The sequence below is a fragment of the Hydrogenophaga sp. L310 genome (assembly GCF_055703065.1).
In genome coordinates this window covers 164,356-219,051 of record NZ_JBVPZA010000004.1, presented here as the reverse complement: position 1 = coordinate 219,051, position 54,696 = coordinate 164,356, and the positions used below count along the sequence as shown (strand labels likewise).

Sequence of the window (54,696 nt, the reverse complement as noted above, 5' to 3'; positions counted from 1 at the left end):
ACTCCACGGGCGCGTCGGCGTTCTTCATCGTGGTCTATCTGCACATGTACCGCGGTCTGATCTATGGCTCGTACCGCAAGCCGCGTGAACTGGTCTGGGTATTCGGTTGCGCGATCTTCCTGGTGCTCATGGCTGAAGCTTTCATGGGTTACCTGCTGCCTTGGGGTCAGATGTCCTATTGGGGCGCTCAGGTGATCGTGAACCTGTTCTCGGCCATTCCCTTCGTCGGTCCTGACTTGGCCTTGCTGATCCGCGGTGACTTTGTGGTCGGTGATGCCACACTCAACCGCTTCTTCAGCTTCCACGTGATCGCCGTGCCGCTGGTGCTGCTGGGCCTGGTGGTGGCGCACATCATTGCGCTGCACGAAGTGGGCTCCAACAACCCGGACGGCGTAGAGATCAAGGGCCCCGGCGCACCGAGAGACGCCCAAGGCCATCCGGTCGACGGCATTCCCTTTCATCCCTATTACAGCGTGCACGACATCTTTGGCGTGTCGTTGTTCCTGATGGTGTTCTCGGCGATCGTGTTCTTCGCGCCCGAGTTCGGCGGCTACTTCCTGGAGTTCAACAACTTCATCCCGGCCGATCCGCTGGTGACGCCGCTGCACATTGCGCCGGTCTGGTACTTCACGCCGTTCTATTCGATGCTGCGTGCGATCACCAGTGAAATGATGTATGCCCTGATTGCCTGCGTGTTGCTGGGTGCGTTGCTGGGCGTGGCGAAAGCCAAACTCAGCCTGATCATGAAGGGCGCTGTGGTGGGAGGTGCCGTGGTGCTCGTGGCGCTGATGATGGCCATTGACGCCAAGTTCTGGGGTGTGGTCGCCATGGGTGGCGCCGTGATCATCCTGTTCTTCCTGCCTTGGCTGGACAACAGCCCCGTCAAGTCGATCCGCTACCGCCCGAACTGGAACAAGTGGTTGTATGCCGTGTTCGTCATCAACTTCCTGATCCTGGGCTACCTGGGTGTGCTGCCGCCGTCGCCGGTGGGTGAGCGCGTTTCGCAGGTCGGTACCCTGTTCTACTTTGGCTTCTTCCTGCTGATGCCCTGGTGGAGTCGGCTCGGCGAGTTCAAGCCGGTGCCGAGCCGCATCAACTTCAAGCCTCACTGAGACACACCAGCACAAGCGGAGAATCAAGCAAATGAAAAAAATCCTTCTGGGCTTTGCACTGGCTCTGGGGCTTTCGGCCAGCGCACTGGCTGCAGGCGGTTTTGGCGTGCCGATTGAAAAGGTGCCCAACCGAACCAACGACGTGGCCGCGCTTCAAAACGGCGCCAAGATCTTTGTCAACTACTGCCTGAGCTGCCATTCGGCGGCCTTCATGCGCTACAACCGACTGCGCGACATTGGCCTGACCGACAAACAGATCGCGGAGAACCTGACCTTCGCCACCGACAAGATCGGTGACACGATGAAGGCGTCGATCGATCCCCGCCAGGCGAAAGAGTGGTTTGGTGCCAATCCGCCCGACCTGACCGTGATCGCGCGCTCGCGTTCCGGTGCGGGTTATTCCGGTGCGGACTACCTCTACACCCTGCTGCGCAGCTATTACCGCGACGAAACCAAGCCCACTGGCTGGAACAACCTGGTGTTTCCGAACATCGGCATGCCCCATCCGCTGTGGGAGCTCCAGGGCGAGCGCAAGCCCGTCATGGAAAAGGTGACCAGCCATGGTCACGAAGTGGACGTCCTCAAGGGCTGGGAGCAGGGCAAAGAGGGCATCTTGAGCGCAGCTGAATACGATCAGAACGTGGGTGACCTGGTGGCCTACCTGCAATGGATGGGCGAACCAGCCCAAAATACCCGGGTGCGCTTGGGCGTCTGGGTGATGCTCTTTCTGGCGCTGTTCACCGTGGTGGCATGGCGTCTGAATGCCTCTTTCTGGAAAGACGTCAAGTAACTCACGCACCGCTTCAGGCTTCCGGTTTGATCCGAATGGCCTGAAAATCCACAGTGGTTGGCCTGCTGCCGCACACGAGCGGTCAGGTCGACCACTGTTTTTGCATTAAGGAGACTCCTCTATGATGGTTTTGTATTCGGGCACGACTTGTCCCTATTCCCACCGCTGCCGCTTTGTCCTGTTCGAGAAGGGCATGGATTTCGAGATCCGGGATGTAGACCTGTACAACAAGCCCGAAGACATCAGCGTCATGAACCCCTATGGCCAGGTGCCCATCCTGGTTGAGCGGGACCTGATTCTGTACGAATCGAACATCATCAATGAGTACATTGATGAACGCTTTCCTCACCCCCAGCTGATGCCCGGTGATCCCGTGGATCGGGCGCGCGTGCGGCTGTTCCTGCTGAACTTCGAAAAAGAGCTGTTTACCCATGTGTCTGTGCTCGAGAACCGCAGCACCAAAGGCAACGACAAGGCGCTGGAAAAGGCACGGGCTCACATCCGCGACCGCCTGACCCAGCTCGCACCGGTGTTCCTGAAGAACAAGTTCATGTTGGGTGACAACTTCTCGATGCTGGATGTAGCCATCGCCCCGTTGCTGTGGCGTCTGGACTTCTATGGCATTGAACTGAGCAAGAACGCAGCGCCGCTGCTCAAGTACTCGGAGCGCATTTTCTCGCGTCCGGCCTACATCGAGGCACTGACGCCTTCTGAAAAGGTCATGCGCAAGTGATGGGTTGTGGCGGCATTCGCCATGACCTGTTGTCGAGACAGACCTTCATACATTCATGAGTCTTCCTGATCAGGACATCCCTTCGACCCGTCCGTACCTTATCCGTGCTTTGCACGAGTGGTGTGTCGATAACGGGTTTTCACCGTACATCGCCGTGCAGGTGGACGCGTCTGTACAGGTGCCTATGGACTTTGTGAACAATGGCGAGATCGTCCTCAATGTGAGCTTCGATGCGACCAGTTCGCTGCAGCTGGGCAATGAGTTCATCGAGTTCAAAGCCCGGTTCGGGGGTGTGGCCCGGGAGATTGTGGTGCCCATTGATCACGTTGTTGCGATCTATGCACGGGAGAATGGGCAAGGCATGGCGTTTCCGGCGCCTGTTGCGGCTGGTCGTGTCGGCCTTGCCCCGTCGGATGTGGTGTTGGCACCTGTTCGATCCGAAGACCCCGAGCGGGCCAGTCTGCGTGCGGTGCCCAGTGAACCAACGGCAGAGGGCATGTCTGCATCGACAGATGAAACGCCTCCCCGTGGTCCGAACAAGGGCGGTGGGCGTCCAACGCTCAAACGGGTCAAGTAAAATTAAGAATTGAACATCCGCCGCTTTAGCTCAGTTGGTAGAGCACTCGCCTTGTAAGCGATAGGTCGTCTGTTCGAGTCAGACAAGCGGCACCATTCAATGGATGTCCGGATTTCGGAGTTGCAGGGCAGGGCGCCCTTCGTGGGCATGATTCAGCGTTGAGGTGCCTGTACCTTGATACGAATGTTGCTGATGCGTGCGCCTTGATGTGTGAGCGTCTGCTGCAGGGCCGGTAGCAACTGGCGCAGCTTGGTAGAGGCAGCCGCACTGCTGACCAGCATGCACCATTCGGTTTCATGAATGGGGCCGGCCTGAACCTGGCGCCGCAGCGCAGCCGGGATCAGGTGCTGGATCTGTTCCAGGCACCACTGGGATTCGCGAATCTGTTCGCGCAACGCAGCCAGCGTGGGTGCGGCACTGGCCGCTTGTTCCAGGCTGAACTGGGTCTGAAATCGGTGGTCGGGCATGGGGTATCTCGGGACTGACCCGTTACCGTCAGAAAGGTTTGAAACGTGCACATCATTATCACGGATGCTTGGCTTGCCAAGAGCCGGGCTCTGCACCTGAGCGGTGTCAGGCTGGTTGCCATGGGAGCGTTCGCGTCACTTTTGATGATGCTGGGCGCAGTGGCTGCGTACCATTGGGTCTTTCTCGAGGGTGTTCGCCAGGGTTGGCCCGGTTTTGGTCCTGTGGCGCGTCTGGTGTCGCAAGGCGAACTCGACTCCAAGGAGATCTACATGCGCGAGAACCTGGATGCAATGGCGCGCAAGCTTGGGGAGATGCAAGGCCGCATGGTTCAAATTGAATCTCTCGGGGAGCGTGTGGCTGGCCTTGCGGGCATCAATCCCCAGGAGTTCAAGCTTCCCGCGGGCTCTGGGGGAGCACTGGTGGGCAGTCGTGAATTGACTGTGGAAGAGCTGATGGGGGCCATGGAACAACTCGATCGCAACACCGGTTCGAGGGTCGATTGGCTGACGGTGGTGGAATCCCGCCTGTTTGATCAGAAGATCCTGCGCACCATGGTGCCCACCGAGGAGCCGGTGAAGCGGGGCCAGGTGGGTTCCCCCTTCGGTTTTCGCATCGATCCCATCACCGGGCGTTCGGCCATGCACACGGGGCTGGATTTTCCGGCCGACACGGGAACCCCCATCCTGGCTGCGGCAGGTGGGGTGGTGGTGGTACAGGAGGTTCACCCGGCCTACGGGAACATGGTGGAAATCGATCATGGCAACGACCTGATCACCCGTTATGCGCATTCCTCCAGGGTGCTCGTCAAGAAAGGCGATATCGTCAAACGGGGGCAGAAGATCGCTGAAGTTGGCTCTACGGGTCGATCGACCGGACCTCATCTGCACTTTGAGGTCTGGGTATCGGGGGTTGTGCAAGATCCCAGGCGCTTCCTGGATGCGGGTGAAAACCTCGCAGCGGTACAGCTGGCGCCGAGAGGTCCGCGCAAGCCCTGAAGGCGTCTTGGTGCGCCAGTTAAAATCCCCACTTTGCTCTTGAAAGAGCAGCATTCGCAGGCACATCTGGGCTTACCGCTTTTGTGCCGCATTCGCTGGCAAGAGCCCTCCGATTTCCTTTTGCCTGTCCGGCACGTGTTGACACGTTGACGGTGCAGGCCCGCATGTATGGCCACAAACATTCTCACCAAAATATTTGGTAGTCGCAACGACCGCTTGCTCAAGACCTACCGCAAAACGGTGGAGCGGATCAATGGCCTTGAACCGCAGTTCGAAAAACTCAGTGACGAAGACATCAAGGCCCAGACCGAAGTCTTCAAGCGCCGCATAGCGGATGGTGAGGCGTTGGAGTCGGTGTTGCCGGAGGCGTTTGCGTTGGTGCGTGAGGCCAGCAAGCGCGTGATGAAGATGCGTCACTTCGACGTGCAGCTGGTCGGTGGCCTGGCATTGCACCATGGCAAGGTGGCCGAAATGCGCACCGGTGAAGGCAAGACGCTGACCGCCACGCTGCCGGTGTACCTGAACGCGCTCACCGGCAAGGGGGTGCACGTGGTGACGGTCAACGACTACCTGGCCAGCCGAGATGCTCAGTGGATGGGAAAGCTTTACACCTTTCTCGGACTCACGGTGGGCATCAACCTGCCACAGGCGCCGCGCGAAGAGAAGCAGGCCGCTTACGGCGCCGACATCACCTACGGCACCAACAACGAATACGGGTTCGACTACCTGCGCGACAACATGGTCTACGAGGCCGGTGACCGCGTGCAAAGGGGCCTCAACTACGCCATCGTGGACGAGGTGGACTCGATCCTGATCGACGAAGCGCGTACGCCGCTGATCATCAGTGGCCAGGCGGAAGACCAGACCCAGGTGTACCAGGCCATCAAGCAACTGGTTCCGCACCTGACCCGCCAGGAAGGTGAGGCCGATCCACGCACCGGCGAGGGTGTGACCAAACCGGGTGACTTTACGGTGGATGAAAAGGCGCACTCGATCCACATGACCGAGCAAGGCCACGAGAATGCCGAGCGACTGCTGGGCCAGGCCGGTTTGTTGCCCGAAGGTGCTTCGCTTTACGATCCGTCCAACATCGCCCTGATGCACCACCTGGTGACCTCGCTCAAGGCGCACCACCTCTATCACCGCGACCAGCACTATGTGAATCAGGGTGGCGAGATCGTCATCGTGGACGAGTTCACCGGTCGCCTGATGTCGGGCCGCCGCTGGAGCGATGGCCTGCACCAGGCGGTGGAGGCGAAGGAGGGCGTGGCGATCCAGCCGGAAAACCAGACGCTGGCATCGATCACTTTCCAGAACTACTTCCGCCTGTACGGCAAGCTCTCGGGCATGACCGGCACGGCCGATACCGAAGCCTACGAATTCCAGGAAATCTACGGCCTGGAAACGGTGGTGATTCCGCCGAACCGGATCAGCAAACGCGTCGATCAGCTCGACCGCGTGTACAAGACGACGCATGAAAAATACGTCGCCGCCATCGAAGACATTCGCGAGTGCCACGAGCGTGGTCAGCCGGTGCTGGTGGGTACCTCGTCGATCGAAAACTCGGAAATCATCGCCGCGCTGCTGGTCAAAGAGAACCTGCCACACGAGGTGCTCAACGCCAAGCAGCACGCCCGCGAGGCCGACATCATCGTCCAGGCAGGCCGTCCTGGTGCCATCACCATCGCCACCAACATGGCGGGCCGAGGCACCGATATCGTGCTCGGTGGCAACCTGGAAAAGATGACAGCAGCCATCGAGGGCGACGAGTCGCTGGACGAAGCGACCAAGGCTTCGCGCGTCGAAGCCCTGCGCCAGCAGTGGCAGTTGGACCACGAGAAGGTCAAGGCGCTGGGTGGCCTTCGCATCATTGCCACCGAGCGCCACGAAAGCCGTCGCATCGACAACCAGCTGCGTGGCCGATCGGGCCGCCAGGGCGATCCGGGCTCATCGCGCTTTTACCTGAGCCTGGACGATTCGCTGATGCGGATCTTCGCCGGTGACAAGGTGCGCGCCATCATGGACCGCCTGAAGATGCCCGAGGGCGAGGCGATCGAAGCCGGTATCGTCACACGAAGCATTGAGAGCGCGCAGCGCAAGGTCGAGGCCCGCAACTTCGACATCCGCAAGCAGCTGCTCGAATACGACGACGTGTCGAACGACCAGCGTAAGGTGATCTACCAGCAGCGCAATGACATTCTGGACGCACAGAGTCTGCGCGCCCAGATTGACTCGTTGCGCGATGGCTGTTTCACCGACCTGGTGCGCGAATACGTGCCCGAAGGCAGTGTGGAAGAGCAGTGGGACCTGCCGGGCCTGGAGCGCATTTTGCGCGAACAGTGGGCGGTCGAAGCGCCTGTGGCTTCATGGGTGTCAGATGCAGAGTCCATCGATGCTGAAGAAATTGTCGAGCGTGTGCTGGTAGCAGCCAAAGGCGTGTTTGACCAGAAGGTCGGCATGGTGGGTGAGGAGAACTTCACCCAGTTTGAGCGCATGGTGCTGCTGCAGACCATCGACAGCCAATGGCGTGAACACCTGTCGGCGCTCGACTACCTGCGTCAGGGCATTCATTTGCGCGGCTACGCGCAGAAACAGCCCAAGCAGGAATACAAGCGCGAGGCCTTTGTGCTCTTTGGTCAGTTGCTCGACAGTGTGAAGAACGATGTCAGCCGCATTCTCATGAACGTGCGCGTGCAATCGGCGGAGCAGATTTCCGAAGAGACCGAGCTGATGGAGGCACGGGCCGAGCAGATTGCCAATGTGACCTACACCGCCCCCACCGAAACCGGCGAGGTTGAGAGCATTCGTGGCGTGAATGTTGCCAGCCCGATCGACAAAGCACAAGACCTGCCCCGTGTGGGGCGCAACGAACCCTGCCCCTGTGGCAGCGGGAAAAAATACAAACACTGTCACGGTCAATTGACCTGAGTTGGGCGGGCACACCGTTCCAGCTTCCGCTTTCACCCGACCGGCACCCAACGGAGTTCACATGCCTGTTCATCTCGACCCTCCCGTGGCTGGCGACATGCTGGCGATTCCTGGTGTGCGCATGGGTGTCGCACAGGCGGGCATCCGCAAGGCGAACCGCACGGACCTGACGGTTTTTCTGCTGGACGAGGGTTCAGCGGTTGGCGCGGTTTTCACGCAGAACCGCTACGCCGCGGCACCGGTGCAGGTTTGCCGGGAGCATCTTTCGGCCGGTCATGCGGTGCGGGCGATGGTGATCAACACCGGCAATGCCAACGCAGGTACCGGCGAGTCGGGGCTGGCCCACGCCCGTCAGACCTGTGTGGCAACGGCGCTTGCGCTGGGGCTGCGTCACGAGCAGGTGTTGCCTTTTTCCACGGGCGTGATCATGGAACCCCTGCCGCTGGATCGCTTGCTGGCTGGCCTTCCGAGGGCGCTGGAGAGTGCGGCGCTGGCGTCGGGCGCATCAGGTGCACAGTGGCTGCTTGCCGCTGAGGGCATCATGACCACGGACACGGTTCCGAAGGCTGCGAGCCGCCAATTCTCACTCGGAGGGCGCACCGTCAGCGCCTCGGGCATTGCCAAGGGTGCCGGCATGATCCGGCCCAACATGGCCACCATGCTGGGCTTCTTGGCGACAGACGCCTGTGTGGCTCCGCAGCTGATGAACGCACTGGCCCGGCGTCTGGCCGATGTGTCGTTCAACCGGGTGACGGTTGATGGCGACACCTCGACCAACGATTCCTTTGTGGTCGTGGCGACTGGGCAGGCCGGCAACACCGCGGTCTCCGATCTGGACGGCCCGGACGGGCAAACCCTGCTGGCCGCATTGACACCTCTGGCCCAGCAGTTGGCGCACGCTATCGTGCGCGATGGCGAGGGCGCGACCAAGTTCATCACCGTGCGGGTTGAAGGCGGAGGCTCGTCGGCCGAGTGTCTGCAGGTCGCCTATGCGGTGGCCCATTCGCCGCTGGTCAAGACGGCTTTTTTTGCCAGCGATCCAAACCTCGGTCGCATTCTGGCGGCGGTCGGGTATGCCGGCATTGCCGACCTGGATGCCACCCGGATCGAGCTGCATCTCGGCGACGTGCACGTGGTCTCGGCGGGCGGTCGCCACCCGGACTACCGTGAGGAAGACGGCCAGCGTGTGATGAAGGAGGCTGAGATCCTGGTCCGCATCGGTCTCGGCCGCGGGACGGCGGTGGAGACGGTCTGGACTTGCGACTTCAGCCACGACTACGTGACGATCAACGCCGACTACAGATCTTGAACCTCTCCCGCCACGCTGTGCGCGAGCCGCTCATGGGGGCGACATATGCAACCCGGCAAAGCCGGTTTTGCGATGTCACTGGAAGGGTTCCTTGTGCGCTGAAGGCAATGCGATGAACGAAAAATTTGAACGCCTGATCGAACGGGCCGAACAGCTGATCACCCGCATCGAAGCGGTGCTGCCACAACCGCTGGGTGCGCCGGACTGGACGGCCTCGGTGGCCTACCGTTACCGCAAACGCAGCAGTGGTCACGGCGTGCTGGAGCCGGTGCGGCATGTGGCCCACATGCGTCTGGACGACCTGCAGGAAATCGACGGCCAGAAGGAAAAGGTTCAGCGGAACACCTTGCAGTTCGTGAAAGGTCTGCCAGCCAACAACGTGTTGCTGACCGGGGCACGTGGTACCGGCAAGTCGTCGCTGGTCAAGGCCTGCCTCAATGAATACGGGGGGCAGGGTCTGCGCCTGATCGAGGTGGACAAGGCCGATCTGATGGATCTGCCCGATATCGTGGACGTGGTGGCCGACTGCCCCGAACGCTTCATCGTGTTTTGTGATGACCTCAGCTTCGAAGATGGCGAGCCCGGCTACAAGGCGCTCAAGTCGATTCTGGATGGCTCGGTATCTGCCGCCGGGCAGAACGTCTTGATCTATGCCACCAGCAACCGTCGCCACCTGTTGCCTGAGTACATGAAGGAAAACCTCAGCTACACGCACACCGCGGACGGCGAGGTACATCCGGGCGAGGTGGTGGAAGAAAAGATTTCCCTGTCCGAGCGCTTTGGTCTCTGGGTGAGCTTCTACCCGTTCAGTCAGGACGAATACCTGAGCATCGTGTCCCTGTGGCTCGCGTCGTTCGGCATTTCTGCCGCTGACATCGAGGTGGCCAGGCCGCGCGCACTGGTCTGGGCGCTGGAGCGCGGATCACGCAGTGGTCGCGTGGCCTACCAGTTCGCGCGGGACTTCGCGGGCACCCGCGCTGCGGGCGACGCCTGATTGCCAAGCGGGATGCATCCATGAACGATCCGGTGTTGGTGGTGGATGCGGAACGCACGCGTGACACGTCGTCCGCGCGACCTATCGTTGACGTGGCCGTCGGGGTATTGATTGCCCCGGGCGGTGAATTCCTGCTCACGAGCCGGCCCGAAGGCAAGGTGTACGCCGGGTATTGGGAGTTCCCGGGCGGCAAGCTGGAGGTCGGGGAAACGGTCGAGCAGGCCTTGCGCCGCGAGTTGATTGAAGAGATCGGGTTGATGATCGGCGCCGCAATGCCTTGGCGTGAAAAACTGGTGGACTATCCACATGCCCTTGTTCGGCTGCACTTTTGCAAGGTGCACGACTGGTCGGGCGAGTTGAACATGCGCGAACGCCAGGCGTTTAGCTGGGAAAAGTTGCCCGTTCGCTGCTCGCCGGTGTTGCCCGGCACGGTGCCGGTGCTGGAATGGCTGATGGAGGAACAAGCCGCCTGAGTCAGTGCGGTGCTGCGGTGTCAACCCTGCTCAAAATCCGGATCGTTGTTGACGATCTGTTCCGGCAATGTGAAGCGCTCACTGGCCCAGGCTCCGAGGTCCAGGTTCTTGCAGCGTTCACAGCAGAACGGTCGGTAGACGTTGCTGGGGGCGTAGACGCTGGGCCCGTTGCAGCTGGGGCAGACAACAGTCTTCACCGGGAACTCGGAATCCGGCATCGACGCTTCAGGCACAGAGGGTCAGTTCGAATGACGCATCTTCCTGAGCCGGATGCAGGCGTTCATCGTCTCCCTGGCACATCAATCGAACCGACAGCAGCAGCCGGTTGCCGCTGATTTCTGGAATCAGACCCAGTGTGGGATCGATGCCAAGACGCAGCAACTGAAAGGTTCGACCTTGAGGCAGGTTCTGCTGAAACTGACCATCCGGGGCCACCACCTTTTGCGGTGAACCCGAATCGCGCAACATCTTCAACAGCAGCACGATCGCTTCTGCCAGGGGAGCGAGCGCCTGGACCCAGCGCTGCAGATCGGCTTGACGCTGCTCGACGCTGCGGTGTTGCCAGTGGAAGTAGGCCGGGAGGTCAAATTCGCAAGTGCCGCCCGGAATGCCGATGCGGCTTCTGATGCTCATCAACCAGTCGTTCTCTGTCAATGAGAGACCGGTTTTTCCTGGCAGGTTGTTGAGCTGCGCAAAGCAGGTGTCGAGCTGTGCGATGACTTCGTCCAGCGCCCGTTCAGAGATGGCCGGGTTGCCGCGGTAGCTGTTGAGCTGCTGTTTGTGTCGCTCGATGTCCTTGAGCACATCGGACTTCATGTCTGCCCTGGAAGCAACATCCATGATCTCGAAAATGGTCTGGATGGCGTAGTGGTGGTCCAGCGGATGGCTGCGTGGCAGCAGTTCCGCCAGTCGCCGGAACAGGTGTTCCAGCCGCAGGTATGTGCGAATGCGTTCGTTGAAAGGGTATTCGTACAGGATCACGGCGGCGGAGGTTTGCAGAAGGCGGTGGTTTGCAGGACTTTCATCATAGCCCGAACTGGTCGGCGATCCGCCCGACTGTCCGTCGCAACGGTTCGATCTCGTTACCGTCATTGAAGATCACCAGGTCTGCTGCCGCGAGCCGCTTCGTCCTCGGGCTCTGACTTTTCATGATGGCATCGATGGCGGAGCAGTCCAGCCCACTGCGGGCGGTGACCCGGCGAACCTGCGTTCCTGTGTGACAGTCCACCACGAGCACGAGGTCCAGTTGTGGCCGCCAGCGAGCAGATTCCACGAGCAACGGTACGTCAAACACGAGGCAGTGTGAGGCGGCGGCCTTCGCCTGCCGCTGGATCTCCTGCGCGACCAGCGGGTGCACGATGGACTCCAGCAGCCGACGGGCATCCGGATTCGTGAAGACATGTTCGCGCATGCGCTGCCGGTCCAGTGAACCGTCCTGCGCGATGAAAGCCGGGCCAAACGATTGCGCCACGGCGGGCATTGCACTGCCGCCGCGCTGCGTGCAGGCCCTGGAGATGGCATCGGCATCGATCACGCTGGCGCCGCGTTCCTGCAACAGCTGGGCCACCGTGCTTTTTCCGCTGCCGATACCGCCCGTCAGCCCCAGTCGCAGCGCTGGTCGCATGGCCGCCATGGTCAAAGTCCGATGGCGGCGAGAATGGACGAGGGGCCGGAAATCATGGCCGTCAGCCCGGCAAGCGCCAGGAAGGGGCCGAACGGAACGTAGCCCCCTTCGCGCAACTGGCTGAATATTTTGAGGGCGATCCCGATCACTGCGCCGATGAGCGAAGCCATCAGGATGATGGGGATCAACGCCTGCCAGCCGAACCACGCGCCAAGCGCGGCAAACAACTTGAAGTCGCCATAACCCATGCCTTCTTTTCCCGTGGCCAGTTTGAAGGCCCAATACACCATCCACAGGGACAGGTAGCCAGCCACCGACCCCCAGAGTGCATCGGTCAAGACGGTGCCGCTCAGACCCAGTGCCGCCGCGCAAAGCCCGGCCCACAGCAGGGGCAGGGTGATGTCGTCTGGCAACAACGTGGTGTCCCAGTCAATGCATGCCAGCGCCAGTACGGCCGCAGCAAAACCACTCCAGGCCAGCGAGGTCGCGCCCAGTCCCCAGCGCCAGCCACACCAGGCAAAGAGTGCTGCGTTGAGCAATTCGATCAGGGGGTACCGTGGGCTGATACGGGCTTCGCAGCTGGCGCATCGACCGCGCAAGGCGATGTAGCTCAACACCGGGATGTTCTCGAACCACCGAATCTGGTGGCCACAATGCGGGCAGCGCGAACGGGGCACCATGAGATTGAAGCGTGGCGGCGCTTCTGCTGTCGGAGGGGCCTCGGATGAATGGCCTTGAAGCTCTGCACATTCGGCCGCCCATCGCAGCTCCATCATTTTGGGCAGACGGTGGATCACCACGTTCAAGAAACTGCCCACGAGAAGCCCGAGCATGCCCAGCGCCAAGGCGTCGAGCGCCTCCACCATCAGCATCAAACCACTTGGCCCAGTTTGAAGATCGGCAGATACATCGACACCACGATGCCGCCGATGATGGTGCCCAGAATCACGATGATGATGGGTTCCATCAGACTGGACAGTCCTGCGACCATGTCGTCCACTTCGGCCTCATAAAAATCGGCTGCCTTGCCCAGCATGTGGTCGATGGAGCCGGACTCTTCACCAATGGCGCACATCTGCAGGACCATGGATGGAAAGATGTTGGCGTTGGTCATGGCGTTCGTCAGGCTGGTGCCGGTGGAGACCTCCTGCTGGATCTTGTCGGTAGCAATGGCATAGACCGAGTTCCCCGATGCACCACCGACAGAATCGAGCGCTTCGACCAGCGGGACGCCCGCTGCAAACATGGTCGAAAGGGTTCGTGTCCATCGGGCGATCACGGATTTTTCAACCAGGGTCCCGAAGATGGGCATCTTGAGCATCAACCGATCCATGAAACGCTGGACCTTTTCGTTGCGCCGCCAGGCTTGCATGAAAAAGTAAAGGCCTCCGCCCAGGCCACCAAAAATCAGCCACCAGTATTCGGTGAAGAACTCGCTCATGGCGATGACGAACAGCGTGGGGCCCGGTAGATCGGCACCGAAGGAGGTGAAGACTTGCTTGAACGACGGAATCACGAAGATCATGATCACGGCCACGACCACAAAGGCGACGATGATCACCGCGACGGGGTACATCAATGCCGACTTGATCTTGGACTTGATGGCCTCGGTCTTTTCCATGTAGACCGCCAGGCGGTCGAGCAACTCTTCCAGAATACCGGCGGCTTCACCCGCTTCAACCAGGTTGCAGTACAGGCTGTCGAAATAGAGCGGGTTTTTCCGGAATGCCGCGCTCAGCGATGTACCGGTTTCGACGTCGGACCGGATGTCATTGAGCAACTTCGAGACGCTGGGGTTGGGGTTGCCCCGGCCCACGATGTCAAAGGACTGGAGCAAGGGCACACCGGCTTTCATCATGGTGGCCAGTTGCCGGGTGAAGATGGCTATGTCTTTGGGCTTGATGCGCTTGCCGGAGCTCATTCGCCGCTTTTTGATCTTGCCGGGGACAATGCCTTGCCGCCGCAGCGCGGCCAGCACCTGGTTTTCGCCAACGGCTCTGGTTTCTCCCCGCACCTGTTTGCCGTTGCGGTCCTTGCCTTCCCATTCAAAAACAAAGTCCTTGACGCTTTTGGATGCTGCGGTTGCCATGTGGTCCTCGGGGTTTGGGGTCTGTACGGACTTATTCGTTGGTAACGCTCAAAACTTCTTCCAGAGAAGTCATGCCTTGCCTTACCTTGAGCAATCCCGATTCACGCAGGGTCCGCACACCTTCTTTGCCTGCCTGCTGCGCGATATCGAGTGCACCGCCACCCTTGAGGATGATGCGCTGGATTTCTTCAGATATGGGCATGACCTGGTAGATGCCTACCCGGCCCTTGTAGCCGTTGTTGCAGGCCGAGCAGCCCACCGGTTTGTAGGGCGTCCAGCTGCCATCCAGGTCTTCGGGCTTGAACCCGGCGTCGATCAGCGCTTTGCGTGGCACGTCGAGCGGCGCTTTGCACGTTGGACAGAGCCGGCGTGCCAAGCGCTGCGCCGTGATCAGGATCACACTGGAGGCGATGTTGAACGTGGGAATGCCCATGTTCATCATGCGTGTGAGCGTGGTCGGGGCGTCGTTGGTGTGCAGGGTAGACAGCACCATGTGACCCGTTTGTGCGGCCTTGATGGAGATGTCGGCCGTTTCAAGGTCCCGGATCTCGCCGACCATGATCACGTCAGGATCCTGCCGCAGGAAAGCCTTGAGCGCCGCAGCAAAAGTCAGGCCGGCTTTTTCGTTGACGTTGACCTGATTGACGCCGGGCAGGTTGATTTCCGAGGGATCTTCCGCGGTGGAAATGTTGATGCCTGGCTTGTTCAGAATGTTCAGGCAGGTGTAGAGCGAAACGGTCTTGCCGGAACCCGTCGGTCCGGTCACCAGGACCATGCCGTAGGGGCGCCCGATGGCATCCATCAGGCGCGCTTTTTCTTCTGGCTCGTAACCCAGGGCGTCGATGCCCACTTTGGCGCTGCTGGGATCCAGGATACGGATCACAATCTTTTCACCAAACAAAGTGGGCAAGGAGCTGACCCGGAAGTCGATCACACGATCCGGGCCGACCTTGAGCTTCATCCGACCGTCCTGAGGCACACGCTTTTCGGAGATGTCCATGCGGGAGATCACCTTGATGCGCGAGGCCAGCTTGTCCTTGATGGCAATCGGTGGTGAAGCAATTTCCCGGAGCTCACCGTCGATACGGAACCGAACCCGATAGGTGTGCTCATAGGGCTCAAAATGCAGATCGGAGGCGCGCATGTTGAACGCATCCAGCAGCATCTTGTGAAGGAATTTGACGACAGGGGCATCGTCAACCTCGGACGTCAGGGTTTTGTCACTGGTTTCGGCAACGGCTGCATCGGCCGCCATCTCGTCGAACTCGAAGTCACCGCCAATGATGTGGTCCATGGACTCATTGGCCGTGGTCGACTGGACGTCCACCAGCTTGCTGAGCTTGTCGAATTCGGCGATCACCCAGTCGACACCCATCTGGGTGGCGAACTTGATCTTCTCGGCTGCCTGTTGGTCCGCTGGATCGGCAGTGGCCACCATGAGTCGGTTGTTGCGCTTGCTCAGCACAACGATACGAAAGTCTGCGCAGATCTTTGCGTCCAGCAAATCCTTGGGCAGGCGCTGCACGTCAATGGCATCCAGATCCAGCAGCGGTGCCGCAAACGCGGTCGACATGGTGTGCGCCAGATCGTAGGCAGATACCGCCCCGGAGCCGATCAGTTCCGCAATGAACGTGGTTCGACCGCTTTGTGTCTTCCTGTAAAGGTCTTCAGCAGCCTTTTGTCCCAGTTTTCCCGCAGACACGAGAGCACGCCCCAAGCCGGGCAAAGCCATGGTGGAGGAATCCTGGATTACCGTATCAACAGACGCCATAGATCTGTAATCTATCGTAAATCAATGACTTGCCGGCCACTATTGACGCAACTTGTGCTGAATTTTCCGATTCAGGCACTGTGGTCGTTGTATCAAGGTTGCGAATCGGCCAGTGGCGGCCTCCGAGGAGCTCTTGCCACGGCGGTTGGGTGTCGATACCGAATCTGGTCGGGGTGAGAGGATTCGAACCTCCGGCCTCTACGTCCCGAACGTAGCGCTCTACCTGGCTAAGCTACACCCCGATGGACCTGTCAGGTCAATCTTCTGGCGGCTGAAGTGCCGCCTCTGGCCTGGATCAGGAGCGTCGCTCCATCAAGCCAGCGGGCAATTGTAGCAAAGCTTCGCTGTAGTCATTGACGGGCAGCATGCGCGCCGCGTCCATAGCCCTTTGGGCTTCGATCATGGCACTTTGGCGAGCGGATTCCAGGGCGCCGTTTCGCTCAATGATGCTCAGAATATCGCCGAGATGGGTGAGGTCGCCCTCCTCGATGGCCTTGCGGAGTACCGCTTTCTCGGCGGTCGTCGCAGTGCGCAATGCACAGATGATGGGCAGCGTGACTTTGCCCTCGCGCAGATCGTCGCCAAGGTTTTTGCCCAGTTGGTCTGCGCTGCCTTCGTAGTCGAGGACGTCGTCAATGACCTGAAAAGCAGTGCCCAGCGCTTGTCCGTAGGTGGCGCACAGCGCCTCGATCCGGACGTCCGAGCCCGCCAGGATGGGCGCGAGCCGGGCACTGGCTTCGAAGAGTTTGGCTGTTTTTGAGCGGATGACACGCAGGTAGGCGGCTTCGTCCAGGGAGGCATCACGCATGTTGACCAATTGCAGCACCTCGCCTTCTGCAATCACATTGGTGGCATCCGAGAGCACTTGCATCACACGCATCTCGTTGACGTCCACCATCATTTGAAAGGCCCGCGAGTACAGAAAGTCGCCCACCAATACGCTGGGGGCATTGCCGAAGCGTTCGTTGGCGGTCGGACGGCCGCGTCGCAGCGTGGATTCGTCCACCACATCGTCGTGCAGCAAGGTGGCGGTGTGGATGAACTCCACGACAGCCGCCAGCGTGTGGCGATGGGGGTTCTGACTGCCGAGGGCGCCGCTGATCAACAGCAAGAGCGCTGGACGCAGGCGCTTTCCACCGGCTGAAATGATGTACTGGGCGACCTCTCTGACCAGAGGAACTTCGGTTGTCAGACGTTCGCCAATCACCTGGTCGACCCGTTGCATGTCACCCTGGATAAGGTCCAGAGGGTTTTTCATGGAGATTTCAGAGTGGGTCAAGATGTGAACGTGCAGTGAGCCGGGCGCGGGTTGATGTGGCAAGGATTATAGAAACCGTACCGGAGCCGTTCTGGGTCATAGAGGGTGCCATGGAGGCCGCGCGCCCTCACGGACGGGTTTTGCTTGAATGAGGTGAACATTCATGCTAAAATATTGGGCTTGGCTGAATTTCGTCTGCCAAGATTCCATTCGTGGAAATTTTTCAAGAGGTTCATATGTACGCGGTCATAAAAACCGGTGGCAAACAGTATCGTGTTGCTGCTGGCGAAAAAATTAAAGTAGAACAGATTGCTGCGGATGTGGGTCAAGAGATCGTGTTTGACCAGGTTCTGGCTGTCGGCAACGGCAGCGAGATCAAGGTGGGCACTCCCTTGGTTTCCGGCGCAACGGTCACAGTCACGGTTCTGGCTCACGGCAGGCACGACAAGGTTCACATCTTCAAGATGCGCCGTCGCAAGCACTACCAGAAGCGCCAGGGTCACCGTCAGAATTTCACCGAACTGCAGATTTCGTCGATCGCAGCCTGAGGAGTAAGTCAACATGGCACAGAAAAAAGGCGGCGGCTCAACGCGAAACGGGCGCGATTCCAAGCCCAAGATGCTCGGCGTGAAAGCGTTTGGCGGCGAGCTGGTCAGTTCCGGCTCCATCATCGTGCGTCAGCGCGGTACCAAGTTCCACCCCGGTGTGAACGTGGGCGTGGGCAAAGACCACACCCTGTTTGCCACAGCCGACGGTCATGTCAACTTCGCCATCAAGGGCGCGTTGAACCGTCACGTGGTGAGCATCACGCCCGTCTGAGGCGGGGCGTCCTGGCGCTGCCGGATTGTGAATCCAGGCGGTGCTTCAGGCGCGGGTGATGTCCTGATTGCAAAAGGCCCGCCGACGCGGGCCTTTTGTGTTGGTTTTTCGCAGGAATACAGATCATGAAATTTGTGGACGAAGCCACGATCGAAGTCGCCGCCGGTGATGGCGGCAACGGCTGCGCGTCGTTCCGGCATGAGAAGTACAAAGAATTTGGCGGCCCCGACGGCGGCGACGGTGGCCGCGGCGGTCACCTGCTGGCGGTGGCCGATGCCAGCCTCAACACCTTGGTCGATTTTCGCTACACGCGCCGTTTTGAAGCAGGGCGTGGCGAACACGGCAAGGGTTCGGACATGTTCGGCGTCAAGGGCGACGACATTGTGCTCAAGATGCCGGTGGGTACCATCATTGCTGACGCCGAAACCGGCGAGGTACTGCATGAGTTGCTGGTGCCCGGTGAGGTGATCACGATCGCCAAGGGGGGCGACGGTGGTTTTGGCAACATGCACTACAAGAGCTCGACCAACCGCGCGCCGCGCCAGAAGACGCCGGGTTGGGCGGGGGAAAAGCGCACCCTCAAGCTGGAGCTCAAGGTGCTGGCCGATGTGGGTCTGCTCGGCATGCCCAATGCCGGCAAGTCGACCCTGATCTCCGCGATCTCGAATGCGCGGCCCAAGATCGCCGACTACCCCTTCACCACGCTCTATCCCAACCTGGGGGTGGTGCGGGTGGCGCCTGAGAAGAGTTTTGTGGTCGCCGACGTGCCTGGTTTGATCGAAGGTGCGTCAGAGGGTGCGGGCCTTGGTCACCAGTTCCTGCGTCACCTGCAGCGCACACGCCTGTTGCTGCACATGCTCGATGTCGCACCGTTTGACTCCGGCGTGGACCCCGTGGTGCAGGCCAAGGCCATCGTCGCCGAACTCAAGAAGTTCGATCCCAAGCTGCATGCAAAACCGCGCTGGCTGGTGCTCAACAAGCTCGACATGGTGCCCATGGACCAGCGCGAAGCCTTGGTCAAGGACATCGTCAAACGGCTCAAGTACAAGGGTCCGGTGTTCGAAATTTCCGCACTGACGCGCGAAGGATGTGAGCGCCTGATTCAGGGGGTTTACGAGTACCTGGCCAAGGAGTTCCAGTCGCACCAGGCGCCGGTGGACGTGGATCCCCGATTTGTTGAAGATCCCCGCGGTCTTTGAGACCGCGCCTCCGCCAACGCAATGGATGAAGCGAGCCCATGGCAGCAGTTGAAACCCGTTTGAACCCCAGCCTGGATCAGGCAGGCGTCTTCAAGTCCGCCAGGCGCATCGTCGTCAAGGTGGGCTCCAGTCTCGTTACCAACGAAGGCCGGGGCCTGGACGAAGAGGCCATTGGCCAATGGAGCGAACAACTGGCTGCCCTGGTGCAGCAAGGCCTTGAGCTGATCATGGTCAGCAGCGGCGCTGTGGCCGAAGGCATGAAACGCCTGGGCTGGAGCGTGCGCCCGAAAGAGATCAACGAATTGCAGGCGGCAGCCGCCGTGGGCCAGATGGGCCTCGTGCAGATGTACGAGAGCAAGCTCAGCGCCTGCGGCGTGGGCAGTGCCCAGGTGTTGTTGACGCACGCCGATCTGGCCGACCGTGAACGTTACCTCAACGCCCGCTCGACCTTGCTGACCCTGCTGCAGCTCGGTGTGGTGCCGGTGATCAATGAAAACGACACCGTCGTCAACGACGAAATCAAGTTCGGCGACAACGACACCCTGGGAGCGCTGGTCGCCAACCTGGTCGAGGCCGATGTGCTGGTGATCCTCACCGATCAAAGAGGCCTCTACACGGCCGACCCCCGGCGCGACCCGACTGCGCGGTTCGTCGATCTGGCGAGGGCTGGTGATCCCGAACTCGAAACCATGGCCGGCGGCGCGGGTTCCGGCATCGGCAAGGGCGGCATGATCACCAAGATCCTGGCCGCCAAGCGCGCGGCCGGCTCGGGCGCTTCCACCGTCATTGCCTGGGGGCGTGAACCTCAGGTGCTGCTGCGCCTGTGTGCTGGAGAAGCCATCGGCACCTGCCTGGTGGCAGGAACTCCCAAGAACCAGGCGCGCAAGCGCTGGATGGCCGACCATCTGCAGCTGCGTGGCTCGGTACGGGTCGACGACGGCGCAGTTCAGAAGATCCTGGGTGAAGGCAAGAGCTTGTTGCCGATCGGCATGACAGCCGTTGAAGGCGACTTCTCTCGCGGTGATGTGATCGCGGTACGCGACGGCGCTGGCCAGGAGATTGCGCGCGGCCTGGCCAACTATGCAAGCTCTGAAGCACGCCTGTTGTGCCGCAAGTCATCGAGCGACTTTGAGCGTTTGCTCGGGTACGTGGCGGAATCAGAGATGATCCATCGCGACAACCTGGTCCTGTCGCGCAACTGACCTTGCGCGACGTCGCTGCGATTCACAGCGGTGGTCGGGGTAAGTCGGCGTTGTTCGAATCGCCCGCGCGCAGATCGCCTTGCGGATCGGGGTCGAAACTCGCCCCAGGGGGCAACTCCATGCACGGTGGCGCACCGCTTGAGTACGCCGCATGGGGTCCGTCGTCCAAGCCCCTCTGGCGCCCTGCGCCGCGCAGATAGCGGTTGCGGTGTTCGTTCCTGGGCAGGTAACGCGCGAGTTCGGTCAGCGCCATTTCGTAGACGCCGCGCTTGAACTCCACCACCACGTCCAGCGGCACCCAGTAGTCGTGCCAGCGCCAGGCGTCAAACTCCGGGTGGCTGGTGGCGCGCAGATTGAGATGCCAGTCCTGTGCAACCAGGCGCAGCAGGTACCAGATCTGTTTCTGACCTTTGTAGTGACCGCGCGCATCGCGGCGGATGAATCTGTCCGGCACTTCGTAGCGCAACCAGTCCCGCGTACGGGCAACGATGCACACGTGTTCGGGCATGAGACCCACTTCTTCGTGCAGCTCGCGGTACATCGCCTGTTCGGGCGTTTCGCCCCGGTCGATGCCTCCTTGCGGGAACTGCCAGGAGTGGGAACGAATCCTTTTGCCCCAGAACACCTGGTTTCTCTGGTTGAGCAGAATGATGCCGACATTGGGCCTGAAGCCTTCCCTGTCAAGCATAATCAACCTCAAATTTTTTGAACTGTCTGGATTATGCATCGCCCCTTGCGGCTTGCGAAGTGATTGCCCACCTGTTGCGCTGCAATGAGGGGTAAGTCCCGATGCCCGACGGGCATCGTCGACGCTGATCCGGCGCCCACCGACTCCGTTTGAACGACCCACACTGCCGCACGGCAGCCGCACCCATGAAAGCCTCCCAGTTCTTTATTTCCACCCTCAAGGAAGCCCCGGCCGATGCGGAGGTGGTCAGCCACCAGCTCATGACCCGCGCCGGCATGATCAAGAAGCTCGGCGCCGGCATCTACAGCTACATGCCCATGGGTCTGCGGGTGATCCAGAAGGTGGAGGCCATCGTGCGCGAGGAGATGAACCGCGCCGGCGCGGTGGAGCTCACCATGCCGGTGGTGCAGCCCGCCGAGCTCTGGCAGGAGACCGGGCGCTTCGAGGCGATGGGGCCTGAGCTGCTGCGCATCAAGGACCGCCACGGCCGCGACTTTGTGGTGCAGCCCACCAGTGAAGAGGTGGTGACCGATATCGCTCGACAGGAGCTGCGCAGCTACAAGCAGTTGCCGAAAAATTTCTACCAGATCCAGACCAAGTTCCGCGATGAACGACGGCCGCGTTTTGGCTTGATGCGCGGTCGCGAGTTCATCATGAAGGACGCCTACAGCTTTGATCGCGACGAAGCCGCCGCCAAGGCGAGCTACCAGGTCATGGCCGCGGCCTACCGCCGCATCTTCGACCGTTTTGGCTTGCGCTACCGCGCGGTGGCGGCCGACAGCGGCGCCATCGGTGGCGACCTTTCCGAAGAGTTCCAGGTGATCGCTGCCACGGGGGAGGACGCCATCGTCTACTGCCCCACCAGCGACTACGCGGCCAACATGGAAAAAGCCGAGGCGCTGGCGCCTGCGGGCCCGCGCGCGACCGCTGCCAACGCGATGGCCAAGACTCCCACGCCGGGCAAGAGCACCTGCGCCGATGTGGCCGAACTGCTGGGGGTGCCGCTGGCCACGACCGTGAAGTCGCTGGTGCTGGCAACCGACACGCTCAATGAATCGGGCGAGATCGTGAAGAGCCAGGTGTGGTTGCTGCTGCTGCGTGGCGACCACGACATGAACGAAGTCAAGGTGAGCAAGGTGCCCGGGTTGAGCGCCGGCTTCCGCTTTGCCACGGTGTCCGAGATCGAAGCCCACTTCGGCTGCAAGCCGGGCTACCTTGGGCCCATCGGTCTGAAACTGCCGGTGAAACTGGTGGTGGACCGCGAGGTGGCGGTGATGGCCGACTGGATCTGCGGTGCCAATCAACCCGACTTTCACATGACCGGTGTGAACTGGGGGCGCGACCTGCCCGAACCCGATCTGGTGGCCGACCTGCGCAATGTGGTGGAGGGCGATGCTTCGCCGGACGGCCAAGGCGCCCTGGCCATCGAGCGCGGCATCGAGGTGGGCCATGTGTTCTATCTGGGCACCAAATACAGCAAGGCAATGGCCGCCACCTTCCTCGGGGAGGACGGCAAACCCGCGCACTTCGAGATGGGCTGTTACGGCATCGGCATCACGCGCCTGCCGGCGGCGGCCATCGAGCAGAACCACGACGAGCGCGGCATCATCTGGCCCGATGCGATCGCCCCGTTCACCGTGGTGATCTGTCCCATCGGCATGGACCGCAGCCCCGAGGTGAAAGCTGCTGCCGAGCTGTTGCACGAACAACTGGTGGCCGCGGGCGTGGACGTGTTGCTGGACGATCGCGGCGAACGCCCTGGCGCCATGTTTGCCGACTGGGAGCTCATTGGTGTGCCACACCGCGTGACGATCGGCGACCGTGGCATCAAGGAGGGCCAGATCGAGTACCAGCACCGCCGTGATGCGGCTGCGACCAAGGTGGCCGCGGCCGATGTGCTGGCCTTTCTGAAGGAGCGGATCGCGGCATGAAGGCTGGGGGTGGTTCTGTGGCGCAGTTCGACGCTTGTCCGCTGCGGCGTCGCGACTGGCTGGCCGGCGCCGGGGCACTGGGCTTGGGCGGCCTCGGTCTGCTGGCCGCACCAGGCAGCGCCTGGGCCGGGCGCCAGCTGGAGGAGCCGCTCGCCGACTCGGTGCGTTCGGTGCTCAGCGCCGCCATCGCCAACAGCGCTCCGCCGGTGCCGGATTTCAGCGATACCGAAAAGCGGCTGTCACACCTGCGCTGGCTCGGCGTCATGAGTGAGCGTTTGAAGAAACGCAAACCGGATTTCCAGACGCGCATCGAGTTCCTGCAGACCGTCTGGTACGAGACACGCCGCGCCGGGCTGGACACCACGATGGTGCTGGGGCTGATCCAGGTCGAGAGCGCGTTCCGAAAATTCGCCATTTCGCGCGTGGGCGCGCGGGGCTACATGCAGATCATGCCGTTCTGGTCGCGCCTGATCGGCGACGGTGACCCGTCCCGGTTGTTCAACATGCAGACCAATCTGCGTTTCGGCTGCGTGATCCTGCGCCATTACCTGGACCGCGAGCGCGGCGACACCTTCCTAGCGCTGGGCCGTTACAACGGCAGCCGTGGCCGGTCGGAGTACCCGAACGCGGTGTATGCCGCGTCGCGCAACTGGATTCATCCGGACGCCTGAGCCAGGACCTCAGCGCCTGCAGGTCTGCGTTCGCTGGTGGCGCCTACTGCAGGAACCCGATCCGCGACTTGCCGCTGCCCGCTTTGGGCAGGTCGTCCGCCGCCACGCTGTAGCGGTTGTCGAGCCGGGCATTGCCAAAGGCGGTGACCAGAGCCCGGCGCATTTCGCGAGGCGCCAGGCAGGCCAGCTGGTCCAGCACATCGTCTGACGGTTCGGGGGCGAAGCGTTGTCCCCAGTCGTGTTCGCCCAGGATGCTGCGGTACAGGTGGGCGGCGATCTTGCGCGCGGCTTCGGGCGAGGGTGCTGCGATTTCGAACACGTTCATGCGGTTGAGGATCGGCTCGGGAATCGTGCGCTCGTCGTTGGCGGTGGTGATCCAGATCACCTGGCTGGCGTCGATCGGCACTTCGGCGAACTCGTCCACGAAGTTTTGCGCCGTGTCGTGCTCCAGCAGGCTGTAGAGCGCGCCCAGCGGGTCGTACTGCGCGTCGGCGCTGGCCTTGTCGATCTCGTCGACCACGATCACCGGGTTGGCGTACTGGCCGTCCACCAGCGCCTCAAACACCTTGCCGGGCTTGGCGCCCTTCCACTGCGACGAGGACCCCGACAGCAGCCAGCCGGCCGTCATGGAGCTCATCGGGACCAGGCTCATGCTGGTGCCCAGCAGGTCGGCGATCTGTTTGGCGAAATGGGTCTTGCCCACGCCGGGCGGCCCGAGCAGCAGGATCGGGGTCACCTCCAGGCTGTCGCGGCTGTCCTGGCTGAGGGCCACGTGGCGCTTCACGTCGTCCAGCACCTCACCAAAATTGGGCAGCAGGTCGTAAAGCGGTGCCATGTCGGGCACGCCCGAAGGTTTGACAGCGAAGCGCTGGGGGCCGCGTTCGAGCATGCGTTGCCAGGTGTTGCGCAGGCCCTCGTATTCGCGCTCGTTGCCGCTGGCCTGCAGGTGAGCCAGCTTGCGCTCGACTTCGTCGGCGCTGAACACGCTGCGCATCCGGGCGATGGGCAGTCCGAGGGAGGGTGAAGCGACCAGGCTGCGAGAGCTCATGCGGTTCTCCTGTGGGGTTCGGCAATGCTTTCATTCAAGCACAAGACATGCCAGAGCTCAATGCAGGAAAAGCCGGAACAAGGCACCGCTTCACGAGGTTTCTGGCGTCAGCGTGCCAAAAGGCGCAGGCCAGAAAGCAGAAAGCCACCCGGAGGTGGCTGGGCAGGGCGGCGAAGGGGCTTCAGGCCTGGCCGTTGATGACCTGCTGCAGTTCGCCCGACTCGTACATCTCCATCATGATGTCCGAACCGCCGATGAACTCGCCTTTGACGTAGAGCTGCGGGATGGTGGGCCAGCTGCTGTAAGTCTTGATGCCCTGGCGGATGCCTTCGTCTTCCAGCACGTTGACGGTCTTCACCGTCTTGGTGTCGACGCCACAGGCTTTCAGGATCTGGATGGCTCGGCCGGAGAAGCCGCACATGGGGAAACTGGCATTGCCCTTCATGAAGAGCACGATGTCGTTGGATTTGACCAACTGGTCGATTTGGGTCTGGGCGTCGCTCATGGCAAATAACTCCTGATCTGGGCGGGCCGGACGCGGCCCGAAAACAGCCCGAATTATCGCTGTTGCGGCCAGATCCCGCCGCTGCACCGTTCAATGCCCGCGAGGTCGCAGCGGCTGCTGACTTGCCCGAAGCCTTGCTGCACCAGCAGGGCGCGCACGGCGACCGCCTGATCGTGCCCATGCTCCAGCAGCAGCCAGCCGCCCGGGGCCAGTGCGGCGGGCGCGCTCTTGACCAGCTCCCGGATATCGTCCAACCCGTCGGGGCCCGAGGTGAGCGCGCCGAGGGGTTCTTGGCCGAGGGCGGCGAGGTGCGGGTCGCCGTCAGCGATATAGGGCGGGTTGCTGGCGATCACGTCAAAGCGCTGGCCGGGCACGGCCTGTAGCCAGGAACCCGCATGGAAGTCCACCGCCAGACCCAGGCGTTCCGCGTTGGAGCGCGCCACGGTCAGGGCGTCGGCGCTGGCATCGGTGGCGGAAACCGCCACGTCGGGGCGCTGCGATTTCACCGCCAGGGCGATGGCGCCGCTGCCGGTGCCGAGGTCCAGGAAGCGGGGATGGGCGGGTGGTGGCGCCAACATGTCCAGCGCCCACTGAACCAGGGTTTCGGTGTCCGGTCGGGGCACGAGCACGCGCGGGTCCACCTGCAGATTGAGGCCGAAGAAGGCTTTGGCACCCGCCAGGTAGGCCACTGGCTCGCCGGCCAGGCGGCGGCGCACCAGTTCGGCGTAGCGCGTTGCGGCGCCGTCGGGCATGGGGTCGGTGTCGTGCGCCAGCAGCCAGGCGCGGTGATTCAGGTCGCGGCCCAGCGCCAGCAGCAGCAGCATCTGGGCGTCCAGCCGGTCCAGGCCCTGTTGCTGGGCTTGTACCAAAGCATCTCGGAGGTGCTGCCCGGTGTTCACAGGCTGTTCCGCTGTTCCAGCTCGGCCAGCAGCTCGGTGCCGCGCGCCACCTGCAGGGCGTGGATCACGTCGCCCAGGTCGCCCTCCATCACCTGCAGCAACTTGTAGAGCGTGAGGTTGATGCGGTGGTCGGTGAGACGTCCCTGCGGGAAGTTGTAGGTGCGGATGCGGTCGCTGCGGTCGCCGCTGCCGATCAGGCCCTTGCGGGTGGCGGCTTCCTTGGCGGCGCGCTCGCTGCGGTCTTTTTCCTGCAGGCGCGCGGTCAGCACCTGCAAGGCCTTGGCCTTGTTGCTGTGCTGGCTGCGGCCGTCCTGGCATTCGGCGGTGATGCCGGTGGGCAGGTGGGTCACGCGCACGGCCGAATCGGTCTTGTTGATGTGTTGTCCGCCGGCGCCGCTGGCGCGGTAGGTGTCGATGCGCAGCTCGCTCGGATTGAGTTTCACTGCCTCGGTCTCGTCGGGTTCGGGCATCACGGCCACGGTGGCGGCGCTGGTGTGGATGCGGCCCTGCGTTTCGGTGACCGGCACGCGCTGCACACGGTGGCCACCCGATTCGAAGCGCAGCTTGCCGTAGGCGCCGCGGCCCACGATGCGCAGGACCACCTCTTTGTAGCCGCCGAGTTCGCTGGGCGACTCGCTCACCGCCTCGACCGTCCAGCGTTGGGCTTCGGCGTAGCGCGTGTAGAGCCGGGCCAGGTCGCCGGCGAACAGGGCTGACTCGTCGCCGCCGGTGCCGGCGCGGATTTCCATGAAGGCGTTGCGTTCGTCGTCCGGGTCTTTGGGCAGCAGCAGTTGCTGCAGTTCGGCGTCGAGCGTTTCCAGATCGGCGCGGGCGCTTTTGATTTCTTCTTCGGCCATCTCGGCCATGTCCGGGTCCTGCAGCAGCTCGGTGGCGGACGTTTGATCGGCTTCACGCTGCAGGTAGCGGTTGAACACTTCAACCACGGCGCCCACTTCGGCGTGTTCACGGCTGAGTGCGCGAAAGCGGTCCATGCTGTCCACCACGTCGGGCGCGGCCAGCAGGGCGTCCAGCTCGTGGAGCCGGGCGCGTTGGCGCATCAGGGTGTCGCGGACGAAGGGTTTCATGGAGCGGGCAAAGGGGGTCGGTGGCGCCGAGGGAGCGGCGGGGTGGCTGACGCGCTGGTGCGGACCGGCGCGCGGTGGCAGGCCGGGGCGCTAGGAATTCCGCGGCGGCTTGACGGGGTCGTCGCGCAGGAACAGGCGCGAGACGGTCTGCGCAGTGGCTGCGCGCGTGTCGGCATCGCCCGCGCGCAGCTCGGCCAGGGTACCGTGCAGCATCTTTTGCGTGAGGCCGCGCGACATGGCTTCCAGCACCGCGTCGACCGGTTCACCGCGGGCCAGCAGCTTTTTGGCGCGCGCCATTTCAGCACTGCGCCAGGCGTCAGCCTGGGCGTGGATCTGCTGGATCAGCGGCACCATGCCGTTGGCCGGGTCGCGCTGCTCCAGCCAGTGCATGAAGCTGAGCACGCCGGCGTCGATGATGGCCTCGGCCTGGGCCACGGCGGCCTGGCGGTTGTCCTTGCCCGTCTGCACCACGGTAGCGAGGTCGTCCACCGTGTAGAGGTAGACGTCGCTCAGGCCTTTGACTTCGATCTCGATGTCGCGCGGCACGGCCAGGTCGACCATGAACATGGGGCGGTGTTTGCGCTTCTTGAGCGCGCGCTCGACGGCGCCGAGCCCGATGATGGGCAGGGTGCTGGCGGTGCAGCTGACCACGGCGTCGAATTCGTGCAGCCGGTCCGGGATGTCGGCCAGGCGCATGACCTCCGCGCCAAAGCGGCCGGCGAGCTTTTCACCGCGTTCCAGGGTGCGGTTGGCGATCACCATGGCCTTGGGTGTCTTGGCCGCGAAGTGGGTGGCGGCAAGTTCGATCATCTCGCCGGCGCCGACAAACAGCACCTTGATGTCTTTCAGGTCTTCGAACAGCTGGGACGCCAGCCGCACGGCGGCGGCGGTCATGCTGATGGAGTGGGCGCCGATCTCGGTCGAGGTGCGCACCTGCTTGGCCACCGCGAACGAGCGCTGGAACAGCTGGTGCAGCGTGGTGCCCAGGGCGCCAGCCTCGTCGGCGGCGCGCACCGCGTCCTTCATCTGCCCCAGGATCTGGGCCTCGCCCAGCACCATGCTGTCGAGCCCGCTGGCGACGCGGAAGGCGTGGCGCGCGGCCTGGTCTTCGCGCAGTACATAGGCGTGGTCACGCAGCACGTGGGTGCTCACGCCGCCGGTGTGGGCGAGCCACTCCAGCGTGGGCTCCACGGCGGCCTGATCGCCCGCGCCATAGAGCTCGGTGCGGTTGCAGGTGGAGAGCAGCGTGGCCTCGGGCTGGCGTGCCAGACTCTGGCGGTAGCCGTTCAGCGTGGGCTGGATCTGGTCGAGCGCGAAGGCAAACCGGCCCCGCAAATCGAGCGGAGCGGTGTGGTGGTTGATGCCGAGGGCCCAGACAGACATGGCCCGATTATAAAATTGCCGGCTCTTTGACGTTTCGGCATGCCCAACATGACATTTTTCGCCCTGCTTGGGCACCTGGCCAACTTCGTCGCGCCGGCCCTGGTGATGTCCGCCCTGCTGTGGCTCGGGCCGCGCATCGGTCGCGGCAAACGCGCGGTGCGCTGGCGGCCGGCGGTCGAGGTGGGTGTGCTGGCGGGGGCGGGTGTGCTCGTGCTGCTGGGGGGGCTGATCCTGTTTGGCCGCGACGGCAAGATGTTCACCTACGCCGCGCTGGTGCTGGCCCAGGGCACGCTGGCCTGGTGGATGCGCAGTCGTTGATCAGTCGGGCGGGAAACCATCCACCCGGTCGGTGATCAGGCCGTCGATACCCAGCGCCAGCAGCCGCTGCACCGAGGTTGCTTCGTTGACTGTGTAGGCCAGGGTGCGCAAACCTGCCTGGTGCACTTGGGCCACGTTGCCGGCCTCCCACAGGTCCTGATCGCAGATCACCGCCTGGCAACCGAGCTCGATGGCGGTTTCCAGCCAGCCACTCCACAAAGTTTCCAGCAGCAGGCCGCGCGGCAGCCCGTGCTGGGTTTCGCGCGCACCCTGCAATGCTTCGGGTTCAAACGAGGTCAGCAAGGGTGGCTTTGCCTCAGGGCGCTGCGCCCACAGGCGGGCGGCCTCTTGCGCCACCTCCCGGCCGGTCTCTCGCGCCAGACCTGTCGTGGGCTTGATCTCGATGTTGAGCAGCCAACCGTTGGCGAGGCAGAAACGCGCCACGGCTTCCAGCGTGGGCAGCGGTTCTCCCGCATAGGCTGGCGAGTGCCAACCGCCGGCGTCAAGACGGCTCAGCGCCGCCCAGGACTGGGCGCAGCCCAGGCCCTGACCATTGGTGGTGCGCTCCAGCGTGTCGTCGTGCAGCAGAAACACCACGCCGTCGGCGCTGAACTTGGCGTCGCACTCAAACATGCGGTAACCGTGTGATGCACCGAGCCGGAACGCCACCAGGGTGTTTTCCGGTGCCAGCGTGCCGGCGCCGCGGTGGGCAATCCAGCGTGGGTAGGGCCAAGGCTTGGGTCCGGCTTCGGGGGTGTCTGGCATGGTGTTCAACGCGTTGAAAAGCAGGGTTGGCGCGAGTGTGCCAGTACCCGCCGCCGAGGTGTGTGTATGTTGCGCTGCGGTACCATCGCACGTTCGGCGGTTCCCGCTGATCGCCTCCATACCCATGAACGCTCCCATCCCGCTTTCGCTGCTCGAAACCGCCACCGAGGACGCGCCGCGTCTGCGCGAAATCCCCTACAACTACACATCTTTTTCAGATCGTGAAATTGTGTTGCGCCTGCTCGGTGCCCGGGCCTGGAGCCTGCTGGACGGGCTGCGCGGCGAGCGCCGCACCGGTCGTTCGGCCCGCATGTTGTACGAGGTGCTGGGCGATATCTGGGTCGTGCAGCGCAACCCGTATCTGCAGGACGACCTGCTCGACAACCCCAAGCGCCGCGCTGCGCTGGTTGAGGCCTTGCACCACCGTCTGGGCGAGGTGCAGAAGCGCCGCACACCGCAGGACGATGCCGCGCGCGATGCCCTGGTGGCCGAATTGCTGGCGGCGGCCCGGGGTGCGGTCGATGCATTTGCCCGTTCGTTTGAAGAGATGGCCGCGCTGCGCCAGCGCGCCACCAAGGCGCTGCGCCGCCTGACGGCCAAGGACAACATCAAGTTCGACGGCCTCTCGCGTGTGTCCCACGTGACCGACGCGACTGACTGGCGCGTGGAATACCCGTTTGTGGTGCTGACGCCCGACACCGAGGCCGAGATGGCCGAGCTGGTGCGTGGCTGTTTCGAACTCGGCCTGACCATCGTGCCGCGCGGCGGCGGCACCGGCTACACCGGCGGCGCGATTCCGCTGACCTGGAAGAGCGCGGTGATCAACACCGAAAAGCTCGAAGCCATGACCGAGGTGGAGTTCGTGGCGGTGCCCGGCCACGCAGAGCCGCTGCCCACGATCTGGACCGAGGCCGGCGTGGTGACGCAGCGCGTGGCCGATGCGGCCGAGCGCGCCGGCCATGTGTTCGCGGTGGACCCGACCTCGGCTGAGGCCTCGTGCGTGGGTGGCAACATCGCCATGAACGCGGGCGGCAAGAAGGCCGTGCTCTGGGGCACGGCGCTGGACAACCTGGTGAGCTGGCGCATGGTGACGCCGCAGGCGCAGTGGCTGGAAGTCACGCGCCTGGACCACAACCGCGGCAAGATCCACGACGCCGAAGTCGCCACCTTTGAGCTCCAGTACTTCGAAGCCAACGGCAAGACGCTGCTGCGCACCGAGCAGCTGGTGATTCCCGGCTCGACCTTCCGCAAGGAAGGCCTGGGCAAGGACGTGACCGACAAGTTCCTCGCCGGCCTGCCGGGCATCCAGAAAGAAGGTTGCGACGGCCTGATCACCAGCGCGCGCTGGCTGGTGCATCGCATGCCCGAGCACGTGCGCACCGTGTGCCTGGAGTTCTTCGGCAATCCCAAGGACTGCGTGCCGTCCATCGTGGACATCAAGGACTTCATGTTCGCCGAGATGAAGCGCCCGGGCGGTGCCATCCTCGCGGGCCTGGAACACCTGGACGACCGTTACCTCAAGGCCGTGGGCTACGCGACCAAGAGCAAGCGCGGCACCTTGCCCAAGATGGTGCTGGTGGGCGACATCGTGGGCGACGACGCCGACGCCGTGGCCCGCGCCACCAGCGAGGTGATCCGCCTGGCCAACGGCCGCAGCGGCGAAGGCTTCGTGGCCATCAGCGCCGAAGCGCGCAAGAAATTCTGGCTCGACCGCAAGCGCACCGCGGCCATCAGCAAACACACCAACGCCTTCAAAGTGAACGAAGACGTGGTGATTCCGCTGCCGCGCATGGGCGAGTACACCGAGGGCATCGAGCGCATCAACATCGAGCTCTCGCTGCGCAACAAGCTCAAGCTCTGTGAAGCGCTTGAAACCTTTTTCACCCGTGGCCAACTTCCGCTGGGCAAGACCGACGACGCCAACGACATTCCCAGCGCCGAGCTGCTGGAAGACCGCGTGCAGCAGGCGCTGGCGCTGGTACGCGAAGTGCGCTCGCTCTGGGCCACTTGGTTGCGCGATGTGGATGCGCTGTTTCCCGAATTGCAGGACCACCGCCTGCGCGCGAGCTGGAAGGCGCAAATCCGTGCACCCTTGCAAGGCATTTTCAATGGCGCGGCATTCGCTGCGATCCTCGCCGAATGCACGGCCATCCACCAGCGCGTGCTGAAAGGCCGTGTCTGGGTGGCGCTGCACATGCACGCCGGAGACGGCAACGTGCACACCAACATCCCCGTCAACAGCGACGATTACGAGATGCTTCAGACCGCCCACGAGGCGGTGGGCCGCATCATGGTGCTGGCGCGCAGCCTCGACGGCGTGATCTCGGGCGAACACGGCATCGGCATCACCAAGCTGGAGTTCCTGACCGATGACGAGTTGCGCCCCTTCGCCGAGTACAAGGCCAAGGTGGACCCGGAGGGCCGCTTCAACAAGGGCAAGCTGCTGCGCGACCTGTCGGGCGTGAAAGGTCTCGCCGCCGACACCAGCCTGCGCAGCGCGGATCTCTCCAACGCCTACACGCCCAGCTTCGGCCTGATGGGCCACGAGTCGCTGATCATGCAGCAGAGCGACATCGGCGCCATCGCCGATTCGGTCAAGGACTGCCTGCGCTGCGGCAAGTGCAAACCCGTTTGCGCCACGCACGTGCCGCGCGCCAACCTGCTGTACTCGCCGCGCAACAAGATCCTCGCGACCTCGCTGCTGGTGGAGGCGTTTCTGTACGAAGAGCAGACGCGCCGCGGCATCAGCATCAAGCACTGGGAAGAGTTCGAAGACGTGGCCGACCACTGCACGGTCTGCCACAAGTGTTTGTCGCCGTGCCCGGTCAAGATCGACTTTGGCGATGTGACCATGAACATGCGCAACCTGTTGCGCAAGATGGGCCAGAAGAGCTTCCGCCCGGGCAATGCTGCGGCCATGTTCTTCCTGAACGCGACCAACCCCGAGACCATCAAGTTCATGCGCTCGGCCATGGTGGACGTGGGCTTCAAGGCCCAACGCCTGGCCAACAAGGTGTTGAAGCTCGCCGCGCGCAAGCAGACCAGTGCACCGCCCGCCACGCTGGGGCCCGCGCCGATCAAAGAGCAGGTGATCCACTTCATCAACAAGAAGATGCCCGGTGGCCTGCCCAAGAAGACCGCGCGCGCGCTGCTCGACATCGAGGACAAGGACTATGTGCCGATCATCCGAAACCCGGTGGGCACGACGGCCGAGACGGAAGCGGTGTTCTATTTCCCGGGCTGCGGTTCCGAGCGCCTGTTCAGCCAGGTCGGTCTGGCCACGCAGGCCATGCTCTGGCACGCGGGCGTACAGACCGTGCTGCCACCGGGCTATTTGTGCTGTGGTTACCCGCAGCGCGGCTCGGGCCAGTTCGACAAGGCCGAAAAAATCATCACCGACAACCGGGTGCTGTTCCACCGCGTGGCCAACACGCTGAACTACCTGGACATCAAGACCGTGGTGGTGAGCTGTGGCACCTGCTACGACCAGCTGCAGGGCTACGAGTTCGAAAAGATCTTCCCCGGCTGCCGCATCATCGACATCCACGAATACCTGCTGGAAAAGGGCATCACGCTGCCCGCCGGTCAGGGTGGCTACCTGTACCACGACCCCTGCCACACGCCGATGAAGCTGCAGGACCCGATGAAGACGGTGAAAGCGCTGGTGGGCGACAACGTGGTCGAGAGCAAGCGCTGCTGCGGCGAGAGCGGCACGCTCGGTGTGACCCGGCCCGACATCTCCACGCAGATCCGCTTCCGCAAGGAAGAAGAAATCAAAAAGGGCGAGGCGCAGCTGCGCGCCGCCGGCACCGTGGGCGCCCAGGCCAACATCAAGATGCTGACCTCGTGCCCGAGCTGCCTGCAGGGCCTGACGCGCTACGGCGACGACCTGAACAACGGTCTGCTCGAAGCCGACTACATCGTGGTCGAGATGGCCAACCAGATTCTGGGCAAGGACTGGCTGCCCGAGTACGTGGCGCAAGCCAACCAGGGCGGCATCGAACGCGTGCTGGTCTGATCACAGTCAACCAACCGGAGACAGCCATGGCAGGACTCGACAAAAACACCCCGACACCGCAGGACATCACGGTGCACAGCCAGTCGCGCGTGCTGCAGGTGAGCTTTTCAGATGGCAGCGACTTCCGCATCCCGTTCGAACTGATGCGGGTGTTTTCGCCATCGGCCGAAGTCCAGGGCCACGGCCCGGGCCAGGAAGTGCTGCAGACCGGCAAGCGCGAGGTCGGCATTCTGGCGCTGGAGGCTGTGGGCAACTACGCGGTGCAGCCCACGTTCAGCGACGGTCACGACAGCGGTATTTATTCGTGGGACTACCTGTATTTCCTGGGCAGCCAGCAAGACGCGCTGTGGGCCGACTACCAGCAACGCCTCCTCCAGGCGGGGGTTGACCGCGACGCCGCCATGCCGGAGAAAGCAGGCTCGGCCTGCGGAAGCCACTCACACTAGGAACGGATTGCGCCATGGCATCTACCCATTTCGGTTTCAAGACGGTTGACGAGCGTGAAAAAGCGCAGCACGTGCGCAGCGTGTTCGATTCGGTCGCGCCCAAATACGACGTGATGAACGACCTCATGTCGGCCGGCCTGCACCGCGTCTGGAAACGCTACACCCTCACCGTGGCCAACCCGCACCCAGGCCAGCAGGTGCTGGACATCGCGGGCGGGACGGGTGACCTGTCACTGGCTTTTGCCGCCAAGGTTGGCCCGACAGGTCGCGTGGTGCACACCGATATCAACGAGGCCATGTTGCGCGAAGGCCGCAACCGCCTGCTCGACAAAGGGGTCGTGCTGCCCACCATGGTCTGTGATGCCGAGAAGTTGCCGTTTGCCAGCGAGTCGTTCGATTTTGTGTCGGTGGCTTTTGGCCTGCGCAACATGACGCACAAGGAACTTGCACTGGCCGAGATGCATCGCACCCTGAAACCGGGTGGCAAATTGCTGGTGCTGGAGTTTTCCCGGGTGGCCAAACCGCTGGAGAAGGCTTATGACTGGTACTCGTTCAACATCCTGCCAAAGCTGGGCAAGCTGGTGGCCAACGACGAGCACAGCTACCGCTACCTCGCCGAGTCCATCCGCATGCACCCCGGGCAGGAGGAGTTGCGGCAGATGATGAAGTCGGTGGGATTCGGGCACGTGGACGTGCACAACCTCAGCGCTGGTGTGGTGGCCTTGCACGTGGGCATCAAGTGTTGATTCAATGGGTTTTTTACGTCAATTGAGGGATGGAACAATGAGCAGGTTGTGGTCGGTACTGTTGGTCTGCGCGATGGCGCTGGGGGCGCAGGACGCCTCGGCCAAGCGCATGGGGGGTGGTTTGTCCATCGGCAAACAGTCGGGCAATGTGACCCAGCGCTCCACGGCGCCAGCGACCCAGCCAGCCACGCCGCAGCAGGCGTCCGCTCAAAACGCAGCGACCCGACCGACCACGCCGGCGCCCGCCGCAGCCGCCCCCAAGCGCCCCTGGGGCGCCATGCTGGGTGGCCTGGCCGCCGGTCTCGGCCTGGCCTGGCTGGCTTCCTCATTGGGTCTGGGTGAGGGCTTTGCCCAGTTCCTCATGCTGGCTTTGCTGGCGGTGGTGGTGATCGCCGTGATCCGCATGGTGATGCGCCGGGGTTCAGCGGCCGCCAAACCGTCCGGACTGGTCTACCAGGGTGCGGGCGCCGCGGATCTGGCGGCGACGCCGCGGGGTTACAGCCCGCAGAACGTGGGCAATGACGCGTCGGCCCGCCCGTGGGAGAGCGGTGGCCCAGCGGGTGCTGGTGGTTCCATGATCGGTTCGGCGCTGGCGGGTTCCCCCTCCTGGGGTGTGCCCAGCGACTTCGACGTCGAAGGTTTTCTCAAGGCCTCCAAGACCAACTTCGTGAACCTGCAGGATGCCTGGGACCGGTCCGACATTCCCAGCCTGCGGGCCATGATGACCGACGGCATGCTGGAGCAGATCAAGAGCCAGCTGGCCGAACGCGAGCAGACCAGCGGCAGCAGCGTCAACAAGACCGATGTCGTGATGCTCGAAGCCCAGTTGCTGGGCATCGAGGAACTGGACGACGGTTACATGGCGAGTGTGGAGTTTTCCGGGATGATCCGGGAAGACGCTTCGGCCGGCCCCAATCCGTTCCGCGAAGTCTGGAACATCACCCGGCCCAAGAGCGGTTCGGGCGGTTGGCTGGTGGCCGGGGTTCAGGCGCTTCAATAACGGTGCCTTGGCGGGATGGTCCCGCGTTATCCGTCAAAATCGGGGGGTCATGAAAAATGTACCCCCCGATTTTTCGTCCGGCGCCGACAGCGGCAGCCGATCGCCCCTGGGCTTTTTGCAGTCCCTGCTGGGCAGCATCCGTCCGCCCGACTGGGTGGTGGACGAGCTGCAGAACCGCCTGGTGCTGTTCCTCAATCATGTGTTGATGCAGGAACCGCAGGCACAGGAACGTCTCAAGCGCCAGAAGGGCAAACCGGTGCGGGTGCAGTGGGGCGACTTCCATCTCACGCTCGCCGCCACGCCCGCCGGTCTGCTGGAGCGCCCGGTCGTGGGTGCCCAGCCCGAGCTCACCGTGTCGCTGACCCAGACCTCGCCGTTTGCGCTGGCCCAGCGTGTCATCGCCGGCGACAAGCCGGGCGTTGACATCCAGGGTGACGTGCAGCTCGCCGCCGAAGTCGCTTGGCTGGTGGACAACGTGCGCTGGGACGTGGAAGAAGACCTGTCCCGCGTGGTGGGCGACGCCACCGCGCACACGCTGAGCCGGTTTGCACGCGCAGGCGCCCAGGCTGTGAAGGCGTTTGCCGCGCGCCTGCCCGAAGGCTTCCCGCCACGTCCGCCCTTCGCATCGCCAGCCGGCTCCGCGCCCGAAGCGGCCGCGCCGGCAGCGAATGCGGATACCCCGGGCGGTGGCGGTGGTGCCGCATGACGCGTCTCTTTCGCGGCGCTTTCATCGTCTGGGTGGTGCTGCGCTACGGGCTCGATGAGCTCGTGCTGTCCAGCTTCCGGCACCCCACGCTGCGCCTGCTGACCCGCCTCGTTTCCATCGGCCGCAATCTGGACAGCCCGCGTGGCGAGCGGCTGCGCGAGGCGCTGGAGCGACTGGGTCCGATCTTCGTCAAGTTTGGCCAGGTGCTCTCGACCCGGCGCGACCTGTTGCCTCCAGACATTGCCGACGAACTGGCCCGCCTGCAGGACCGCGTGCCGCCCTTCCCCAGCGCCGTGGCGGTGGCCACAATCGAGCGCGCGTTCGGCAAGCCGCTGGACGCTGTGTTCACGCACTTCGACCAGGTGCCGGTGGCCAGTGCTTCCATCGCACAGGTGCACTTCGCGACCTTGCGCGATGGCCGCCATGGTGGGCGCGAGGTGGCGGTGAAGGTGCTGCGGCCCAACATGCGGCCGGTGATTGAAAAAGACCTGAGCCTCATGCGCACGATGGCGGGCTGGGTCGAAAAGCTGTCGGCCGACGGCAAACGACTCAAGCCGCGGGAGGTGGTGGCCGAGTTCGACAAGTACCTGCACGACGAACTCGACCTGCTGCGCGAAGCCGCCAACGCCGCCCAGCTGCGGCGCAACATGCAGGGGCTCGACCTCGTGCTGATCCCGGAGATGCTCTGGGACTATTGCCACACCGAAGTGATGGTGATGGAGCGCATGCATGGCCTGCCGATCAACAAGGTGGACGAGCTGCGCCGCCGGGGTGTGGACATCCCGAAGCTGGCGCGCGACGGCGTCACCATCTTTTTCACCCAGGTGTTCCGTGACGGCTTCTTTCACGCCGACATGCACCCGGGCAACATCCAGGTCAGTGTCGATCCGGCCACGTTCGGACGCTACATCTCGCTCGATTTCGGCATCGTTGGCACGCTGACCGAGTTCGACAAGGAATACCTGGCGCAGAACTTCACGGCTTTTTTCCGGCGCGATTACAAGCGGGTCGCCGAGCTGCACATCGAAAGTGGCTGGGTACCGTCGGACACCCGGGTGGACGAGCTGGAGTCGGCGATCCGCGCGGTCTGTGAGCCGTACTTTGACCGCCCGCTGAAAGAAATCTCGCTGGGCATGGTGCTGATGCGCCTGTTCCAGACCTCGCGACGCTTCCAGGTGGAAATCCAGCCGCAACTGGTGCTGCTGCAGAAGACGCTGCTGAATATCGAGGGACTGGGCCGCGATCTGGATCCGGAGCTGGACCTCTGGAACACCGCCAAGCCGTTCCTTGAAAAGTGGATGGTTGAGCAGATCGGACCGCAGAAACTGTTGCAGCAGCTCAAGGCCGAGGCGCCGCACTACGCCAAGCTGCTGCCTGCGCTGCCGCGCCTGGTGCACGACTTCCTGCAGCACAAGCCGCACGAACTGCGGCGCGAACTCGATGAGCTGCTGGCCGAACAGCGCCGCACCAACCGCTTGCTGCAGGGGATCGTCTGGGGCGGGGTGGGCTTCCTGATCGGTCTGCTGTTGATGCAGGTGCTCACGCGGGTGCGACTCTGGTAGACGCTGCCGGTGGTGGGCCTGGTTTTGCCGGTCCTTGCGCATCCGGGAACCACCCCCAATTTATAATGACGGGTTTTGTTCTTCTACCCTTCGGATCGGGCTCGACGGGCCGGGTGTGATGCCCACCCGCGGCCCGTTTGTCCTCCGAAGCGATCCCGGCTCTCATGCAGCCGGTCACCTACAGGTTCCGCCATGCCGATTTATGCCTACAAGTGCGCGTCCTGCGGCCATGCCAAGGACGTGTTGCAAAAGATGTCCGACGATCCGTTGAGCGTCTGCCCGGCCTGTGGCCAGGCCAGTTTCCAGAAGCAGGTCACCGCCGCCGGCTTTCAGCTCAAGGGCTCGGGCTGGTACGTGACCGACTTCCGCGGTGGCAACGGCGGCAAGGCCGCCCCTGCCGTGGCCGGGGCCGACAGTGGTGCCAGCGCACCGGACGCGGCTGCCAAACCGGCGGGTGAGGCCGCCGCCAGTCCGGCACCCGCCACCAGTACCGCGGCCACAACGACACCCGCTGCGGCTCCGGCAGCCAGCTCGACCCCCACCGCTTCGACCTGAGTTCGCGCCCGATGCCTTCCCTGCGCAAATGGCTGCTCGCTGGCCTGCTGGTCCTGGTGCCCCTGATCATCACCCTGTGGGTGCTGGACTGGGTGGTGGGCACGCTCGACCAGACGCTGCACATCCTGCCGCAGAGCTGGCAGCCCGACCAGCTGTTCGGCTTTCACATTCCCGGCCTGGGCGTGATCTTTGCGCTGGTGGTGGTGCTGTCGATCGGGGCGCTGGCGTCCAACATCATCGGCAACAAGCTGGTGGACTGGTGGCACGCCCTGTTGCACCGCATCCCGGTGGTGCGCTCCATCTACTCCGGGGTGAAGCAGGTTTCCGACACGCTGTTTTCCGAGAAGGGCAATGCATTTCGCAAAGCGGTGCTGGTTCAGTGGCCGCACGCCGGCATGTGGACCATCGGTTTCCAGACCGGTTCGCCCAATGGCGAGGTCCTTGCACACTTGCAGTCCCAGCCGGGCCGTACCGGCGATCACGACGAATTCCTGAGTGTGTTTGTGCCCACCACGCCCAACCCCACGGGCGGCTATTTCGTGATGGTGCGCCGCAGCGATTGCCTGGAGCTGCAGATGAGCGTGGACGAAGCGCTGACCTACATCGTCTCCATGGGCGTGATCGCGCCCGGTGCCCCCAAGATCACCTTCCCCAAAGTGGCAGCGCCCGGCGCGACCACCCACCCGACCTGATGACTCCCCGCCGTGAATCACGGCGAACCTGCTGAAAGAAGAACCGAAATGGCCATGCGCTCCCACTATTGCGGTCTGGTGACCGAAGCCCTGCTGGGCCAGACTGTGCAACTCTGCGGCTGGGTCAACCGCCGCCGCGACCACGGTGGCGTGATCTTCATCGACCTGCGCGACCGCGAAGGGTATGTGCAGGTGGTCTGCGATCCCGACCGCGCCGAGATGTTCAAGACCGCCGAAGACGTGCGCAACGAGTTCTGCGTGCAGGTCACCGGCCTGGTGCGCGCACGTCCCGAGGGCACCACCAACGACAACCTGAAGAGCGGCAAGATCGAAATCCTCTGCCACGAACTCAAGGTGCTCAACGCCTCGGTCACCCCCCCGTTCCAGCTCGATGACGACAACCTGAGCGAGACGACTCGCCTGACGCACCGCGTGCTCGACCTGCGCCGCCCCTACATGCAGAACAACCTGATGCTGCGCTACCGCGTGGCCATGGAAGTGCGCAAGTTTCTGGACGCCAACGGTTTCATCGACATCGAAACCCCGATGCTCACCAAGAGCACGCCCGAAGGCGCTCGCGACTACCTCGTGCCCAGCCGCGTGCACGACGGCCACTTCTTCGCGCTGCCGCAGTCGCCCCAGCTGTTCAAGCAGCTGCTCATGGTGGCGGGCTTCGACCGCTACTACCAGATCACCAAGTGCTTCCGCGACGAAGACCTGCGCGCCGACCGCCAGCCCGAGTTCACACAGATCGATATCGAAACCTCGTTCCTGACCGAAGAAGACATCCGCGACATGTTCCAGGGCATGATCAAGACGGTGTTCCAGAACACGCTGGGCGTGGACCTGGGCGAGTTCCCGGTCATGGCCTACAGCGAAGCCATGCACCGCTTCGGCTCCGACAAGCCCGACCTGCGCGTCAAGCTCGAATTCACCGAACTCACTGACGTGATGGCCGACGTGGACTTCAAGGTCTTCAGCGCGCCCGCCACCATGAAGAACGGCCGCGTGGTCGCCCTGTGCGTGCGCGGCGGTGCCGAGATCAGCCGCAGCGAGATCGACGCCTACACCGAGTTCGTCAAGATCTACGGCGCCAAGGGGCTGGCCTGGATCAAGGTCAACGAAGTGGCCAAGGGCCGCGACGGTCTGCAAAGCCCGATCGTGAAGAACCTGCACGACGCAGCCGTGGCCGAGATCCTGAAGCGCACCGGCGCGCAGGACGGCGACATCATCTTCTTCGGGGCCGACAAGGCCAAGGTGGTGAACGACGCCATTGGCGCGCTGCGCCTGAAGATCGGCCACAGCGAGCTGGGCAAGAAAAACGGCCTGTTCGAAGCCCGCTGGGCACCGATGTGGGTGGTGGACTTCCCGATGTTCGAGCACGACGAAGAAGCCGACCGCTGGACCGCCGTCCACCACCCCTTCACCGCGCCGAAAGACGGCCACGAAGACTGGATGGTCACCGCGCCTGAGAAGTGCATCGCCAAGGGCTACGACATGGTTTTGAACGGCTGGGAAATCGGTGGCGGCTCGGTGCGTATCCACACCGCCGCGGTGCAGCAGAAGGTGTTCGATGCGCTGAAGATCACGCCCGAAGAGGCGCAGCTCAAGTTCGGCTTCCTGCTCGACGCGCTGCAGTACGGCGCGCCGCCCCACGGTGGCCTGGCCTTCGGTCTGGACCGCATCGTCACGCTGATGACCGGCGCCGACTCGATCCGCGACGTGATCGCTTTCCCCAAGACCCAGCGCGCCCAGTGTCTGCTGACACAGGCGCCGAGTCTGGTGGACGAGAAGCAGCTGCGCGAGCTGCACATCCGCCTGCGCAACGTGGATCTGGCCAAAACCGCCTGATCCCTGGGCGCGTCGGCAGGAAAGAAGGGCGGCACGGACCGCCCTTTTTATTTGGGTTGCCGGTGGTGCCGCACGTTGCAGGTGGCAACGAAACGTACCGCTGCGTTCCGTGTGGTCAAGGGTTTGTTAGGATGGCTTTTTGAAAGGAGCCTATCCATGAGCAAGAACGCCCAAGACACCCTGGCCAACAAAGAGAAGCTGGTCGCCGACCTGCAGCGCGTCATTACCGACGCAGAAGAACTGATGGCGGCCACCGCCCACCAGACCGAAGGCAAGGTGGTGGAGCTGCGTGAGCGCATCAACGAAAACCTGCGCCAGGCCCGCCACAAGCTGCTGGACGCTGAAGAGGCGATCAAGGAAAAAACCCGCGAAATGGCGCGCGCCACCGACGACTACGTGCACGAACACCCCTGGCGCGCCGTGGGCACGGCCGCTGGCATCGGCTTGGTGATCGGCCTGCTGATCAGCCGGCGTTGAACGGGCGTGGCATGTCTGCGCCACCGACCCGCCTGGCGGCCTCGCTGAAGGGCTTGACTGCTACCGTGCTGGAACTGCTCCAGCTGCGGCTGGAATTGCTCAGTGTGGAAGCGCAGGAGGAAGTGCTGCGTGTCGGTGGCTTGATGGTCTATGGCGCCGTGGCCGTGGCCTTCATCTGCCTGGGGCTGGGCTTTCTGGCCATGCTGATCACGGTGGCGCTGTGGGACACCCATCGCCTGCTGCCACTGGCGGTTTTCGCGGGGTTGTTTCTCGGCTTCGGCGGCGTTGCGGCCTGGCTGGCGCGCGAGCGGGTGCGCAGCGGCACCAAGCTGTTTTCGGCCACCGTCGGAGAACTCAAGAAAGACCGCGAGGGATTGCGCTCATGAGCACGGCGCCGGGTCGCCCCAAGCAAGCTCGCGCCGCAGCTCGCAGAACGAAGGTGCTCACATGAGCGCCAACGAACCCGGTCGAGCCGAACAGCTGGCCCGCAGGCGCGCGTTGCTCGTGCAGCGGTCCGGGCAATTGCGCGGGCAGGTGGTTGAAAAATTGCAGGTGGTGGAGCCCGTGTGGATGTGGGCCGACCGCCTGCAGGACGCCTGGCGCTGGTTGCGCGCGAATCCGCTGGCGGTGGCGGGCGCTGCGCTGACGTTTGCGGTGTGGCGGCCGCGCCGATCGCTGGGGCTGGCCCTGAAGGCGTGGTCGGCGTGGCGGATGTTGCAGCGGGCGCGCTCGCTCGGCAGCGCGGCATCCCGCCTGCTCTGATCCGCGCGCTGATGCGCCCGAAGATTCCCCAATCGGTGCTGGTGGTGATCCACACACCCGCGCTGGAGGTGCTGCTGATCGAGCGCGCCGATGCGCCGGGATTCTGGCAGTCGGTCACGGGTTCGAGGGATGCCGAAGACGAACCGTTCGAGGTCACGGCGGTGCGCGAGGTCTGGGAGGAGACCGGACTCGACGCGAGTGCTCCCGGTCATGTGCTGACGGACTGGGCGCTGGAAAACGTCTATGAAATCTACCCGCAGTGGCGTCACCGGTATGCGCCGGGCGTGACCCACAACACCGAGCATGTCTTCGGCCTGTGTATCCCGGCGGCGGTGCCCGTGACACTGAGTCCGCGCGAGCACCGGGCGCAGGTCTGGTCGCCGTGGCCCGAAGCCATGGACCGCTGTTTTTCGCCGTCCAACGCCGAGGCCATTTCCTGGCTGCCACGGCTGGGCCGCTGTGCCGTGACCTGCTGATGCGCTTGGTGGCATGATTTGCCCATGAGCATCTTGCGAGTAGCCACCTACAACATCCACAAAGGCGTGCAGGGCCTCGGGCCGGCGCGCCGGCTGGAAATCCACAACCTGGCGCACGCGGTCGAACAGTTCGATGCCGACATCGTCTGCCTGCAGGAGGTGCGGCGCCACAACCGCAAGCTCGAAAAACATTTCACCCGCTGGCCCGAGCTGGACCAGGCAGGTTATCTGTCGCCCGAGGGCTACGAGTCGGTCTACCGGACCAATGCGATCACCCGTCACGGGGAGCATGGCAATGCGCTGCTGTCGCGCTGGCCGGTGTTGGAAAGCTGGCACTCCGATGTGTCCGACCACCGTTTCGAACAACGTGGCCTGTTGCATGTGCAGTTGCTGGTGGACGGCAAGGACGTGCATGTGGTGGTGGTGCATTTCGGGCTGATCCATGCCAGCCGGGAACGCCAGGTCCAGCGCCTGGGCCAGTATGTGGCGCGCGAGGTGCCCGCCAGCGCGCCGCTGATCGTGGCGGGGGACTTCAACGACTGGGGATCCCAGTTGCACCGGCCCATGGCCGATCTGAACCTGCGCACCTTTGACGGCATACGCCTGCCCACCTACCCGTCCCGCCTGCCGCTGCTGCACATGGACCGTGTGTACGTGCGCGGCCTGCTGCCGGTCTCGGCCCATGTGCCGCATGGGCGGGCCTGGGCACGCATGTCCGACCACTTGCCGCTGATTGCCGAGTTCGAGTTGTGAACGACGACCGTCCCGAGTCCCAGGGGCGCCCGGCAAGGCAGGGCAAGGCGGTTGTGCACAGCGGGAACCAGTTGCTGTTGCTGTCGGGTGGCGCCGAGCTGTTCCCTGCCCTTGTGGAGGCCATGGACGCCGCGCGCCGGGCGGTGCATCTGGAAACCTATATCTTCGAGTTCGCCGGCTCTGCGCTGGGCGTGGCGCAGGCGCTGGAGCGTGCGGCACAGCGGGGTGTGCTGGTGCGACTGGTGGTCGATGGGGTGGGCACGCCAAGGATCCCCGACGAGTGGAAAAGGCGCTTTGCGCAGGCGGGTGTTCGCTGGTGTGTCTACGCGCCGCTGGGTCGCCTGGGTTTGCTGATCCCGAGTCGCTGGCGACGCCTGCACCGAAAGCTTTGCGTGGTGGACGGCAAGGTGGGCTTTTGCGGCGGCATCAACATCATCGACGATCAGGATGACGTGGCTTTGGGGCGGCTGATGGCGCCGCGACTGGACTTTTCGCTGCGGGTGGCCGGCCCGGTGGTGGCCGACATGGTGGAAACCATGGAGCAGCTCTGGTGGCGGCTGCAGGCTGCGCGCAAGGCACGACAGCGTGAATTCAGGGCCGCCTGGGAGGCCTTGCGCGAAACCATGCCGGTGGGAGACTTTTCGCGCCTGCTCGCTCGGCTGGAAACGGACGCCGGTCGGGGCCATGGGTCGGACCGCAGCAAGGCCGACGCAGAAAACAGCGAACCGGCATCCCTGTCCGATGGCCCGTTCGGGGTGGACAACGCACGTGCCGCGCTGCTGTTGCGCGACAACATCAGTCACCGGCACGATATCGAGCGTGCGTACCTCAAGGCCATCGGCGAGTCCCGGCAGGACATCATGATCGCCAACGCCTATTTCGTTCCAGGCCGCAAGCTGCGGCGTGCGCTCCTGATGGCGGCGCAGCGCGGGGTGCGGGTGCGCCTGTTGCTGCACGGCAAATACGAACATTTCATGCAGTACCGCGCCGCCCGCCCTGTCTACCAGACGCTGCTCGGCGGCGGCATCGAGATCCACGAGTACGCGACCAGCGCCCTGCATGCCAAGGTGGCGGTGATCGACCAGCGCTGGGCCACCGTGGGGTCGACCAACCTCGACCCCCTGTCCTTGCTGCTCGCGCGTGAGGCCAATGTCATGACCACGGACCGTCGCTTCTCCGCCCTGCTGCACCGCTGGCTGGCCGACGTCGTCGAGCGGGAGGGCCAGCAACTCGATGTACAGGTGCTCGGGCAGCGCCCCTGGCACCAGCGCCTGCTGGACAGGCTGGCCTTTGGCGTCATGCGGGCCACGCTGTTCCTCACGGGTCACCGTTACTGAAATGGATCACCCCAGCCACGCTGCGCGATTGGCCCGCCCTGCAAAACCCCAGACTTCAGCCTGTTATTCGGCGCTTTGGGGGCGGGTGTTAGCATGACCCATGCTCATGAAAACCGAACCCGACATGACCACCGCCGACCCCAACGACGATGACCAGGGCGTGCCCGTGTCCGTCAAAATCCGCGAACGCATCCAGGCCGCGCGCCACCGCTTTCACTCCAACGACAACATCGCCGGCTTCATCGAACCCGGCGAACTGGAGCAGTTGCTTGAAGAGGTGACGGTCAAGATGCAGGGCGTGCTCGACAGCATGGTGATCGACACCGAGAGCGATCACAACACCGGCGACACCGCGCGCCGGGTGGCCAAGATGTACCTCAAGGAGGTGTTCAACGGCCGTTATGTGCACGGGCCCAGCGTCACCGAATTCCCCAACGCCGAGCACCTCAACGAGCTGATGATCGTCGGCCCGATCACCGTGCGCAGCGCCTGCAGCCACCACTTCTGCCCGGTCATCGGCAAGATCTGGATCGGCGTCATGCCCAACGAACACACCAACGTCATCGGCCTGTCCAAGTACGCTCGCCTGGCCGAATGGATCATGGGCCGTCCGCAGATCCAGGAAGAGGCGGTCGTACAGCTGGCCGACCTGATCCAGGAAAAGACCCAGCCCGACGGTCTGGCCATCGTCATGGAAGCCAGCCACTACTGCATGGCCTGGCGCGGTGTGAAAGACATGGACAGCAAGATGATCAACTCGGTCATGCGCGGGGTGTTCCTGAAAGACCCGAACCTGCGCCGCGAATTCCTCTCCCTCATTCCCCGTTGATTCAGAAGAACACACCATGCTGGTACGTCTGCTTTATGTCAGCCGGGCAATCGACAAGGATTGCGCCAAGACCATCGAATCGGTGCTTGAAACCTCGCGCTCGCACAACATGGGCAACGGCATCACCGGCGTGCTCTGCTACGGTGGCGGCGTGTTCCTGCAGGCGATCGAAGGTGGTCGTGAAGCGGTCAACAAGCTCTACAACCACATTGTCGAAGACGCGCGACACACCGACGTGGTGCTGCTGCACTACGAAGAAATTTCCGAGCGCCGCTTTGGCGGCTGGACCATGGGGCAGGTCAACCTGTCCAAGCTCAACACCTCCATCGTGCTCAAGTACTCCGAGCGCCCGGAGTTCGATCCCTACGGCGTCTCGGGCAAGGTCTCGCTGGCCCTGCTCGAAGAGCTGATGGCCACGGCCAGCATCATCGGTCGTGCCTGATCCGCAGCGGCCGACGCTGCTCGGTTGCGACTTCACCAGTGCGCCGTCCCGGCGCAAGCCCATCACCCTGGCTTTGGGTCACGCAGACCGCGGCCGGGTGCTGCTCGACCGCGTCGAGCGCTTTGAGACGCTCGATGCCTGGGGTGACCGCCTGAAGGCACCTGGCGCCTGGGTGGGTGGTTTTGATCTGCCTTTTGGCCTGCCGCGCGAACTGGTGGTGGCACTGGGCTGGCCGACCGATTGGGCCGCGTGCATGGCCCACTACGCCAGCCTCAGCCGGGACGACATCCGCGCGGTGTTCGCCGCCTTTTGTGACGCGCGGCCGGTGGGTGGCAAGTTCGCCCATCGTGCCACCGACGGACCCGCGGGATCGAGCCCGAGCATGAAATGGGTCAATCCGCCGGTGGCGTTCATGCTGCACGCCGGCGTGCCCCGGCTGATCGCGGCCGGTGTCACCTTGCCGGGTCTGCAGGCGGGTGACCCGGCGCGTGTGGCCCTGGAGGCTTATCCCGGCCTGCTGGCGCGCAGCGTGCTCGGCACCACCAGTTACAAGAGCGACGAGAAGGCGAAGCAGACGCCCGAGCGCCTGATCGCGCGCAAGACCCTCATCCACGCGCTGGAGGGCGGCCAGGCGCCGCTGCTGCAGACCACCGGCCTGCGCCTGAAACTCTCGCATGCCCAGCGCGACGGACTGGCCGACGACGCCAGCGGCGATGCGCTGGATGCGGTGCTCTGCCTGTTGCAGGCGGCCTGGGCGCAGCACCAGCATGAAGCGGGTCACCCGCGCTACGGTTTGCCCGCGTTCGATCCCCTGGAAGGCTGGATCGTCACGGCCTGAGCGGGTGCGCCGGCAGACCGTTCGTCCCGGCCGGCGGCGCGAGCAGGGCTTTCACTGACCTGGGTCAAGCGTGCTGTGCTGCCCAGCGCCGATACTTCGCGGCTGTTTCCCCAGCCTTGTGAGACCTGCCGTGTTCCCTTCCCTGACCAGGCTGCGCCGCAGCCCCTCACCCATGGCCGTCAAGTCGGTTGAAGGTCCTGGTGCGTCGGGCGCCGCATCACCGGCCCAGCACCAGTTGCACGAAGACGCGCAGGCCCTGCTCACGGGCACGCTGTTTGTGGCTCTGGGCGTGATCATGTTCCGCCACACAGGCCTGCTGACCGGCGGCACGGCCGGCCTGGCCTTCTTGCTGCACTACGCCACCGGCTGGAACTTCAGCCTGGTTTTTTTCTTGATCAACCTGCCGTTTTACGGCCTGGCCTTCAAGCGCATGGGCTGGGTGTTCACGGCCAAGACCTTTGCCGCGGTGGCCCTGCTGGCCCTGCTGGCGCAGTGGGTGCCAGAGTGGATCACCTTCGGCAAACTTTCCACCGGCTTTGCCTCTGTCGCCGGCGGGCTGCTCATGGGCGCGGGCATGCTGATGCTGTTTCGCCACCGGGCCAGCCTCGGCGGGTTCAACGTGCTGGTGCTGTACCTGCAGGAGCGCTTTGGGTGGCGCGCCGGCCACGTGCAGATGGCGTTTGACTGCGCCATCGTGCTGGCCGCGTTCGCCGTGGTGGACTGGCAGCAGATCATCTGGTCGGTTGTGGGGGCCATCGTGCTCAACATGACGCTGGCCATCAACCACCGTCCCGGTCGTTACATGGCGGTATGACGCGCCAGCGCGTCTGGCGCGTGCGATGCTGGCAGACTCGGGCCATGTCGTTCCCCCAGCGTTCCTTGTTTCGCCTGTCGCCTGTTCCTGTCCTGTGGTCTTGTTTCGGACTGCTCCTCCAGATCCCGGCCGTTGCACAACCGCGTTCGAAGGAACCGCCGGGCACTGTTCGTCCGCAGGCGCCCCATGTCTATGAGGCACGTGTCACGCGGGTGTTCGACGGCGACACGCTGTGGGTCAAACCCCTGGAAGGCGGCAAATACCGCAAGTTGCGGCTGGACGGTCTGGATGCCCCGGAAATCTGCCAGACCGGTGGAACAGCCTCGCGCGATGCCCTGGCCGCACGCGTGCTCCGGCAGGTGGTGACGGTGAACGAACGCCAGCACGACCACTACGGGCGTGCGCTGGTGCACCTGACCCATCGGCGGGAGGACGTGGGTGCCTGGCTGGTCTTGAGAGGACATGCCTGGGCTTACCACTGGCGCTACAGCGAAGGGATCTATGCCGGTCAGGAAGGCAAGGCCCGTGCGCAGCGCAAAGGTGTTTTCGCCGAACGGGATGCTGAAGTGCCGCGCGACTTCCGGCGGCGTCACGGGCCTTGCCCGCTGCCGTGATCAGGCGGTCGTTGCCGTGGTGCCGCACACCGCGCACTGCGCATGGCGGGGCAGGGCGATTTCGGTGAACGCCATGTCGCGCCCGTCGATCATCAGCAGCCGCCCGGTCAGGCGCGAACCCAGGCCCGTGAGCAGCTTGAGCGCCTCGGCGGCCTGCAGGGTGCCGACGATGCCCACCAGTGGTGCGAACACACCCATGGTGGCGCAGCGGGTTTCTTCCACATCGCTGCTCTCCGGAAAAACGCAGGCGTAGCAGGGGGAGTCATCGTTCCTGGCGTCGTACACGCTGAGCTGACCGTCCATGCGGATGGCCGCGCCCGAAACCAGTGGCTTGCGGTGCGTCACGCAGGCGCGGTTGATGGCATGGCGTGTGACAAAGTTGTCGGTGCAGTCGATCACCACGTCGGCCGTGGGCACGAGCGCGTCGAGCAGGGTGGCGTCGGCATGTTGCACCACCGTGATCACTTCGGGGTCGGGGTTGATGGCGCCGATGGCTGCGCGCACCGATTCGGCCTTGGGGTGCCCCACGCGGGCCAGGTTGTGGGCGATCTGGCGCTGCAGGTTGGTCTCGTCCACCACATCGTGGTCCACCACGGTGATGCGGCCCACGCCCGCGCTACCCAGGTACAGCGCCACGGGTGAACCCAGGCCACCTGCGCCGATCACGAGTGCGTGCGAAGCCAGCAACTGCTCCTGGCCTTCGACCCCGAGTTCGTTGAGCAGGATGTGGCGCGAGTAGCGCAGGAGCTGCTGGTCGTCCAAAGGCGTGGTTTCCCGGTGCTGACGGATGCCGTTCAGGCAGGCTTCAGTTTTCTTTCTTCTCGGGAGGCCGCTCGGTCAGCGTCTTGCTCACCATCACCGGGCGTCCCTTGAGCTGGTTGAGCGCCTGCTGGAGCTGAAAGTCCTTTTCGCTGCCGAATTCGGGCACCAGGCGCTGACCCGGGTTCTTCCTGGACTCTTCTTCCAGCCGCTTGCGGGCCTGCTCGCGCTCCTGCTCGCGCAGCTGTTCGGCAGCACGTTCGGCGTCGGTCATGGGCTGTTCGGTGGCTTTGGCCCCATTGCCGTTGCCGAGGTGCTTCTGCAAGTCGGCTTCGCGCGTGCGCAGGGCAGCGAACACGTTGCCTTCCAGCGTTTCGTCGACCATCACATCCGGCACGATGCCCGTGGCCTGGATCGATTTGCCCGACGGCGTGTAGTAACGGGCCGTGGTGAGCTTCAGGCCGGTATCGGGGCCGAGGGGACGCACGGTCTGCACCGAGCCTTTGCCAAAGGTCTGACTGCCGAGGATGGTGGCCCGCTTGTGATCCTGCAGGGCGCCAGCGACGATCTCGCTGGCTGAGGCAGAGCCTTCGTTGACCAGCACCACCAGTGGCACGGTCTTCAGGACGCCCTTGGTGTTTTCGGTCAGGCGCTTGATCGGGTCGGTGCCGCCGCGGCGCAGGTAATGTTGCGGAGCGGCCGTGTAGATCGATTTGCTGTCGGCGAGCTGGCCGTTGGTGGACACCACGGTCACGTTTTCCGGCAGGAAGGCGGCCGACAGGGCCACCGCCGCGTCCAGCAGGCCACCCGGGTCGTTGCGCAGGTCCAGCACCACGCCCTTGAGTTTCGGATCTTCCTTGTACAGCGCTTCGACCTTGCGGGAGAAATCCTCGATCGTCCGGTCCTGGAACTGCGAAACGCGCACCCAGGCGTAACCCGGCTCGACGAGCTTGGTCTTCACGCTCTGGGTCTTGATTTCCTCGCGCGTGATCGTCACTGGGAAGCTGCGGTTTTCGTCCTTGCGGAAGATCGTGAGCAAGACCTTGGTGCGCGGCTCGCCGCGCATGAGCTTGACGGCATCGTTGATGCTCAGTCCCTTGACCGCGGTGTCGTCGATCTTGGTGATGAGGTCGCCCGACTTGAGGCCGGCGCGGAACGCGGGCGAGTCTTCAATGGGCGTGACCACCTTGACCAGGCCGTCTTCCATGGTGATCTCGATGCCCACGCCGACAAAGCGGCCACTGGTGCCCTCGCGGAATTCCTTGAACGACTTCTTGTCGAAATACTGGGAATGCGGGTCCAGGCTGGCGACCATGCCCGTGATGGCGTCGGAGATCAGCTGCTTTTCGTCAACCGGTTCGACATAGTCGGTCTTGACCATGCCGAACACCGCGGCGAGCTGCTGCAGCTCTTCCAGAGGCAGCGGGGCCAGCGTGTTGCGCGCGACGGCCTGCAACTGCACCGTCGTGAGGGCTCCGGCGACGGCGCCCACGGCCACCCATCCCGCAATCTTCAACCTGTGACTCACTTGCTTGCCCATGGAAACACCTTAAAAAAGACGCCAGCGCGTCAGGAACACCCGACTCCACCGGCGGGTCAATATACACCTTGGAGCGCCATGCCGGGATTCGGTTCCGTGCGTGTTGCGCGAACCGGTTTCAGCGCGCCGGGCAACCGGCCCGGATCACACTTTCCCCTGTGCCGCGACGGCCGCGGCAGCCCGCGCGGCGGCTTCGGCGTCGCCCAGGTAATAGCTCTTGATCGGCTTGAGGTCAGCGTCCAGCTCATAGACCAGCGGAATGCCGTTGGGGATGTTCAGGTTGACGATGTCGGTGTCGGAAACACCGTCCAGGTACTTGACCATGGCGCGGATGCTGTTGCCGTGGGCGGAGATCACCACGCGCTGGCCGCTCTGGATGGTGGGGGCCAGCACCTCGTTCCAGAATGGCATGACGCGCTCCACGGTGTCCTTGAGGCACTCGGTCAGCGGCACTTGCCCGGGCTGGAGGTGGGCGTAGCGGCGGTCGCTGCGTTCGCTGCGCGGGTCGCTGGCCTCCAGCGCGGGCGGCGGCGTGTCGTAGCTGCGGCGCCAGATCAGCACCTGTTCGTCGCCGAACTGCCTGGCCATGTCGGCCTTGTTCAGGCCTTGCAGGTCGCCGTAGTGGCGTTCGTTCAGGCGCCAGTCCTTCACCACCGGCAGCCAGGCGCGGTCCATCTCGTCCAGGCAGTAGTTCAGGGTGTGGATCGCGCGCTTGAGCACCGAGGTGTAGGCGATGTCGAATTCGTAGCCCTCGGCCTTGAGCAGCTTGCCGGCCGACATGGCCTGCGAGACGCCGGTGGGCGTGAGCTCGACGTCGGTCCAGCCGGTGAAGCGGTTTTCAAGGTTCCAGGTGGATTCGCCGTGGCGAATCAGGACGAGTTTGTACATGGATGAAGGGGGGCGTAAAGAACAAATGACGGACCCGGGTACCCCGGGCCAGATGACCAGCCAGCACAGGCCAGCCATACATTCTAAAATCCACGGCTTAACTGAAAGGTCGTTCCTGTGAGTTTCTTTATCGAAAATTGGATGTTGATCGCCGTGGCGCTGACGTCCGGGGCCCTGCTGATGTGGCCAGCCTTGTCGGGTGGTGCGGGCGCCGGATCGGTCAATGTCACCGAAGCGGTGCAGTTGATCAACCGCGAAAAAGCCGCCGTGGTGGATGTGTGTGGCTCGGACGAGTTCGCCGCCGGTCATGTGGCGGGGGCCAAAAACCTGCCACTTTCCGAGCTGGAGGCCAAATTGCCCGGCCTGGTGAAAAACAAGGCCACGCCGGTGATTCTGGTTTGCGCTTCGGGCATGCGCTCGCGCCGGGCGGTGGCGGTGGCCAAGAAGCTGGGCTACGAAAACGCCCACTCCCTTTCCGGGGGACTCGGCGCCTGGCGTGCGGCCAGCATGCCGGTGGAGAAATAATCACCCCCCTGCGCCGCTTCGCGTCTTCCCCCCCAGGGGGACCACGCCTTTGGCCCGGCGAAGCCGGTTCATCGGCGTGTGCTGGATCAGGCACGTGCTCCGGCGAAGTTCTTGGTTCATATTTGTATGAGGAGTTTTGAATTGGCCCACGTCAAAATCTATTCCAGTGACTATTGCCCTTTTTGCAGCCGGGCCAAGGCCTTGCTGCAGCAACGGGGCGTGACCAACTACGAAGAAATCGTGGTGGATGGCAAACCCGATGTGCGCGCCCGCATGACGGAGTTGACCGGGCGCACCAGCGTGCCGCAAATCTTCATCGGTGACCTGCACGTCGGTGGTTGCGATGACCTGCATGCGCTGGATGGACGGGGTGGTCTGGCGCCATTGCTGCAATCTTGAGCCCACCCCTGGCGCTGCTGAGATAATCGGCGCTGTACCCGCTGCGGGAACGTTTTCTCCCCGGCGGGTTTTGTTATTTCTGACTTCCTGAAAGACCCTCATGGCCGACCAAGATCCCACTTTCCAGATCCAGCGCATCTACCTCAAGGAGGCTTCGCTGGAGCAGCCCAATTCGCCCGGCATCCTGCTGGAGCAGGAACAGCCTTCGGTGGACATCCAGCTTGGCGTGGAAGCCAACCCGGTGGCTGATGGCGTGTACGAGATTTGCGTGACTGCCACGGTGCAGACCAAGATCAAGGACAAGACGGTGTTCCTGGTTGAGGCCAAGCAGGCCGGCATCTTTGAAATCCGCAACCTGCCGCAGGAACAGATGGGTCCGATCATGGGCATCGCCTGTCCGCAGATCGTTTATCCCTACCTGCGCGGCAACGTGGCCGACCTGGTCCAGCGCGCCGGCTTTCCGCCGGTGCACCTCGCGGAAATCAACTTCCAGGCCATGTACGAGCAGCAGCAGGCGCAGGCGGCTGAAGACGCGCCGCGTATCGTCACGCAGTAAGCCGGTCAGGTTAGCCGCACCGCATGAAGATCGTCGTTCTCGGGGCAGGTGCCTGGGGCACGGCGCTGGCCATCAGCGCTGCCAGCCAGCCGCATCACGTCAGCCTCTGGGCACGCGATGGTTCGCAGGTGGCTGACATGCAGGCCACCCGGGAAAACCGGCGCTACCTGCCTGGCATACCGTTCCCGCCCGCGCTGCAGATTTGGGGGGGCGAGTGGCCTTCGCTGGCCGGTGCCGACCTCGTCGTCGTAGGCACACCCATGGTCGCCCTGCGCAGCATGCTGGAACACCTGAACGGGCTGGCGGCACCGGTCGCCTGGTTGTGCAAGGGCTTTGAGGCTGCACGCGCGGGCAGCGGCACCCATGGCCTGTTGGGCCACGAAATCCGGGCTGATGTGGCCCCTGGGCTGAAGGCAGGCGTGCTGAGCGGCCCCAGCTTTGCGCAGGAAGTGGCGCGTGGTCAGCCCACCGCCCTGGTGGCTGCCAGCGAGCACGCCGGCGTGCGCGAGGCGCTGGTGACCGCCTTTCACAGCCCCACGCTGCGGGTCTATGCCAACGAAGACATCGTGGGCGTGGAGGTGGGCGGCGCGGTGAAGAACGTGCTGGCCATCGCCACCGGCCTGTGTGATGGCCTGAACCTCGGACTCAACGCCAGAGCCGCACTGGTCACGCGGGGTCTGGCCGAGATGACGCGCCTGGGTCTGGCGCTGGGAGCCCGGGCCGAAACTTTCATGGGTCTTTCCGGCCTGGGGGACCTGGTGCTGACCGCCACCGGCGATCTCTCACGCAACCGCAAGGTGGGTCAGCTGCTCGCGCAGGGCTTGAGCCTGCAGCAGGCGGTGGACTCGCTGGGCCACGTGGCCGAGGGCGTTTACAGCGCGCGCACCGTGGTGCAGCGCGCGCAGATGCTGGGTGTGGACATGCCCATTTCGGCGGGTGTGGTGGCGTTGCTGGACGGCCAGCTGCAGCCTGCCCAGGCGGTGGCCGCGTTGATGGGGCGTGATCCGAAGGACGAGGCTACCCCCTCCCCGCGCCGCGCCTAAGGGCCCGTCCCCCCCGGCCCAGGGGGCGATGCGAGCGGCCCCCGTGAGGGGTGACGGGCGAAGCCCGGCGTGGGGGTGGGTCTAGATCTCGAAATTGTCGATCAATCGGGTGTTGCCCAGGCGGGCAGCGCCCAGCACCACAAGGGCGCCGGGTGTGGTCGCGTCGGCATTGGTCGGCGCCTGCAGGTCTTGTCGGCGGCGAACCGTCAGGTAGTCGGGTTGCCAGCCGCGTCCTGCCAATGCCCTCATGGCCTTCTCCTCCAGGGTGGACCGGTGGTCGGGCAAACTCGCCGCAGCGGCCAGCGCATCGCGCGCCAGACCCCTCAGCGCGAGCGACAGCTGCACCGCCTCGGCACGCTCGCTCTCGCTCAGATAGCCGTTGCGTGAACTCAGCGCCAGGCCGTCCGCGGCGCGCTGTGTTTCGCCGGCCACGA

The 54,696-nt window shown here is 63.7% G+C and carries 59 protein-coding genes and 2 tRNA genes (2 of these 61 cut by a window edge); 41 read left to right on the top strand and 20 right to left on the bottom strand.

Annotation, left to right across the window (positions count from 1 at the left end; all coding sequences use genetic code 11):
• The 5 genes from AC0GNO_RS09745 to AC0GNO_RS09725 all read left to right on the top strand — a co-directional run.
• Positions 1 to 1,112: the 3' portion of a cytochrome b gene (locus AC0GNO_RS09745; protein WP_472903866.1), read on the top strand. The gene continues 298 nt to the left of window position 1, outside the view; the window shows 1,112 of its 1,410 coding nt (coding positions 299-1,410); the start codon falls outside the window, past its left edge; its stop codon occupies positions 1,110 to 1,112.
• A gap of 31 nt (positions 1,113 to 1,143) precedes the next feature.
• Positions 1,144 to 1,902 carry a cytochrome c1 gene (locus tag AC0GNO_RS09740; protein ID WP_472903865.1) on the top strand — a complete coding sequence of 253 codons (759 nt, stop codon included), beginning with the start codon at positions 1,144 to 1,146 and terminating at the stop codon, positions 1,900 to 1,902.
• A gap of 121 nt (positions 1,903 to 2,023) precedes the next feature.
• Entirely contained in the window at positions 2,024 to 2,635 is a 612-nt protein-coding gene (locus tag AC0GNO_RS09735; protein WP_472903864.1) for a glutathione S-transferase N-terminal domain-containing protein, read from the top strand.
• A gap of 55 nt (positions 2,636 to 2,690) precedes the next feature.
• On the top strand, positions 2,691 to 3,212 hold the full coding sequence (locus AC0GNO_RS09730; protein WP_472903863.1) for a ClpXP protease specificity-enhancing factor: 522 nt from the start codon (positions 2,691 to 2,693) through the stop codon (positions 3,210 to 3,212).
• A 19-nt stretch (positions 3,213 to 3,231) separates the two neighbouring features.
• A tRNA-Thr gene (locus tag AC0GNO_RS09725) sits at positions 3,232 to 3,307 on the top strand.
• 57 nt (positions 3,308 to 3,364) lie between these two features.
• Here the strand turns inward: AC0GNO_RS09725 and AC0GNO_RS09720 are convergent.
• Entirely contained in the window at positions 3,365 to 3,679 is a 315-nt protein-coding gene (locus tag AC0GNO_RS09720) for a hypothetical protein (protein WP_472889162.1), read from the bottom strand.
• A 45-nt stretch (positions 3,680 to 3,724) separates the two neighbouring features.
• On the opposite strand from AC0GNO_RS09720, the gene AC0GNO_RS09715 reads away from it, so the two are divergent.
• The 5 genes from AC0GNO_RS09715 (at position 3,725) to AC0GNO_RS09695 (ending at position 10,379) form a co-directional block, all read left to right on the top strand.
• On the top strand, positions 3,725 to 4,675 hold the full coding sequence (locus tag AC0GNO_RS09715) for a M23 family metallopeptidase (protein WP_472903862.1): 951 nt from the start codon (positions 3,725 to 3,727) through the stop codon (positions 4,673 to 4,675).
• A gap of 168 nt (positions 4,676 to 4,843) precedes the next feature.
• Positions 4,844 to 7,603, top strand: coding sequence for a preprotein translocase subunit SecA (gene secA, locus AC0GNO_RS09710; protein ID WP_472889164.1), 2,760 nt, complete (start codon positions 4,844 to 4,846; stop codon positions 7,601 to 7,603).
• 61 nt (positions 7,604 to 7,664) lie between these two features.
• Entirely contained in the window at positions 7,665 to 8,912 is a 1,248-nt protein-coding gene (argJ, locus tag AC0GNO_RS09705) for a bifunctional glutamate N-acetyltransferase/amino-acid acetyltransferase ArgJ (protein ID WP_472889165.1), read from the top strand.
• 112 nt (positions 8,913 to 9,024) lie between these two features.
• Positions 9,025 to 9,906: an ATP-binding protein gene (locus AC0GNO_RS09700; RefSeq protein WP_472903861.1), complete on the top strand. Its 882-nt coding sequence runs from the start codon at positions 9,025 to 9,027 to the stop codon at positions 9,904 to 9,906.
• Between the two features lie 20 nt (positions 9,907 to 9,926).
• Complete coding sequence (locus AC0GNO_RS09695) at positions 9,927 to 10,379, top strand: NUDIX domain-containing protein (protein WP_472889167.1); 453 nt, start codon at positions 9,927 to 9,929, stop codon at positions 10,377 to 10,379.
• A 20-nt stretch (positions 10,380 to 10,399) separates the two neighbouring features.
• Here AC0GNO_RS09695 and AC0GNO_RS09690 read toward each other — a convergent pair whose 3' ends face one another.
• The 8 genes from AC0GNO_RS09690 to AC0GNO_RS09655 all read right to left on the bottom strand — a co-directional run bounded on the left by AC0GNO_RS09690 (position 10,400) and on the right by AC0GNO_RS09655 (position 17,121).
• Positions 10,400 to 10,597, bottom strand: a complete 198-nt coding sequence (locus AC0GNO_RS09690) for a DNA gyrase inhibitor YacG (RefSeq protein WP_472889168.1) — start codon at positions 10,595 to 10,597, stop codon at positions 10,400 to 10,402.
• A 7-nt stretch (positions 10,598 to 10,604) separates the two neighbouring features.
• On the bottom strand, positions 10,605 to 11,360 hold the full coding sequence (zapD, locus tag AC0GNO_RS09685) for a cell division protein ZapD (RefSeq protein WP_472903860.1): 756 nt from the start codon (positions 11,358 to 11,360) through the stop codon (positions 10,605 to 10,607).
• Between the two features lie 43 nt (positions 11,361 to 11,403).
• Positions 11,404 to 12,012 (bottom strand): dephospho-CoA kinase, encoded by a 609-nt coding sequence (gene coaE / locus AC0GNO_RS09680; protein ID WP_472903859.1) that lies wholly within the window; start codon positions 12,010 to 12,012, stop codon positions 11,404 to 11,406.
• A 2-nt stretch (positions 12,013 to 12,014) separates the two neighbouring features.
• On the bottom strand, positions 12,015 to 12,875 hold the full coding sequence (locus tag AC0GNO_RS09675; RefSeq protein ID WP_472903858.1) for a prepilin peptidase: 861 nt from the start codon (positions 12,873 to 12,875) through the stop codon (positions 12,015 to 12,017).
• Complete coding sequence (locus AC0GNO_RS09670; protein WP_472889172.1) at positions 12,875 to 14,092, bottom strand: type II secretion system F family protein; 1,218 nt, start codon at positions 14,090 to 14,092, stop codon at positions 12,875 to 12,877. The genes AC0GNO_RS09675 and AC0GNO_RS09670 overlap by 1 nt, the downstream gene beginning before the upstream one ends.
• A gap of 31 nt (positions 14,093 to 14,123) precedes the next feature.
• The gene (pilB, locus tag AC0GNO_RS09665; protein WP_472889173.1) at positions 14,124 to 15,863 is read right to left on the bottom strand and encodes a type IV-A pilus assembly ATPase PilB; all 1,740 of its coding nucleotides are present in this window, start codon (positions 15,861 to 15,863) and stop codon (positions 14,124 to 14,126) included.
• A 165-nt stretch (positions 15,864 to 16,028) separates the two neighbouring features.
• Positions 16,029 to 16,105 (bottom strand) — tRNA-Pro (locus AC0GNO_RS09660).
• A 53-nt stretch (positions 16,106 to 16,158) separates the two neighbouring features.
• Positions 16,159 to 17,121: a polyprenyl synthetase family protein gene (locus AC0GNO_RS09655; RefSeq protein WP_472903857.1), complete on the bottom strand. Its 963-nt coding sequence runs from the start codon at positions 17,119 to 17,121 to the stop codon at positions 16,159 to 16,161.
• Between the two features lie 236 nt (positions 17,122 to 17,357).
• Between AC0GNO_RS09655 and rplU the strand changes: the two genes are divergently transcribed.
• From rplU to proB, 4 genes are all read left to right on the top strand, one after another.
• On the top strand, positions 17,358 to 17,669 hold the full coding sequence (gene rplU / locus AC0GNO_RS09650; RefSeq protein WP_177133160.1) for a 50S ribosomal protein L21: 312 nt from the start codon (positions 17,358 to 17,360) through the stop codon (positions 17,667 to 17,669).
• A 13-nt stretch (positions 17,670 to 17,682) separates the two neighbouring features.
• A complete protein-coding gene (gene rpmA / locus AC0GNO_RS09645; protein ID WP_472889175.1) occupies positions 17,683 to 17,940 on the top strand; it encodes a 50S ribosomal protein L27 in 258 nt (85 codons plus the stop codon).
• Positions 17,941 to 18,065: 125 nt separating this feature from the next.
• The gene (gene cgtA, locus AC0GNO_RS09640; RefSeq protein WP_472889176.1) at positions 18,066 to 19,139 is read left to right on the top strand and encodes an Obg family GTPase CgtA; all 1,074 of its coding nucleotides are present in this window, start codon (positions 18,066 to 18,068) and stop codon (positions 19,137 to 19,139) included.
• A 38-nt stretch (positions 19,140 to 19,177) separates the two neighbouring features.
• Positions 19,178 to 20,341, top strand: coding sequence for a glutamate 5-kinase (proB, locus tag AC0GNO_RS09635; RefSeq protein WP_472903856.1), 1,164 nt, complete (start codon positions 19,178 to 19,180; stop codon positions 20,339 to 20,341).
• 22 nt (positions 20,342 to 20,363) lie between these two features.
• Here proB and AC0GNO_RS09630 read toward each other — a convergent pair whose 3' ends face one another.
• Positions 20,364 to 21,029 (bottom strand): RNA pyrophosphohydrolase, encoded by a 666-nt coding sequence (locus tag AC0GNO_RS09630; protein ID WP_472889178.1) that lies wholly within the window; start codon positions 21,027 to 21,029, stop codon positions 20,364 to 20,366.
• A 185-nt stretch (positions 21,030 to 21,214) separates the two neighbouring features.
• On the opposite strand from AC0GNO_RS09630, the gene AC0GNO_RS09625 reads away from it, so the two are divergent.
• A complete protein-coding gene (locus tag AC0GNO_RS09625; RefSeq protein ID WP_472903855.1) occupies positions 21,215 to 22,960 on the top strand; it encodes a proline--tRNA ligase in 1,746 nt (581 codons plus the stop codon).
• Entirely contained in the window at positions 22,957 to 23,631 is a 675-nt protein-coding gene (locus AC0GNO_RS09620) for a lytic transglycosylase domain-containing protein (RefSeq protein WP_472903854.1), read from the top strand. The genes AC0GNO_RS09625 and AC0GNO_RS09620 overlap by 4 nt, the downstream gene beginning before the upstream one ends.
• 43 nt (positions 23,632 to 23,674) lie before the next feature.
• On the opposite strand, the gene AC0GNO_RS09615 is transcribed toward AC0GNO_RS09620, so the two are convergent.
• The 5 genes from AC0GNO_RS09615 to hemA form a co-directional block, all read right to left on the bottom strand.
• A complete protein-coding gene (locus AC0GNO_RS09615; RefSeq protein ID WP_472903853.1) occupies positions 23,675 to 24,679 on the bottom strand; it encodes an AAA family ATPase in 1,005 nt (334 codons plus the stop codon).
• Positions 24,680 to 24,860: 181 nt separating this feature from the next.
• Positions 24,861 to 25,184 carry a Grx4 family monothiol glutaredoxin gene (gene grxD, locus AC0GNO_RS09610; protein WP_177132856.1) on the bottom strand — a complete coding sequence of 108 codons (324 nt, stop codon included), beginning with the start codon at positions 25,182 to 25,184 and terminating at the stop codon, positions 24,861 to 24,863.
• A gap of 53 nt (positions 25,185 to 25,237) precedes the next feature.
• Positions 25,238 to 26,083 carry a peptide chain release factor N(5)-glutamine methyltransferase gene (prmC, locus tag AC0GNO_RS09605; protein WP_472903852.1) on the bottom strand — a complete coding sequence of 282 codons (846 nt, stop codon included), beginning with the start codon at positions 26,081 to 26,083 and terminating at the stop codon, positions 25,238 to 25,240.
• The gene (prfA, locus tag AC0GNO_RS09600) at positions 26,080 to 27,168 is read right to left on the bottom strand and encodes a peptide chain release factor 1 (RefSeq protein WP_472903851.1); all 1,089 of its coding nucleotides are present in this window, start codon (positions 27,166 to 27,168) and stop codon (positions 26,080 to 26,082) included. Before prfA ends, prmC begins: the two co-directional genes overlap by 4 nt.
• 90 nt (positions 27,169 to 27,258) lie before the next feature.
• Positions 27,259 to 28,551 carry a glutamyl-tRNA reductase gene (hemA, locus tag AC0GNO_RS09595; protein WP_472903850.1) on the bottom strand — a complete coding sequence of 431 codons (1,293 nt, stop codon included), beginning with the start codon at positions 28,549 to 28,551 and terminating at the stop codon, positions 27,259 to 27,261.
• Positions 28,552 to 28,599: 48 nt separating this feature from the next.
• Here hemA and AC0GNO_RS09590 point away from each other — a divergent pair, with 48 nt between their 5' ends.
• Positions 28,600 to 28,869 (top strand): hypothetical protein, encoded by a 270-nt coding sequence (locus AC0GNO_RS09590; protein WP_472903849.1) that lies wholly within the window; start codon positions 28,600 to 28,602, stop codon positions 28,867 to 28,869.
• Here the strand turns inward: AC0GNO_RS09590 and ugpQ are convergent, their stop codons facing one another.
• Entirely contained in the window at positions 28,870 to 29,634 is a 765-nt protein-coding gene (gene ugpQ / locus AC0GNO_RS09585) for a glycerophosphodiester phosphodiesterase (RefSeq protein ID WP_472903848.1), read from the bottom strand.
• Positions 29,635 to 29,758: 124 nt separating this feature from the next.
• On the opposite strand from ugpQ, the gene AC0GNO_RS09580 reads away from it, so the two are divergent.
• The 20 genes from AC0GNO_RS09580 to AC0GNO_RS09485 all read left to right on the top strand — a co-directional run bounded on the left by AC0GNO_RS09580 (position 29,759) and on the right by AC0GNO_RS09485 (position 48,552).
• Entirely contained in the window at positions 29,759 to 33,652 is a 3,894-nt protein-coding gene (locus AC0GNO_RS09580) for a DUF3683 domain-containing protein (protein ID WP_472903847.1), read from the top strand.
• 26 nt (positions 33,653 to 33,678) lie between these two features.
• A complete protein-coding gene (locus AC0GNO_RS09575) occupies positions 33,679 to 34,098 on the top strand; it encodes a gamma-butyrobetaine hydroxylase family protein (RefSeq protein WP_177132832.1) in 420 nt (139 codons plus the stop codon).
• Positions 34,099 to 34,112: 14 nt separating this feature from the next.
• Positions 34,113 to 34,844, top strand: a complete 732-nt coding sequence (gene ubiE, locus AC0GNO_RS09570; protein ID WP_472903846.1) for a bifunctional demethylmenaquinone methyltransferase/2-methoxy-6-polyprenyl-1,4-benzoquinol methylase UbiE — start codon at positions 34,113 to 34,115, stop codon at positions 34,842 to 34,844.
• Between the two features lie 37 nt (positions 34,845 to 34,881).
• Entirely contained in the window at positions 34,882 to 35,844 is a 963-nt protein-coding gene (locus tag AC0GNO_RS09565; protein ID WP_472903845.1) for a Tim44 domain-containing protein, read from the top strand.
• Positions 35,845 to 35,893: 49 nt separating this feature from the next.
• Positions 35,894 to 36,550: a ubiquinone biosynthesis accessory factor UbiJ gene (locus AC0GNO_RS09560; protein WP_472903844.1), complete on the top strand. Its 657-nt coding sequence runs from the start codon at positions 35,894 to 35,896 to the stop codon at positions 36,548 to 36,550.
• Complete coding sequence (gene ubiB, locus AC0GNO_RS09555; RefSeq protein ID WP_472903843.1) at positions 36,547 to 38,112, top strand: ubiquinone biosynthesis regulatory protein kinase UbiB; 1,566 nt, start codon at positions 36,547 to 36,549, stop codon at positions 38,110 to 38,112. Before AC0GNO_RS09560 ends, ubiB begins: the two co-directional genes overlap by 4 nt.
• Positions 38,113 to 38,304: 192 nt before the next feature.
• The gene (locus tag AC0GNO_RS09550; protein ID WP_472889194.1) at positions 38,305 to 38,667 is read left to right on the top strand and encodes an FmdB family zinc ribbon protein; all 363 of its coding nucleotides are present in this window, start codon (positions 38,305 to 38,307) and stop codon (positions 38,665 to 38,667) included.
• An 11-nt stretch (positions 38,668 to 38,678) separates the two neighbouring features.
• A complete protein-coding gene (locus AC0GNO_RS09545; protein WP_472903842.1) occupies positions 38,679 to 39,359 on the top strand; it encodes a DUF502 domain-containing protein in 681 nt (226 codons plus the stop codon).
• Positions 39,360 to 39,407: 48 nt separating this feature from the next.
• Complete coding sequence (gene aspS / locus AC0GNO_RS09540; RefSeq protein WP_472889196.1) at positions 39,408 to 41,210, top strand: aspartate--tRNA ligase; 1,803 nt, start codon at positions 39,408 to 39,410, stop codon at positions 41,208 to 41,210.
• Positions 41,211 to 41,366: 156 nt separating this feature from the next.
• Positions 41,367 to 41,687: an ElaB/YgaM/YqjD family protein gene (locus tag AC0GNO_RS09535; RefSeq protein WP_472889197.1), complete on the top strand. Its 321-nt coding sequence runs from the start codon at positions 41,367 to 41,369 to the stop codon at positions 41,685 to 41,687.
• Between the two features lie 11 nt (positions 41,688 to 41,698).
• Entirely contained in the window at positions 41,699 to 42,073 is a 375-nt protein-coding gene (locus tag AC0GNO_RS09530; protein WP_472903841.1) for a phage holin family protein, read from the top strand.
• 61 nt (positions 42,074 to 42,134) lie between these two features.
• Positions 42,135 to 42,449 carry a YqjK family protein gene (locus tag AC0GNO_RS09525; protein WP_472903840.1) on the top strand — a complete coding sequence of 105 codons (315 nt, stop codon included), beginning with the start codon at positions 42,135 to 42,137 and terminating at the stop codon, positions 42,447 to 42,449.
• Between the two features lie 11 nt (positions 42,450 to 42,460).
• Positions 42,461 to 42,925, top strand: a complete 465-nt coding sequence (nudB, locus tag AC0GNO_RS09520; RefSeq protein ID WP_472903930.1) for a dihydroneopterin triphosphate diphosphatase — start codon at positions 42,461 to 42,463, stop codon at positions 42,923 to 42,925.
• Between the two features lie 24 nt (positions 42,926 to 42,949).
• Entirely contained in the window at positions 42,950 to 43,678 is a 729-nt protein-coding gene (locus AC0GNO_RS09515) for an endonuclease/exonuclease/phosphatase family protein (RefSeq protein WP_472889200.1), read from the top strand.
• Entirely contained in the window at positions 43,675 to 45,015 is a 1,341-nt protein-coding gene (gene clsB / locus AC0GNO_RS09510; RefSeq protein WP_472903839.1) for a cardiolipin synthase ClsB, read from the top strand. Before AC0GNO_RS09515 ends, clsB begins: the two co-directional genes overlap by 4 nt.
• A 100-nt stretch (positions 45,016 to 45,115) precedes the next feature.
• Positions 45,116 to 45,844: a GTP cyclohydrolase I gene (gene folE / locus AC0GNO_RS09505; protein WP_472889201.1), complete on the top strand. Its 729-nt coding sequence runs from the start codon at positions 45,116 to 45,118 to the stop codon at positions 45,842 to 45,844.
• A gap of 16 nt (positions 45,845 to 45,860) precedes the next feature.
• On the top strand, positions 45,861 to 46,286 hold the full coding sequence (locus tag AC0GNO_RS09500) for a BLUF domain-containing protein (protein ID WP_177138950.1): 426 nt from the start codon (positions 45,861 to 45,863) through the stop codon (positions 46,284 to 46,286).
• Positions 46,279 to 47,124 (top strand): DUF429 domain-containing protein, encoded by an 846-nt coding sequence (locus AC0GNO_RS09495; RefSeq protein WP_472903838.1) that lies wholly within the window; start codon positions 46,279 to 46,281, stop codon positions 47,122 to 47,124. Before AC0GNO_RS09500 ends, AC0GNO_RS09495 begins: the two co-directional genes overlap by 8 nt.
• Before the next feature lie 172 nt (positions 47,125 to 47,296).
• Positions 47,297 to 47,938, top strand: coding sequence for a YitT family protein (locus AC0GNO_RS09490; protein WP_472903929.1), 642 nt, complete (start codon positions 47,297 to 47,299; stop codon positions 47,936 to 47,938).
• Between the two features lie 44 nt (positions 47,939 to 47,982).
• Positions 47,983 to 48,552: a thermonuclease family protein gene (locus AC0GNO_RS09485; RefSeq protein ID WP_472903837.1), complete on the top strand. Its 570-nt coding sequence runs from the start codon at positions 47,983 to 47,985 to the stop codon at positions 48,550 to 48,552.
• On the opposite strand, the gene AC0GNO_RS09480 is transcribed toward AC0GNO_RS09485, so the two are convergent.
• The 3 genes from AC0GNO_RS09480 to gpmA form a co-directional block, all read right to left on the bottom strand.
• The gene (locus AC0GNO_RS09480; RefSeq protein ID WP_472889204.1) at positions 48,553 to 49,314 is read right to left on the bottom strand and encodes a HesA/MoeB/ThiF family protein; all 762 of its coding nucleotides are present in this window, start codon (positions 49,312 to 49,314) and stop codon (positions 48,553 to 48,555) included.
• 43 nt (positions 49,315 to 49,357) lie between these two features.
• Positions 49,358 to 50,839 carry a S41 family peptidase gene (locus AC0GNO_RS09475; protein WP_472889234.1) on the bottom strand — a complete coding sequence of 494 codons (1,482 nt, stop codon included), beginning with the start codon at positions 50,837 to 50,839 and terminating at the stop codon, positions 49,358 to 49,360.
• Between the two features lie 156 nt (positions 50,840 to 50,995).
• Entirely contained in the window at positions 50,996 to 51,739 is a 744-nt protein-coding gene (gene gpmA, locus AC0GNO_RS09470; protein ID WP_472903836.1) for a 2,3-diphosphoglycerate-dependent phosphoglycerate mutase, read from the bottom strand.
• Between the two features lie 117 nt (positions 51,740 to 51,856).
• On the opposite strand from gpmA, the gene AC0GNO_RS09465 reads away from it, so the two are divergent.
• The 4 genes from AC0GNO_RS09465 to AC0GNO_RS09450 all read left to right on the top strand — a co-directional run bounded on the left by AC0GNO_RS09465 (position 51,857) and on the right by AC0GNO_RS09450 (position 54,262).
• On the top strand, positions 51,857 to 52,264 hold the full coding sequence (locus AC0GNO_RS09465; protein WP_472903835.1) for a rhodanese-like domain-containing protein: 408 nt from the start codon (positions 51,857 to 51,859) through the stop codon (positions 52,262 to 52,264).
• A 141-nt stretch (positions 52,265 to 52,405) separates the two neighbouring features.
• Positions 52,406 to 52,663 carry a glutaredoxin 3 gene (gene grxC, locus AC0GNO_RS09460; protein WP_472889206.1) on the top strand — a complete coding sequence of 86 codons (258 nt, stop codon included), beginning with the start codon at positions 52,406 to 52,408 and terminating at the stop codon, positions 52,661 to 52,663.
• Positions 52,664 to 52,763: 100 nt separating this feature from the next.
• Positions 52,764 to 53,219: a protein-export chaperone SecB gene (gene secB / locus AC0GNO_RS09455; protein WP_305362133.1), complete on the top strand. Its 456-nt coding sequence runs from the start codon at positions 52,764 to 52,766 to the stop codon at positions 53,217 to 53,219.
• A gap of 23 nt (positions 53,220 to 53,242) precedes the next feature.
• On the top strand, positions 53,243 to 54,262 hold the full coding sequence (locus tag AC0GNO_RS09450; protein ID WP_472889207.1) for an NAD(P)H-dependent glycerol-3-phosphate dehydrogenase: 1,020 nt from the start codon (positions 53,243 to 53,245) through the stop codon (positions 54,260 to 54,262).
• A gap of 81 nt (positions 54,263 to 54,343) precedes the next feature.
• Here AC0GNO_RS09450 and panC read toward each other — a convergent pair whose 3' ends face one another.
• Positions 54,344 to 54,696, bottom strand: the 3' portion of a protein-coding gene (panC, locus tag AC0GNO_RS09445) for a pantoate--beta-alanine ligase (RefSeq protein ID WP_472889208.1). It continues 514 nt past the right edge of the window; the window shows 353 of its 867 coding nt (coding positions 515-867); its start codon lies beyond the right edge, outside the window; it ends in the stop codon at positions 54,344 to 54,346.

Excerpts from the sequence above, each read along its gene's own strand:
- AC0GNO_RS09740 (WP_472903865.1), top strand. The coding sequence starts at position 1,144 with ATGAAAAAAATCCTTCTGGGCTTTGCACTGGCTCTGGGGCTTTCGGCC.
- AC0GNO_RS09735 (WP_472903864.1), top strand. The coding sequence starts at position 2,024 with ATGATGGTTTTGTATTCGGGCACGACTTGTCCCTATTCCCACCGCTGC.
- AC0GNO_RS09730 (WP_472903863.1), top strand. The coding sequence starts at position 2,691 with ATGAGTCTTCCTGATCAGGACATCCCTTCGACCCGTCCGTACCTTATC.
- AC0GNO_RS09720 (WP_472889162.1), bottom strand. The coding sequence starts at position 3,679 with ATGCCCGACCACCGATTTCAGACCCAGTTCAGCCTGGAACAAGCGGCC.
- secA (WP_472889164.1), top strand. The coding sequence starts at position 4,844 with ATGGCCACAAACATTCTCACCAAAATATTTGGTAGTCGCAACGACCGC.
- argJ (WP_472889165.1), top strand. The coding sequence starts at position 7,665 with ATGCCTGTTCATCTCGACCCTCCCGTGGCTGGCGACATGCTGGCGATT.
- AC0GNO_RS09700 (WP_472903861.1), top strand. The coding sequence starts at position 9,025 with ATGAACGAAAAATTTGAACGCCTGATCGAACGGGCCGAACAGCTGATC.
- AC0GNO_RS09695 (WP_472889167.1), top strand. The coding sequence starts at position 9,927 with ATGAACGATCCGGTGTTGGTGGTGGATGCGGAACGCACGCGTGACACG.
- AC0GNO_RS09690 (WP_472889168.1), bottom strand. The coding sequence starts at position 10,597 with ATGCCGGATTCCGAGTTCCCGGTGAAGACTGTTGTCTGCCCCAGCTGC.
- coaE (WP_472903859.1), bottom strand. The coding sequence starts at position 12,012 with ATGGCGGCCATGCGACCAGCGCTGCGACTGGGGCTGACGGGCGGTATC.
- AC0GNO_RS09675 (WP_472903858.1), bottom strand. The coding sequence starts at position 12,875 with ATGCTGATGGTGGAGGCGCTCGACGCCTTGGCGCTGGGCATGCTCGGG.
- AC0GNO_RS09670 (WP_472889172.1), bottom strand. The coding sequence starts at position 14,092 with ATGGCAACCGCAGCATCCAAAAGCGTCAAGGACTTTGTTTTTGAATGG.
- pilB (WP_472889173.1), bottom strand. The coding sequence starts at position 15,863 with ATGGCGTCTGTTGATACGGTAATCCAGGATTCCTCCACCATGGCTTTG.
- AC0GNO_RS09655 (WP_472903857.1), bottom strand. The coding sequence starts at position 17,121 with ATGAAAAACCCTCTGGACCTTATCCAGGGTGACATGCAACGGGTCGAC.
- rplU (WP_177133160.1), top strand. The coding sequence starts at position 17,358 with ATGTACGCGGTCATAAAAACCGGTGGCAAACAGTATCGTGTTGCTGCT.
- rpmA (WP_472889175.1), top strand. The coding sequence starts at position 17,683 with ATGGCACAGAAAAAAGGCGGCGGCTCAACGCGAAACGGGCGCGATTCC.
- cgtA (WP_472889176.1), top strand. The coding sequence starts at position 18,066 with ATGAAATTTGTGGACGAAGCCACGATCGAAGTCGCCGCCGGTGATGGC.
- proB (WP_472903856.1), top strand. The coding sequence starts at position 19,178 with ATGGCAGCAGTTGAAACCCGTTTGAACCCCAGCCTGGATCAGGCAGGC.
- AC0GNO_RS09630 (WP_472889178.1), bottom strand. The coding sequence starts at position 21,029 with ATGCTTGACAGGGAAGGCTTCAGGCCCAATGTCGGCATCATTCTGCTC.
- AC0GNO_RS09625 (WP_472903855.1), top strand. The coding sequence starts at position 21,215 with ATGAAAGCCTCCCAGTTCTTTATTTCCACCCTCAAGGAAGCCCCGGCC.
- AC0GNO_RS09620 (WP_472903854.1), top strand. The coding sequence starts at position 22,957 with ATGAAGGCTGGGGGTGGTTCTGTGGCGCAGTTCGACGCTTGTCCGCTG.
- AC0GNO_RS09615 (WP_472903853.1), bottom strand. The coding sequence starts at position 24,679 with ATGAGCTCTCGCAGCCTGGTCGCTTCACCCTCCCTCGGACTGCCCATC.
- grxD (WP_177132856.1), bottom strand. The coding sequence starts at position 25,184 with ATGAGCGACGCCCAGACCCAAATCGACCAGTTGGTCAAATCCAACGAC.
- prfA (WP_472903851.1), bottom strand. The coding sequence starts at position 27,168 with ATGAAACCCTTCGTCCGCGACACCCTGATGCGCCAACGCGCCCGGCTC.
- hemA (WP_472903850.1), bottom strand. The coding sequence starts at position 28,551 with ATGTCTGTCTGGGCCCTCGGCATCAACCACCACACCGCTCCGCTCGAT.
- AC0GNO_RS09590 (WP_472903849.1), top strand. The coding sequence starts at position 28,600 with ATGACATTTTTCGCCCTGCTTGGGCACCTGGCCAACTTCGTCGCGCCG.
- ugpQ (WP_472903848.1), bottom strand. The coding sequence starts at position 29,634 with ATGCCAGACACCCCCGAAGCCGGACCCAAGCCTTGGCCCTACCCACGC.
- AC0GNO_RS09580 (WP_472903847.1), top strand. The coding sequence starts at position 29,759 with ATGAACGCTCCCATCCCGCTTTCGCTGCTCGAAACCGCCACCGAGGAC.
- AC0GNO_RS09575 (WP_177132832.1), top strand. The coding sequence starts at position 33,679 with ATGGCAGGACTCGACAAAAACACCCCGACACCGCAGGACATCACGGTG.
- ubiE (WP_472903846.1), top strand. The coding sequence starts at position 34,113 with ATGGCATCTACCCATTTCGGTTTCAAGACGGTTGACGAGCGTGAAAAA.
- AC0GNO_RS09565 (WP_472903845.1), top strand. The coding sequence starts at position 34,882 with ATGAGCAGGTTGTGGTCGGTACTGTTGGTCTGCGCGATGGCGCTGGGG.
- AC0GNO_RS09560 (WP_472903844.1), top strand. The coding sequence starts at position 35,894 with ATGAAAAATGTACCCCCCGATTTTTCGTCCGGCGCCGACAGCGGCAGC.
- ubiB (WP_472903843.1), top strand. The coding sequence starts at position 36,547 with ATGACGCGTCTCTTTCGCGGCGCTTTCATCGTCTGGGTGGTGCTGCGC.
- AC0GNO_RS09550 (WP_472889194.1), top strand. The coding sequence starts at position 38,305 with ATGCCGATTTATGCCTACAAGTGCGCGTCCTGCGGCCATGCCAAGGAC.
- AC0GNO_RS09545 (WP_472903842.1), top strand. The coding sequence starts at position 38,679 with ATGCCTTCCCTGCGCAAATGGCTGCTCGCTGGCCTGCTGGTCCTGGTG.
- aspS (WP_472889196.1), top strand. The coding sequence starts at position 39,408 with ATGGCCATGCGCTCCCACTATTGCGGTCTGGTGACCGAAGCCCTGCTG.
- AC0GNO_RS09535 (WP_472889197.1), top strand. The coding sequence starts at position 41,367 with ATGAGCAAGAACGCCCAAGACACCCTGGCCAACAAAGAGAAGCTGGTC.
- AC0GNO_RS09530 (WP_472903841.1), top strand. The coding sequence starts at position 41,699 with ATGTCTGCGCCACCGACCCGCCTGGCGGCCTCGCTGAAGGGCTTGACT.
- AC0GNO_RS09525 (WP_472903840.1), top strand. The coding sequence starts at position 42,135 with ATGAGCGCCAACGAACCCGGTCGAGCCGAACAGCTGGCCCGCAGGCGC.
- nudB (WP_472903930.1), top strand. The coding sequence starts at position 42,461 with ATGCGCCCGAAGATTCCCCAATCGGTGCTGGTGGTGATCCACACACCC.
- AC0GNO_RS09515 (WP_472889200.1), top strand. The coding sequence starts at position 42,950 with ATGAGCATCTTGCGAGTAGCCACCTACAACATCCACAAAGGCGTGCAG.
- folE (WP_472889201.1), top strand. The coding sequence starts at position 45,116 with ATGCTCATGAAAACCGAACCCGACATGACCACCGCCGACCCCAACGAC.
- AC0GNO_RS09500 (WP_177138950.1), top strand. The coding sequence starts at position 45,861 with ATGCTGGTACGTCTGCTTTATGTCAGCCGGGCAATCGACAAGGATTGC.
- AC0GNO_RS09490 (WP_472903929.1), top strand. The coding sequence starts at position 47,297 with ATGGCCGTCAAGTCGGTTGAAGGTCCTGGTGCGTCGGGCGCCGCATCA.
- AC0GNO_RS09485 (WP_472903837.1), top strand. The coding sequence starts at position 47,983 with ATGTCGTTCCCCCAGCGTTCCTTGTTTCGCCTGTCGCCTGTTCCTGTC.
- gpmA (WP_472903836.1), bottom strand. The coding sequence starts at position 51,739 with ATGTACAAACTCGTCCTGATTCGCCACGGCGAATCCACCTGGAACCTT.
- secB (WP_305362133.1), top strand. The coding sequence starts at position 52,764 with ATGGCCGACCAAGATCCCACTTTCCAGATCCAGCGCATCTACCTCAAG.
- AC0GNO_RS09450 (WP_472889207.1), top strand. The coding sequence starts at position 53,243 with ATGAAGATCGTCGTTCTCGGGGCAGGTGCCTGGGGCACGGCGCTGGCC.